At 36.9% G+C, this 49,415-nt stretch carries 55 protein-coding genes and 1 tRNA gene; 30 read left to right on the top strand and 26 right to left on the bottom strand.

Translation table 11 applies throughout. The features are described from left to right. The first annotated feature begins 1,406 nt into the window (after positions 1–1,406). Together DSM106972_RS19840 and DSM106972_RS19835 are read left to right on the top strand one after the other, a co-directional pair. Positions 1,407–1,610 carry a hypothetical protein gene (locus tag DSM106972_RS19840; protein ID WP_127082336.1) on the top strand — a complete coding sequence of 68 codons (204 nt, stop codon included), beginning with the start codon at positions 1,407–1,409 and terminating at the stop codon, positions 1,608–1,610. Between the two features lie 401 nt (positions 1,611–2,011). Continuing rightward, on the top strand, positions 2,012–2,509 hold the full coding sequence (locus tag DSM106972_RS19835) for a NucA/NucB deoxyribonuclease domain-containing protein (protein ID WP_158632850.1): 498 nt from the start codon (positions 2,012–2,014) through the stop codon (positions 2,507–2,509). Positions 2,510–2,807: 298 nt separating this feature from the next. Here DSM106972_RS19835 and DSM106972_RS19830 read toward each other — a convergent pair whose 3' ends face one another. Continuing rightward, positions 2,808–3,611, bottom strand: coding sequence for a 3'-5' exonuclease (locus DSM106972_RS19830; RefSeq protein ID WP_127082334.1), 804 nt, complete (start codon positions 3,609–3,611; stop codon positions 2,808–2,810). A gap of 574 nt (positions 3,612–4,185) precedes the next feature. On the opposite strand from DSM106972_RS19830, the gene DSM106972_RS19825 reads away from it, so the two are divergent. The 6 genes from DSM106972_RS19825 to DSM106972_RS19805 all read left to right on the top strand — a co-directional run bounded on the left by DSM106972_RS19825 (position 4,186) and on the right by DSM106972_RS19805 (position 7,678). Beyond that, positions 4,186–4,419: a hypothetical protein gene (locus tag DSM106972_RS19825; RefSeq protein ID WP_127082333.1), complete on the top strand. Its 234-nt coding sequence runs from the start codon at positions 4,186–4,188 to the stop codon at positions 4,417–4,419. Positions 4,420–4,445: 26 nt separating this feature from the next. Next, the gene (locus DSM106972_RS19820) at positions 4,446–4,712 is read left to right on the top strand and encodes a hypothetical protein (RefSeq protein WP_127082332.1); all 267 of its coding nucleotides are present in this window, start codon (positions 4,446–4,448) and stop codon (positions 4,710–4,712) included. Positions 4,713–5,011: 299 nt separating this feature from the next. Then, positions 5,012–5,659 carry a ribonuclease III domain-containing protein gene (locus tag DSM106972_RS19815; RefSeq protein ID WP_127082331.1) on the top strand — a complete coding sequence of 216 codons (648 nt, stop codon included), beginning with the start codon at positions 5,012–5,014 and terminating at the stop codon, positions 5,657–5,659. 840 nt (positions 5,660–6,499) lie between these two features. Then, the gene (locus DSM106972_RS51455; RefSeq protein WP_158632849.1) at positions 6,500–6,649 is read left to right on the top strand and encodes a hypothetical protein; all 150 of its coding nucleotides are present in this window, start codon (positions 6,500–6,502) and stop codon (positions 6,647–6,649) included. Between the two features lie 373 nt (positions 6,650–7,022). Then, positions 7,023–7,373 carry a KilA-N domain-containing protein gene (locus DSM106972_RS19810; protein WP_127082330.1) on the top strand — a complete coding sequence of 117 codons (351 nt, stop codon included), beginning with the start codon at positions 7,023–7,025 and terminating at the stop codon, positions 7,371–7,373. A 68-nt stretch (positions 7,374–7,441) separates the two neighbouring features. After that, complete coding sequence (locus tag DSM106972_RS19805; RefSeq protein ID WP_233786932.1) at positions 7,442–7,678, top strand: hypothetical protein; 237 nt, start codon at positions 7,442–7,444, stop codon at positions 7,676–7,678. Positions 7,679–7,941: 263 nt separating this feature from the next. On the opposite strand, the gene DSM106972_RS19800 is transcribed toward DSM106972_RS19805, so the two are convergent. From DSM106972_RS19800 to DSM106972_RS19775, 7 genes are all read right to left on the bottom strand, one after another. Then, positions 7,942–8,535 (bottom strand): hypothetical protein, encoded by a 594-nt coding sequence (locus tag DSM106972_RS19800; RefSeq protein ID WP_127082328.1) that lies wholly within the window; start codon positions 8,533–8,535, stop codon positions 7,942–7,944. A 326-nt stretch (positions 8,536–8,861) separates the two neighbouring features. Beyond that, the gene (locus DSM106972_RS19795) at positions 8,862–9,695 is read right to left on the bottom strand and encodes a PD-(D/E)XK nuclease family protein (RefSeq protein WP_127082327.1); all 834 of its coding nucleotides are present in this window, start codon (positions 9,693–9,695) and stop codon (positions 8,862–8,864) included. Further along, positions 9,696–12,278, bottom strand: coding sequence for a UvrD-helicase domain-containing protein (locus DSM106972_RS19790; RefSeq protein WP_127082326.1), 2,583 nt, complete (start codon positions 12,276–12,278; stop codon positions 9,696–9,698). 570 nt (positions 12,279–12,848) lie between these two features. Beyond that, positions 12,849–12,971 (bottom strand): hypothetical protein, encoded by a 123-nt coding sequence (locus DSM106972_RS54940; protein ID WP_267901135.1) that lies wholly within the window; start codon positions 12,969–12,971, stop codon positions 12,849–12,851. A 144-nt stretch (positions 12,972–13,115) separates the two neighbouring features. Beyond that, complete coding sequence (locus DSM106972_RS19785) at positions 13,116–15,326, bottom strand: IclR family transcriptional regulator (RefSeq protein WP_127082325.1); 2,211 nt, start codon at positions 15,324–15,326, stop codon at positions 13,116–13,118. Then, on the bottom strand, positions 15,319–16,989 hold the full coding sequence (locus DSM106972_RS19780; RefSeq protein ID WP_127082324.1) for an ATP-binding protein: 1,671 nt from the start codon (positions 16,987–16,989) through the stop codon (positions 15,319–15,321). The genes DSM106972_RS19785 and DSM106972_RS19780 overlap by 8 nt, the downstream gene beginning before the upstream one ends. A gap of 848 nt (positions 16,990–17,837) precedes the next feature. Continuing rightward, positions 17,838–18,227 carry a hypothetical protein gene (locus DSM106972_RS19775; RefSeq protein WP_127082323.1) on the bottom strand — a complete coding sequence of 130 codons (390 nt, stop codon included), beginning with the start codon at positions 18,225–18,227 and terminating at the stop codon, positions 17,838–17,840. Between the two features lie 430 nt (positions 18,228–18,657). On the opposite strand from DSM106972_RS19775, the gene DSM106972_RS19770 reads away from it, so the two are divergent. Beyond that, positions 18,658–19,305 carry a ribonuclease III domain-containing protein gene (locus tag DSM106972_RS19770; RefSeq protein ID WP_127082322.1) on the top strand — a complete coding sequence of 216 codons (648 nt, stop codon included), beginning with the start codon at positions 18,658–18,660 and terminating at the stop codon, positions 19,303–19,305. A 206-nt stretch (positions 19,306–19,511) separates the two neighbouring features. On the opposite strand, the gene DSM106972_RS19765 is transcribed toward DSM106972_RS19770, so the two are convergent. From DSM106972_RS19765 to DSM106972_RS19750, 4 genes are all read right to left on the bottom strand, one after another. Beyond that, entirely contained in the window at positions 19,512–19,772 is a 261-nt protein-coding gene (locus DSM106972_RS19765) for a Nif11-like leader peptide family natural product precursor (RefSeq protein ID WP_201800753.1), read from the bottom strand. An 82-nt stretch (positions 19,773–19,854) separates the two neighbouring features. Continuing rightward, positions 19,855–20,277, bottom strand: coding sequence for an ASCH domain-containing protein (locus DSM106972_RS19760; protein ID WP_127082321.1), 423 nt, complete (start codon positions 20,275–20,277; stop codon positions 19,855–19,857). A gap of 259 nt (positions 20,278–20,536) precedes the next feature. Next, complete coding sequence (locus DSM106972_RS19755; RefSeq protein WP_127082320.1) at positions 20,537–21,007, bottom strand: hypothetical protein; 471 nt, start codon at positions 21,005–21,007, stop codon at positions 20,537–20,539. A 177-nt stretch (positions 21,008–21,184) separates the two neighbouring features. Further along, positions 21,185–21,469, bottom strand: coding sequence for a hypothetical protein (locus DSM106972_RS19750; protein WP_127082319.1), 285 nt, complete (start codon positions 21,467–21,469; stop codon positions 21,185–21,187). A gap of 191 nt (positions 21,470–21,660) precedes the next feature. Here DSM106972_RS19750 and DSM106972_RS53605 point away from each other — a divergent pair, with 191 nt between their 5' ends. Next, a complete protein-coding gene (locus tag DSM106972_RS53605; RefSeq protein WP_186538298.1) occupies positions 21,661–21,798 on the top strand; it encodes a helix-turn-helix domain-containing protein in 138 nt (45 codons plus the stop codon). Positions 21,799–21,992: 194 nt separating this feature from the next. Here DSM106972_RS53605 and DSM106972_RS19745 read toward each other — a convergent pair whose 3' ends face one another. From DSM106972_RS19745 to DSM106972_RS19735, 3 genes are all read right to left on the bottom strand, one after another. Continuing rightward, entirely contained in the window at positions 21,993–22,541 is a 549-nt protein-coding gene (locus DSM106972_RS19745; RefSeq protein ID WP_127082318.1) for a hypothetical protein, read from the bottom strand. Positions 22,542–22,682: 141 nt separating this feature from the next. Next, positions 22,683–23,366, bottom strand: a complete 684-nt coding sequence (locus DSM106972_RS19740; RefSeq protein ID WP_127082317.1) for a hypothetical protein — start codon at positions 23,364–23,366, stop codon at positions 22,683–22,685. Between the two features lie 551 nt (positions 23,367–23,917). Then, entirely contained in the window at positions 23,918–24,304 is a 387-nt protein-coding gene (locus tag DSM106972_RS19735; RefSeq protein ID WP_127082316.1) for a helix-turn-helix domain-containing protein, read from the bottom strand. Positions 24,305–24,447: 143 nt separating this feature from the next. Here DSM106972_RS19735 and DSM106972_RS52570 point away from each other — a divergent pair, with 143 nt between their 5' ends. From DSM106972_RS52570 to DSM106972_RS19710, 4 genes are all read left to right on the top strand, one after another. Beyond that, positions 24,448–25,773, top strand: coding sequence for a DNA N-6-adenine-methyltransferase (locus tag DSM106972_RS52570; protein WP_201800752.1), 1,326 nt, complete (start codon positions 24,448–24,450; stop codon positions 25,771–25,773). Positions 25,774–25,944: 171 nt separating this feature from the next. Continuing rightward, the gene (locus DSM106972_RS19720) at positions 25,945–26,154 is read left to right on the top strand and encodes a hypothetical protein (protein WP_127082315.1); all 210 of its coding nucleotides are present in this window, start codon (positions 25,945–25,947) and stop codon (positions 26,152–26,154) included. A 42-nt stretch (positions 26,155–26,196) separates the two neighbouring features. Further along, positions 26,197–27,006 (top strand): hypothetical protein, encoded by an 810-nt coding sequence (locus tag DSM106972_RS19715; protein ID WP_127082314.1) that lies wholly within the window; start codon positions 26,197–26,199, stop codon positions 27,004–27,006. Between the two features lie 91 nt (positions 27,007–27,097). Next, positions 27,098–27,358: a hypothetical protein gene (locus DSM106972_RS19710; RefSeq protein ID WP_127082313.1), complete on the top strand. Its 261-nt coding sequence runs from the start codon at positions 27,098–27,100 to the stop codon at positions 27,356–27,358. Positions 27,359–27,406: 48 nt separating this feature from the next. On the opposite strand, the gene DSM106972_RS19705 is transcribed toward DSM106972_RS19710, so the two are convergent. Both DSM106972_RS19705 and DSM106972_RS55830 read right to left on the bottom strand, forming a co-directional pair. Next, positions 27,407–27,850 carry a cupin domain-containing protein gene (locus DSM106972_RS19705; protein WP_127082312.1) on the bottom strand — a complete coding sequence of 148 codons (444 nt, stop codon included), beginning with the start codon at positions 27,848–27,850 and terminating at the stop codon, positions 27,407–27,409. Positions 27,851–28,071: 221 nt separating this feature from the next. Then, positions 28,072–28,293, bottom strand: a complete 222-nt coding sequence (locus DSM106972_RS55830; RefSeq protein ID WP_127082311.1) for a CPCC family cysteine-rich protein — start codon at positions 28,291–28,293, stop codon at positions 28,072–28,074. Positions 28,294–28,614: 321 nt separating this feature from the next. Between DSM106972_RS55830 and DSM106972_RS19695 the strand changes: the two genes are divergently transcribed. The 4 genes from DSM106972_RS19695 (at position 28,615) to DSM106972_RS19680 (ending at position 30,247) form a co-directional block, all read left to right on the top strand. Beyond that, a complete protein-coding gene (locus DSM106972_RS19695) occupies positions 28,615–28,848 on the top strand; it encodes an EF-hand domain-containing protein (RefSeq protein ID WP_127082310.1) in 234 nt (77 codons plus the stop codon). Between the two features lie 135 nt (positions 28,849–28,983). Then, entirely contained in the window at positions 28,984–29,379 is a 396-nt protein-coding gene (locus DSM106972_RS19690) for a hypothetical protein (RefSeq protein WP_127082309.1), read from the top strand. A gap of 36 nt (positions 29,380–29,415) precedes the next feature. Further along, entirely contained in the window at positions 29,416–29,595 is a 180-nt protein-coding gene (locus tag DSM106972_RS19685; protein ID WP_127082308.1) for a hypothetical protein, read from the top strand. 226 nt (positions 29,596–29,821) lie between these two features. Next, complete coding sequence (locus tag DSM106972_RS19680; RefSeq protein WP_233786964.1) at positions 29,822–30,247, top strand: AbrB/MazE/SpoVT family DNA-binding domain-containing protein; 426 nt, start codon at positions 29,822–29,824, stop codon at positions 30,245–30,247. Between the two features lie 777 nt (positions 30,248–31,024). Here DSM106972_RS19680 and DSM106972_RS19675 read toward each other — a convergent pair. The 4 genes from DSM106972_RS19675 to DSM106972_RS19660 all read right to left on the bottom strand — a co-directional run bounded on the left by DSM106972_RS19675 (position 31,025) and on the right by DSM106972_RS19660 (position 33,146). Continuing rightward, positions 31,025–31,291, bottom strand: a complete 267-nt coding sequence (locus DSM106972_RS19675) for a CPCC family cysteine-rich protein (RefSeq protein ID WP_127082306.1) — start codon at positions 31,289–31,291, stop codon at positions 31,025–31,027. Positions 31,292–31,718: 427 nt separating this feature from the next. Continuing rightward, positions 31,719–32,243 (bottom strand): GNAT family N-acetyltransferase, encoded by a 525-nt coding sequence (locus DSM106972_RS19670; protein WP_127082305.1) that lies wholly within the window; start codon positions 32,241–32,243, stop codon positions 31,719–31,721. 48 nt (positions 32,244–32,291) lie between these two features. Beyond that, positions 32,292–32,768 (bottom strand): HXXEE domain-containing protein, encoded by a 477-nt coding sequence (locus DSM106972_RS19665; RefSeq protein ID WP_127082304.1) that lies wholly within the window; start codon positions 32,766–32,768, stop codon positions 32,292–32,294. Positions 32,769–32,954: 186 nt separating this feature from the next. Further along, positions 32,955–33,146, bottom strand: coding sequence for a hypothetical protein (locus tag DSM106972_RS19660; protein ID WP_127082303.1), 192 nt, complete (start codon positions 33,144–33,146; stop codon positions 32,955–32,957). Positions 33,147–33,731: 585 nt separating this feature from the next. Between DSM106972_RS19660 and DSM106972_RS19655 the strand changes: the two genes are divergently transcribed. From DSM106972_RS19655 to DSM106972_RS19645, 3 genes are all read left to right on the top strand, one after another. Then, positions 33,732–34,817: a zinc metalloprotease gene (locus tag DSM106972_RS19655; protein ID WP_127082302.1), complete on the top strand. Its 1,086-nt coding sequence runs from the start codon at positions 33,732–33,734 to the stop codon at positions 34,815–34,817. Between the two features lie 494 nt (positions 34,818–35,311). Next, positions 35,312–36,178: a HEAT repeat domain-containing protein gene (locus tag DSM106972_RS19650; RefSeq protein ID WP_127082301.1), complete on the top strand. Its 867-nt coding sequence runs from the start codon at positions 35,312–35,314 to the stop codon at positions 36,176–36,178. A gap of 230 nt (positions 36,179–36,408) precedes the next feature. After that, positions 36,409–36,768 carry a hypothetical protein gene (locus DSM106972_RS19645; RefSeq protein ID WP_127082300.1) on the top strand — a complete coding sequence of 120 codons (360 nt, stop codon included), beginning with the start codon at positions 36,409–36,411 and terminating at the stop codon, positions 36,766–36,768. Positions 36,769–37,164: 396 nt separating this feature from the next. Here the strand turns inward: DSM106972_RS19645 and DSM106972_RS19640 are convergent, their stop codons facing one another. Then, a complete protein-coding gene (locus tag DSM106972_RS19640) occupies positions 37,165–37,521 on the bottom strand; it encodes a VOC family protein (RefSeq protein WP_127082299.1) in 357 nt (118 codons plus the stop codon). 512 nt (positions 37,522–38,033) lie between these two features. Here DSM106972_RS19640 and DSM106972_RS19635 point away from each other — a divergent pair. Beyond that, a complete protein-coding gene (locus tag DSM106972_RS19635) occupies positions 38,034–38,414 on the top strand; it encodes an AbrB/MazE/SpoVT family DNA-binding domain-containing protein (RefSeq protein WP_233786963.1) in 381 nt (126 codons plus the stop codon). 255 nt (positions 38,415–38,669) lie between these two features. Here the strand turns inward: DSM106972_RS19635 and DSM106972_RS19630 are convergent, their stop codons facing one another. After that, positions 38,670–39,002 (bottom strand): hypothetical protein, encoded by a 333-nt coding sequence (locus DSM106972_RS19630; RefSeq protein WP_127082297.1) that lies wholly within the window; start codon positions 39,000–39,002, stop codon positions 38,670–38,672. 649 nt (positions 39,003–39,651) lie between these two features. Between DSM106972_RS19630 and DSM106972_RS19625 the strand changes: the two genes are divergently transcribed. From DSM106972_RS19625 to DSM106972_RS19610, 4 genes are all read left to right on the top strand, one after another. Continuing rightward, positions 39,652–40,422, top strand: coding sequence for an NAD(P)-dependent alcohol dehydrogenase (locus tag DSM106972_RS19625; RefSeq protein WP_127082296.1), 771 nt, complete (start codon positions 39,652–39,654; stop codon positions 40,420–40,422). After that, the gene (locus DSM106972_RS19620) at positions 40,400–40,606 is read left to right on the top strand and encodes a zinc-binding dehydrogenase (RefSeq protein ID WP_127082295.1); all 207 of its coding nucleotides are present in this window, start codon (positions 40,400–40,402) and stop codon (positions 40,604–40,606) included. Before DSM106972_RS19625 ends, DSM106972_RS19620 begins: the two co-directional genes overlap by 23 nt. A gap of 384 nt (positions 40,607–40,990) precedes the next feature. Then, positions 40,991–42,280: a DUF3574 domain-containing protein gene (locus DSM106972_RS19615; RefSeq protein WP_127082294.1), complete on the top strand. Its 1,290-nt coding sequence runs from the start codon at positions 40,991–40,993 to the stop codon at positions 42,278–42,280. Between the two features lie 1,849 nt (positions 42,281–44,129). Next, positions 44,130–44,342, top strand: a complete 213-nt coding sequence (locus DSM106972_RS19610; RefSeq protein ID WP_145837491.1) for a hypothetical protein — start codon at positions 44,130–44,132, stop codon at positions 44,340–44,342. A 237-nt stretch (positions 44,343–44,579) separates the two neighbouring features. On the opposite strand, the gene DSM106972_RS51450 is transcribed toward DSM106972_RS19610, so the two are convergent. After that, positions 44,580–44,708, bottom strand: a tRNA-OTHER gene (locus DSM106972_RS51450). A 233-nt stretch (positions 44,709–44,941) separates the two neighbouring features. Here DSM106972_RS51450 and DSM106972_RS19605 point away from each other — a divergent pair. Next, positions 44,942–45,586 (top strand): nuclease-related domain-containing protein, encoded by a 645-nt coding sequence (locus DSM106972_RS19605; protein ID WP_127082292.1) that lies wholly within the window; start codon positions 44,942–44,944, stop codon positions 45,584–45,586. Between the two features lie 149 nt (positions 45,587–45,735). Here DSM106972_RS19605 and DSM106972_RS19600 read toward each other — a convergent pair whose 3' ends face one another. Continuing rightward, entirely contained in the window at positions 45,736–46,248 is a 513-nt protein-coding gene (locus DSM106972_RS19600; RefSeq protein ID WP_127082291.1) for a TMEM70/TMEM186/TMEM223 family protein, read from the bottom strand. A 56-nt stretch (positions 46,249–46,304) separates the two neighbouring features. On the opposite strand from DSM106972_RS19600, the gene DSM106972_RS19595 reads away from it, so the two are divergent. The 3 genes from DSM106972_RS19595 (at position 46,305) to DSM106972_RS19585 (ending at position 48,739) form a co-directional block, all read left to right on the top strand. Continuing rightward, the gene (locus DSM106972_RS19595) at positions 46,305–46,556 is read left to right on the top strand and encodes a DUF2934 domain-containing protein (RefSeq protein ID WP_127082290.1); all 252 of its coding nucleotides are present in this window, start codon (positions 46,305–46,307) and stop codon (positions 46,554–46,556) included. A 146-nt stretch (positions 46,557–46,702) separates the two neighbouring features. Continuing rightward, complete coding sequence (locus tag DSM106972_RS19590; protein ID WP_127082289.1) at positions 46,703–48,181, top strand: ankyrin repeat domain-containing protein; 1,479 nt, start codon at positions 46,703–46,705, stop codon at positions 48,179–48,181. A 255-nt stretch (positions 48,182–48,436) separates the two neighbouring features. Next, entirely contained in the window at positions 48,437–48,739 is a 303-nt protein-coding gene (locus DSM106972_RS19585; RefSeq protein WP_127082288.1) for a hypothetical protein, read from the top strand. On the opposite strand, the gene DSM106972_RS53595 is transcribed toward DSM106972_RS19585, so the two are convergent. Further along, on the bottom strand, positions 48,695–49,415 hold a 721-nt coding region (locus DSM106972_RS53595; RefSeq protein ID WP_233787900.1), incomplete at its 5' end, for a transposase. The two genes, DSM106972_RS19585 and DSM106972_RS53595, sit on opposite strands and share 45 nt — an antisense overlap.

Genomic DNA, 49,415 nt, shown 5'->3' with positions numbered 1-49,415 from the left:
AGTCGTATTTGAAGAAACTCTGCGCTCCCACTTGACCGCTATTCCTTGCCCAAAGCCAATTTAAGATGCGTTTGCCCTGGCTATCTGCTTAATCTCACGTTCAAGATTTGACATTAATGCTGCAAGAATGTCAGCACGCATAATAATGTCTTCTTGGGAAGATAATTTTTTTGACATTTCATAAAAACCAAACTACTTTATTCGCGAACTTCATGCGCGAATATAATTAGATTATTATGAAAATACTTCTAGAGGTTGAGAATTAACTAAAAAATATAAATCTTCATGAAAATAAATACTTGTTTGAACAATAATTATAGTAATAATTATCAAGTTTCTAGGATACTCTTCAGGCGCCTAAAACTAAAATACACAACCTATTTTTATAAGCTTTAATTATGTACTAGGTGCTTTTAGTTACATTTGTATACGGGTATCCACAGCGTTCAGAAAAACTTTGGGATTTACTGAATGTTTGATATATTGAACATTATATTTTCAGCAAAAATTTTTAGCCATCAGGAAATATTCGTAGAAATTCCTTGGCACCGTCATAATGCTGATTTTTATAGTTCAAAACGTTGACACCCTGTAAGTTTGTAGCAAAAGTCTTGTATTAGAAATATCTTCTACTCTAAATACAATTTAATTTGTAGCTATTCTAAGTAATTCTATTAAAAGTAAAATTACTGAGTTAATTCGCGCTTATCACCAAATAATCAGTGCTTATTTATTTGATTATTTGGTAAAATCTAGTTCAAACATTGACCACTGATGATGAATACGCTTCTTACACACGACGTAAAGTATTGGTAAGCAAGCTAAATACTATCGATTCTTAATTAATACTCTATCAAACTAGTTAAAAGCCAGCACATTTGCTGAGTTTTCGCAAGCTTGTTAAGTATGTAGAATAATATGTTGTTTGATCTGTTCCCAGTTTAAATGAAAATTCTTATATTAGCTGTAATACATGTTACACGCAAATAAATAGACATTAATCTATACTACGTACTTATACAGGGAAATAATACAGGCACCTGATTCACAGCACAATAATAAGCCTACTGTGAACAATATGCGGATAACCTGGTCTCGTTCTAGGAAAAACCTATGACCAGAGAAAAGTCTTTAGAACAAATATACGCATTTTAAAGCGTTGAACATTTTATATTGCTTCCAAAGCGCCACCATATAAATATCTAGGCGTTTTTAAACAATGCTGTATGAAAGCTACTCACGCATAATATATAGATATACTCAGTTCTTCACTGAAATTCTTGAGTGCTTATCGAAAGATTAACGACTTGCACGCGTAACCTACTGTCTGACCTACAACGACGACTCTCCAAGCAGGCGCCTGCAAGCAACACTTCCGCTCATTATTGTTAAAAGTACAAACTGCTTTGACCCAAGCTAACCAATTTGAGGAAGAATCAGCAGAAGCAGAAGCCAAAGAGCGAGTGCTATTGACAATTAAGGAAGTTAACCTGCGTACCTACGAAAAAGACATCAAGGTAATTTGGGACAAGTTCACTGATAGTAAAGACATCGGCGCCTTGCTAACAGAACTTGATGAGTTATTCGTTGACCAGCAACTATTTAATTAAATACAGTGTATTTTACTTCACTCCAAGGCGCCATTTATCAGAGACATAAAGCTGTAACCACCTAAGCGTAACTTATACCAGTTACACAGGCGCCATCACTAATAAATACTTAGATACTTAAATCTTCAAGTACTTAGTAATAGGTACCTATAACAATCAATTGACACTATGTAGATGAACACTCTACCTTTATTGTCGAAAATTAGCTTTACTAAGACTTGATATAAAATTAGTCTTTTATTTAAAAATGTTTATTCTTTTCAAAGGAATTAATGGTTAAAATATAAGTAATATTACTGAAGTTTAAGCTCTTTATGAAATCCCATTTTCATAATTTATTTTCAAAGCGTAATTTTTACAAAAGGATAATTCTTACTATCTGTTTATGCTTAGGATTAATCTTGGCTTTGGCAGATGGAGAACTAGCTTTATCAAAAACAAACAAAGAATTCCCAGTGATGACCATTAACGCGCTCGATCTTCCTTGTATTGGAGCGCATATTAGGTACGCTCAAAGCAGGAATAGACCTTCACTGTTAACTTATAGCGGTCCAAACAAAAGCAAAAACAATAGACAAGAAGCTTGCAGCAGTTTCAGAAATAATCACTTATCAAAAATCAATCGGCGCCGAGGAGTAACAGATGCTCGGAAAAAAGAATTTCGAGATATAGCGTTAACTTGTGACGAATATCCATTTGCCAGCACAGTTCAGGGAGGCGTCGGAGCTTCTGTATGGGGAGTACCTAAACGTGAACAAGATAAACAAGACGATGTAATTCGTAACTTTTATAATGCCAATAAAATGACTGGTGGAGAAGAGTTTAGGGTTGAAGTCATCAATTACAAAGAATGTACTGATTCGTTTTACATTTCGGAGCCTTTCAAAATACGTTGGTAAAAGCTCAGTTCATGCTTCCACCCGCAGGTAATGTAGGCGTCATGCTTTGTGTCGCCCCACTTATATATTGAACTCGCGATAAGGCGCCCACACCTATAAACACCTAAATACTTAATCTAGATGTTCATACGGCGCCGTCACAGACAAATAGAACCCATGTATTATATATTCGTTATACAAGTGGACATAAAAATTATGAACGCGCAGGCGCCTACGTTTATCAATATCCTTCTAAATTGGAAATAAAAGAGCAAGCTTGTAATCGGCACCCACCCCAAACAACAGGTGCCCACAAAAACTATTGGTTCTTCATAGCTTCCACTACTCGCTTCACGGCTTTCTTCGTGAATAAAGAGAAATCACCTTTAATAATCCAATCCAAATAGCCAGGGTCGGTTGCATAAACCTCTGCTAAAGTTTTGCCATTGTACTTGCCGAAAGCAAGTGTCTCTACATGTGAATCGTTGTAAACTATTCTTCTCGTAGGGTCGAGTAAATCAAACGGTGTAAAACCAGCTAAAGCATCCATATCGTTTTGGATTGGATGATATGAATTACCGTTATTGTCTTCTAGCTCAACATTCTCATACCTTTGAAGCTGTGATTTGAACACCTCATAAGTCGCGCGTATATCGTTTGCAGCATTATGGGCGCCGTCTAACTCCTGACCACAGTAAAACTTGTATGCTGCTTTCAGGTTACGAGGTTCCATCTTATGGAAAATGGTTTGAACATCGATAAACTTCCTACCTTCAAGCTTAAAGTCTATTCCTACACGTAGAAACTCAGCTACCAGTAGGGGGATATCAAATTTATTTGAGTTGTATCCTGCGATGTCGCAATCTTCAATAAAATACATGATTCCATGAGCAACATCAAAAAATGTCTTTTTCTCAAGTACATCTTTATCATAAATCCCATGCACTTGCGAAGCTTCGAGAGGTATGGGAATAGTTGGGTTAAGTATTTGTTGTCTTAGTTTATCTGTACCACCTGGAAATACCTTTAAAACCGCTATTTGTACGATGCGGTCAGTAGATATATTTACTCCAGTTGTTTCTAAATCAATAAATGCGAGTGGGCGTGCTAAATTTAATTTCATCTAGGGTATAACCTTTAAATATAAATAGTCAATTGATTTGAATTATTTGAGTTATAAAAAACAAGCATTCTTCGGAATGCAGATAGCTTGTATTTCTAATTCTTCAATACTTGAATACAACTATTAAATTTAAGTTCAGTCAAATAATCCAAATTTTTTTCACATACATACCACGGTAACAAATCTATTGTTCTGTCTCATGTATATAACTTAAAGCCATATAATTTTATTCGTAAAGTTTATATAAAATGTACATCAAGGTTTTTTGAATAAAATCTGCTGAAATAAAAATTCATATATGGCTATTAAAGGCGCCTATTACTCAAATAATTAGTAATGATTTACTTGAATATTCAAGCTTTGATTGCTGCTGGTTTATAGCAGGCGCCTATACACAGATACTTTTTAAGCATATAAATACATATGAACTTAATCAGCAGCGCCGTTTAACAAACTTGAACTATCAAGGCGAGTTAATTTACAAACAATACTCTTAACTATTGACCATGTATTAAAGAGTTGAGTGTTGATTTTGTAATGCAGGCGCCACAATTAATTAGCAATCAGTGAATTGGTGCCGACGTTCATAAACCTGTGTCTTTACATGGCGCCTGGTATGAGCGCTCCGGTAGTGAAATATTTCAAAACACATCGTATTTCAACATTGGCATTAGCAAGTTACCTTTATCAGGCTGCTTTTAAGACTTTATATTTGTTGCTGATAGATTTTGATATTGTTTATCATGTATCTAATACTACTCGTTGGTGGGCATCTAACCGTTTGAAGAAGTCGAACAACAAAGCGTAAATAGTTCTATCATTGCTTTTTTATTAATGAACCACAAAACTTTAAACTACATTTTAGTAATTGTTGCAGTACTTGCCGCAGTGAATGGTTATTTTATTGGTTACGGGAAAGGTTACACGCAGTTAGCCATTGACGAAAAAGATTCTATTAATAAGTGTATGAAGAGAAATATAGAAACAGCAGCAATTAGCAACGCGAATGATTACCGAGCTTTTTTGAGCAGCGGTTCCCTTGGTGTGCTTTTTTGTTTTACGGAAAGCCAAGAGAAGTTAAAAAAAACATCCTCTCAGTAGTTTTCCAGCTTTCGTATTTTTCTGATTGTAATTATTTATACTTTATTAGGCAGAACTATAACCTTTTGTTTAAATCACATAAAAATTATGGGCGTGCAGGCGCCACTCCAGAACTGAAGGACTCCAGGCGCCTAAACTGTATCAATTGAAAATTGTTCTCATTCTTATGCATTTTCCCGGATTGAGGAGTAATCTTCCCGTAACTAATACGCAGCGCAAGTGATGTATCATTCGCCGCGCGCTTCGTGTTTCCTAATTAAAGGCGCCATTTGTAATTCATAGAACAATATCTTAAGACAATGGTACAATTTCATTACTCTACTACTAAACGTGAGCAAGATATTCAAGCATTTCTAAAAATCATTGGTATCTCAGATTTAAATAAAGAACTAATCGAAATAAGTTTAATGCATCCGTCATACTTACATGAGTTAACTATAGATAAAGAGAAAAAAAAATTACAAGAAAAAGAGTACAGGCGACTAGCTCACCTGGGAGATGCCATAATTGGCGCCGTTGTTACGGATTATTTATATGAACAATACTCAGATTTAGCAGAGGGCGAACTAACTCAACTTAAACAACAACTGGTAAATAAAGTAAAATTATCTAAGTTCGCTTATCAAATAAAGTTACATCAATATTGCTTATTAGGTAAAAGTTTAAAAAGAAGTATTTTAAATAGGCAAGGAAAGCTTTTTTCAGAAATGTTTGAAGCTGTATTCGGTGCCATTTATTTAGGGTTAAAGCGTGACTTTTCTCTTTCTAAGTCATGGTTGATTGAAAACTTGCTTGCAAGTACATTAGATAAGGTTATTGATTTAGACGAAACAGATGATGAATATGAAGATTACGATTATGTTTTAACTACTAGAGAATACCTAGACCCGATTAAATTAAAGGACTTTCCTGATTATAGATGGGCGCCTGATAATGACGATGACTAACGCGCTTTAGAGTTTATATGAGGTGAAACAGGCACCAATTTAACAAATACTTAGATACTTAAATACCTAAGTATTTAGTCGCGGGCGTCACTGTATATTCACATATTAGGGTGCGCTCGGCAATACAAAACGCCTATAAATGCACCCTAAGTAATTTATACTTATAAAACAAAAATATTATTCGCTTGGACTCTGCGGCGCCTGTAGTGTTTGAAAATACTAACTGTTGTCAGGGCGCCTTCATTTCAAGGCATATGTCCAAACAACTTTGTTTAGATACGGGAATTTCCGTAACTATCCAACGCAAACCATAAAGATAGATATTGATGAAAGGCACCTTCATCCCAAAATATATTAAAACAAATGTACGATTATGTTTTGGATACGGGATTTCCCGCATCTATAAGTCAAGTCAGATGTAACGTGAAATCAACTCTAATCCTTTCACAGAAGGGAATAATTATTTTTTATGTGCTACGTTGTTCATGTTTATTAGGGTGCGCTCCGCAATAAAAAATGCCTATAAACGCACCCTAAGTAATTTGTCTTTATAGAGCAAGTGTATTACTATAGGTGAAGCGATGCTTGTGGTGTCTCAAAATATTTACTGCTTGTAGGGCGCCTTCATTCTAAGGTACATACTAGAACGAACATACTACTTTGCTTGGATACGGGATTTCCCGCATCTAAGAGTGCTTGTCCGATGTAACGTGCAAATCAACTCTAATTCTTTCACAGAAAAGAATTGATTATTTTTTCATGCGTTAGATTGTTCATGTTTATTAGGGTGCGCTCCGCAATAGAAAATGCCTATAAACGCACCCTAAGTAATTTATACTTATGAAACAAATATATTATTTTCAAGACGAAGTGGGCAGGAACGTGCCTCAAAATACTAAGACATGGTGGGCACCTTCATTTCAAGGTGTATGTCCAAACAAATCACAAATTATCCTTATGGTAATGAGTGGCGCCACATCCAGTATTTAAAAATTTGATGAAAATAGTTCATAGCATATTTCTATATATGTGGTGATAGAGCATAAGCTTATATAAAAATTATCAATAGTCAGGTGTAAGTAACGGCGCTTTGCATTGATTCTTTGTATGTATGGCTTACAAATTTAATTCATAAACAGTGAGCGGTCTTTTTTGCAATCATTAATTTTAAACAAGTATAGGTCAGAGTTTGAAGTTAAATTAGTATTAGTTTAAAAATATCTTTTTTTAAAAGTAAAATATTATAAGCTCTGAAAAAACAATCAATAAAAGCTTTAAAATTAAATAATAAAAAACCTCTCGCGGGATGGCTGCTGCAAACAGCCTTAATCCCCAGAGGTAGTACGTTACATGACTAACGCACATGACTATCATACTTCACGATGTTAATGGGTTGCAGATTGGGCAACGCAGTGAGGATGGCTATATCAACCTCACAGGAATAGCGAAAGCAAGCAACAAAAAGTTGAACGATTATTTAAGACTCAATAGTACCAAAGCATTGGTAAATGAGCTTTCCATGAATACAGGAATTTCTATACCCGATTTAGTTTCAACGAAAAAAGGTAAGCCTGTTGACTTACAAGGGACTTGGGGGCATCCTCAAGTAGCCATAAGCTGTGGACATTGGTCAAGTCCCCAGCTTGCAATCTTGGTAACTAGATGGGTAATTGATTTGGATGTTTCTATAAAGCTAGCCATCAGAATTCCATAACTGAGCAAACAGAAGAAAAGCAGGATGATTGTAAGACTGTAGAGAAGCTCTTACAACAAGCAGCACAGATGTCTAAAACTCAACTAGAAGAGTTATTGAGTTGTTTGAAAGCTTTATTGGAAGCGCTTGATAATCCAAGTGATGAAGACAGCGATAAAGATAAACCTTCAGGTGGTTCCCGTGGAGGCGCCTCCATTGAGTGGAAACTGATAAATGGCTATGGACCATATCCTTACTTGCGCTTTCGTCACGATGGAAAATACCGCAGTTATTACTTGAAGAATTTAGCTTCCGACTCTAAGTAGACATTCAGGGGCGCCATCTCCAAAGGGTGCCATATTAGGGTGCGTTCAATGACATTTTTTGTGGCGGAGCGCACCCTAATAATGATTCATCAGTTGCTAGCTATGAAGGCTTAACGCGAGTTCTGTAGCGCAGGAGATTGAGGAAAGGCGCCTCCACTCCTAAAATATATTGAACCCATGTACAAAGATTTATGGATACGGGATTTTCCGCATCCAAGAAAAACAACTTATGAATTGAAAGTAGTCTTTCCTTTAGTTTCTACTCAAGCTCTAAAAATGAATGGCACTTGATAACACTCTGGGTCTGAATCATAATCATCGACAGTAAAATTTAGCGCAGGTTCAAGCAAGAATTGTTCTTGTTCGGCGATTACTTCCCAATCTTCTTGGTTCGCTAGGTAAGCATCGTGCCATTGCTCGAAGTCGTTTAAACGTTCAGATTGTTCACGTTCGGACAATCTAAATGCTCGACGACTTTGGTCGATTCGATACTGGCGCCAACCAGAAACCAGTAATGCAGCCGCTTTTTTATTGCCTCGTTCTGCTTCTACTGCAACAAGAATATCTAGGTCGTCACCTGAAATTGTTTCTGCTATGGTGGTGCCCCGTTTACCTTCACGCTTAACTGATACTCGTTGACTCCAACCCGTATAACCCTTATCTAGCAATAGTTTTAATAACTCTGGAGTCTTAGACTCCAATCCGTTAATCCATGTGCTTTCTTTTCTTAGCAACCTTGCGGCGCCTGTTTTGCTATAACGGATTTCACCTGAAGAGAGCAGAAAAGCATCAATAGTTATGTTATTCCCGAATTGGACAAAACCTTGTAATGCTGGTAGTGCCTTTACAGTGTTCATGATATTTTTCCTTATTCTTCAAATTAGTTGACTGAGTTTTGTGGGTACCATGTAGTATTGATACAGTTATAGTTGGACATTTGTCCGCATTTGTACTAATACCTAAATTACTTTAACTCTCGCAGGCGCCTACGAAGCTTGTTCAAAATATTAAAGTCTTTGCACTTGTGAAATTGAATTAAGGTTTTAATTGCTGCTTTTATTTAATAATAGGCACCTATATATAGATATGCCTTGCATTCTCCAGGTTGTTACCTGATACAGTCGCTGCTTTCTAAGTAAGGCATTTGTACTGGTAAACAGGCGCCAATTAAGATAACGTATAATTAATTTTCCTCTTCATCGACTGACAATGTAACTTCTAAATTAGAAACTCGCCAATCTTCATTTTCGAGGTCGCGCTCAAAATCATTTAAAAATCGCTTTAGCATAGAATCTGACTTAGAGCTAGATGACGTAATATAATCACGATAAGCAGAACAAGAAAATCTAGCATCGCAGTTGCGGCATACTTGAACTGCAAATGTATTTTTATTTCCAGGTAACAGTTGCTTTAGTTTATCTACGTCTGGCGCCTGGAATACCCTTGACTCAATTGCATCAACGACCTCTCCAAAATCTTGAATTGTTGCCTCAACATCTTGTTGATTAAAAGGAATATCAATTAATGGGTTCCAGTCTTCTAATTCTTTAATAATTAACTTTTCGTCATTTGTAATAATAGCATCTTTAAGAGACTCTGGATAGGAAGTAGCAATAATTGCAGTTTCATCTAATTGCTTTTTTCTTAAACCTTGCCAAATATAGGCATATACATTCAGTTGCTTTTCGTACTCAGATGTATTTGCTCTAACGTATTCTGCGTCGTGAGTTTTAATATCATACATCACCGTTGTATCGTGTTCACAAATAATGTCTACAACACCTTCAATACCGTACTTACGCCCTGATGGTGTTATCTGTTCAGGTAAATTTAACCTTACTTCAGTATCAGTTACTTTTTCGGCAATATGTTGCATTTTACGCCAATATAATAGTACTTGTTGTAAGGCAGCATTTTTTACATCAGCCGATAAAGCATGACCACCTTCGAGTCGCATTAACTCATAGTTTTCTTCAAACATACGAGTAATTTCTGCTTCCATATTAAAATCTATCATTTATTTTTGCCTCCTTGACATAAGTAAATAATGCAAATCTTCTATTGTTTTATGAACAACACTTCCAAAGAACATGGTTTGTGATCTAGATGGAATAAACCCATACTTACGAAAAACCATATATTGCCGAGGACAGCGTTGATAAAGTAGATAGTCACTTGTATAAGAGTAGTTCTTTGGTAATTCATCAACATCCTCTTTTACTTCCGGTAATGTGTTTATATCAAAACGAGGAATGCGCGCGACATTTCCATTCAATATGGTTTTGAAAGGTTCATTAAGTCTCTGCCCTGTCCCTTTATAATGAGCAATTATCATTAAATTTTTTGCTCTAGACAACGCGACGTAAAACATTCGCATAATGTCAAACTCTGACATTCTATCCAGTGGTTCACCCTTTTTATTTAATAAAGGTGAAACAATTGTTTCTACTCGCTGTGGTCCATTATCATCTTTTCTAGGGTTTCCTAACACTACGACAGGAAATTCTAAACCTTTAGATTGGTGAATAGTTAAAAATGGAATTCTGCCTTTGGGGAAAGGGTCGTTAGCATCTTCATGTTCGGATTCACCTAAACGAAATAAGCTATAGAGAAAACCTGTAAAAAAAGTATTCTGAAATTTATCATTAAGAAGAAATTGGGCAGTAATAACAGAAGCATATTCTTCTGTAAAGCGGGCAAGATATTGAGTTATTAGCCCCATACTATAAACTGGTCCCTCGTCTTCTCCTTGTTCTGCTAAGTCAAGCATTGTTTTAAAATGGTTGAAAATACAGAGACGATAGAATAAATCAAGTACACTCCAGTCTACAGATGATGCGGCATTAACAACATATTTTAACGAGAAAGGTTTATTTTCTGCTATTCTCTTCTCAATAATACGTTCAAAGTAAATATTTCCTAAAGCTTTCTTTGCTGTGCCTGATAAACCCCTAGCACCATACAGCGCGCGCTTCATTAAACCAATATCATATGGCTGACTCAAATCCCATTGGTTTTGTTCAACAACTTCTAGTAATATTCGATGGTCGCTGGTAACTTTTTCAATTTCTTCTTGTCGTTCTCTAACATACTCGTCAAGACTTGTATCTGCTTCTATAAGTTGATCAGCTACATTGACACATTTATCCATCCAGTCATGAAAATTTTTGTAGTCTGCTCCAGGAAAAGCGCCTCGTACTGGTTGACCAAAAATTTTTAAGTAGATACCAAATACAGCAACAGCTTCCGGAACCTCTAGAAACCGTCTTGCTCTTGGTGCGTAGACTTTTAAACCAACTTGCTCCAAGGCGCCAATCATCTTCTCTACGTGTGGGCTTTTGAGAGAAGGGTATAAAAATGCAATTTGATTGGGGTCTTGTACCTTGTTTGTATCAACTAATTTTTTTACTAAACTTGCAATTTCACTACACACATGCTCTGGTTTAGCAGGGGTACTCACAACTATCGATGTATTCGCATCTTGGCTATGAGCTTTAATATTTTTATTGTGAATTCGGTAAAAACCTGTTCCAGAAGCTTTTCTCCAATTAGTACTGTTAATAAAATTGCCGTAAAAATCAACTATCTGCTGTCTTGAACGATAGTTAATATCTAGAGGTATTTCTTCAGCATCACATCCGAAGTACTGCTGACAACGAGACGGAAAATCAACAAAATTTTCAACCGTGGCGCCTCGAAAACGGTACAGAGCTTGGTCATCATCACCAACAACACAAATATTGTTATGACCACTGGCAAGTTTAAAAACAAGTTTTTCTTGAATTGTGTTTGTATCTTGATATTCATCAATAATAACATGCTTAAAAATTTGCTCTGAATTATATGAATTAGCTAATACATCTAATGCTTGTTGCTGTATAAGAGACAAATCGGTTTGAGGTAATTTACCTGCTTCGTGAAGAGAGTCTTTATAATAAGTATACATATCAATTAAGCCATCTAAAACCTCATTATCGACTTTTCCTTTAGCCAATATTGGGTCTAAATATTCTTCTGAAAATCGGTTAAACAAAGACATACAGTTAATTACAGCTTTATGCTTTGAATTTGAACCTTTATCAAAATATTGATTGATAATAAAATTTGCATCACCTGTAAAGTCACCAACTTGTGTAATTTTTTTCCAGTAAGAACTTTTAGAAATGTAAAAGTATTGACCTAATTGGTCTTTTAGAACAGGTGTAATGATTTTCTTATCATTGTTTGATAATCTTCTTTCTTTAAGAAGCTTTTGACATAAAGAATGTATTGTACCAACATACATTCCTGATATATCATAAGGCTTACCCGTTATGTTGGTTACAATACCAAGAAGTGAGCGCAATCCCTCTTGCAACTGGAATGCAGCTTTTTCTGTAAATGTACCTAAGAAAATTTCTTCTGGCTTAACATCATGGAAAACAATTAAGTTCAAAGTTCGCCACAGCAATACTCGCGTTTTCCCTGAACCAGGGCCCGCTGTTAGAAATAATGGCCCCTGCGTATGGAGAATAGCTTTTTCTTGATTAGAATTGGGTTTAAAAGGATGTGGTTGTACTAGTTCCCACAGTTTGTACATTGTTAAGTTATTAGACAACATAATATTCCTCTCACTTTTAAATTCATAAAATTTTTACAACTGATTTACGATAATTTACCTAGCTTGTGCTAATTTAAATTCGTATTCTCAACTACGAATGCTTTATTTCGAGCTTGCATCTAATGATATTTATGCTTGAATAAAATATTAATTCAAACTCTTTAGATATTTAATTAAGCTTTAAATATATGAAAACAAGTAAACCGGATTTATTAATATTTAATTGTCTGAAAAATTAATTAGTAATATTACATTACTACAATTGATACGAAACCAAAAACTTAATAGGGCAATTTTATTATAATACTTGTTAAAATGTATCTTACTGTAATTAAAGTTTGATTACATGTGCTTTATACCTTTATCAGGACGAAACTTAAATAATCTTGTTCCATTATTATTGATAATTTTCAGGTTAAAGCTACGCGCAAATCGATAGTACTTAGATACATAAGATAATTTCTTTTTTGAACAAATGTATTACTTTTGTCGTTCGATGTACATGGTGCCACTGAATCTCAAATTTCAGTATTGTTGTACACAAACTTTATTTAATAGGCATATATTCATTTAGTTAGTAAAATAAGTTGGTTTACTTGTACAGGCGCCTGCTATATCATGTCCGGTAGCGTAACCGTAATAAAATCCTTGTCCTGATGTTACATGTAGCGTCTCTACATTGTGGGCAATCAACCAGACATGATATTAGAGTATGCAGTAGAGGTTTAGGCAATTCTTCAGTACTATACTGAAATATTTTAGAGTAATGCTTAGTACTGAAGAACTGAAACGGATTTATGCTGTAAAACGTTCTTTGGTTAGTTTTGAGTTACATGCCTAACGAGTTTTATTTTCGTCGGACGATGGAGGTAGAGCTTGACGCGCAACATTAAAACGCTGTAAATAGCGAGTGACGTTAATAGGGTTAATATCAACATCACGTTCATCAATCGTTTGATTACGACGTTGAGCCAACTTAGCCACTACGATTGATTTAAAGTCACTTTCGAGCTTTTTACCAAGTGTTTTAGCGAATTCATGAGCTTGATAAACAACCGAAGGAATTATTTTAACTATATTGAGGTTACTCATATAGTTATGGTCACGATCAAGTTGAAATTCACAAGTAAATAATCCAGTAACTAATTGCTGTACAGTGCTTTGAACAAAATTTAAAGCTGGTTGCGAGTCGCCATCTAGAGACGTATGCTGGCGTAGTGAGCATAAAAACTCATAGCGTGGAATTTTTGGTGCTGGGTTTCCGCTAGTATGACCTATGTAAAACGATACGTAATCAGCATTTTCTAGCAAGTATAGATAAGAATCATTTGCTAGCTCTTCTTCACTAATTATGGCATGATAAGGTAAATTACCACGATACTTTTCATATTCCTCTAACTCTTTTTTTCTATGGGCAAGTAATAATTCAAACCATCCATTACCTTGACTTAATTTTGTATCAAAAAAATTAGTCAGAGAGGGAAATTCGCGTAAAACAGCGCAAGAAGCCCATGAAGACTGCTTTGGGTTAGGGGGAAGCGGCATTGAAGCAAATAATGAAGTCATTGCGTCAGTGTCAGAAATGTAAACCCCTTGGGAAATATCCCAATTAGGTGCTATTGCTTGACCACGTGTCAATTTTGAGCCTAAGACTATGTACCAATTCAGTAAACGGCAAAATAAACGATTTTGGGTAGACTTCACAGAGCCAGCATATATTTGTGGCTTGGCACGAGAGTTTTCAATCGGAGTAGAGCGAATTCGCTCCAAAATACTTCGACTACGACCAATACCTTCGCGCACAATATCACCGTAGGGATCCATGCGGTAATAATGGCTAAAGTAACGTTCTTGAGGTGTTATAGTACCATCGCGTATATGTATACGGGGAGTTACGATTTGCTCGCCAGTAATTACATCTCGTGCTTTTCCATTGAAAACTTCGTCGTCCACTCTCCATTGCACCACATCTGTAGCAGCCTTAGCCATATGCTCATATTCTGAGTCAGTTAGCGTTGGAAACATAAACGGCGCCAGTACCATTCCTTTGTAGGCTGGGTCATCAAGCGTTTGTCGGGTAATGGGAGCAGAATGTATAAATTTTTTCTGTCCTCGTTGCTGATTTATTCTCTCAGAAGAGCGTATATAAGCAACCCCATTGTTGAAAGTTACAACAAAGGATTCGTCTTCTACGTAACCCTTAGCTGTACGTATCCCTAAAGTGCCTGCATGAAAGCTGCCATCACTACCCGAAATTACATGCTCCTGTTTTGCTGTTGCTAATGCTTCTGATGTAACTGTAATAAGACCGAGTACAGTGCGTTTTTCACCAACGCCAAACACACGCCTTTCAAGAATGCGTTTAAAATCATCCCAATTGTAATTAACCTTTGCTTCTTGCTTTAAACCATATAATCCACCATTCCATTCAGGTATATCTACAATATTTCTAGGAATACTAAGTTGCCGATAAAGCAAATCTCGTAAAGTGTCACATTGTGATTGCAGGCGCCGTTCTAAGGAATTGTCTACAAAAACAGCTTGACCAACACAAGTACCACTTTTCTCAAAATGTCGATAGCTTTTTAAATCAGCTTCCAACATTTGTATCAAATGTTGAATCCAAAGAAAGAACAAGTTGGCGGCTGGCTCCTCAAGTAGAGCTTGAGCAGCTTCTCTAATTACAGTTTCACGATGCTCAAAAAAGTATCGTTGTGCTTCAATCGCTCGTGCCATCGTTTCTGACGATTCCACAAATGGCAGCATCTCATATACATCGTCTAATGTTAGACGATTTGTGGCATGGAGTTGTGGCAGCAAGAAATAACGCCGAGTACCTCCCGCCTCTGATTGTTCAATTTTACCAGTTGCTACCAAACGGTCTAGTAACTTGTAATAAGCTGGACGACTAATGGTGTCACCAAGGCGTTTGCTAACCTCTTGATGAATATTACTTGCCGTAGAACCTTCTGGGTTTTCTCTAAGGAATTTAATAATAGCAACCTCACGTTTTGGTACGTCTGGTTTTCCAACTGCTTCACTATGCATCGAACGTTCCTCCAGAATTTAATTCAATTTGACGTTTAGTTGACCAACCTTTGCTTTCAAAATCGCTCCAGATATCCGGTGTTTTGCCACCATGAGTAGTGTGACGCTTGCGAATATCTATGACTACCGCATGACGTACAGTTTCATACACACCTGTAAGAATGCATACACCTTGAGGTAATTTAGGTAATGATTTAATCAAAGCTTCAGATGCATCAGAGAAAACGCTCCGCAATGCATCTAGTTGATCTGGCTCAATCGAATGTAGAAAACGTGTCAGCAAACGTTTCAAAATTGAACGGTCTACGTCTTGTGGAGATTGGGTAGTTAGAATCAGACCTATTTTGTAGTGTCTACCTATACGGGCTATTTCACGTAGCACTTGTGTTGTTACAGATCTATCATCATTTGGAGCAACTAAGTGAAATTCATCAATACTAAAAGCGACAAACAGATTATTTTCTTTACGAGATAGACGTTGTAGGTCACGAGCTACGGATGCCACAATTAAACGTAAATCAGAAACTAATAGTCCTCTACAGTCAATATTGATTATTATTCCTGGTTGAATGTAATCTCCCCAATTGTAAGGCTCACCTATATACGGAATCTTCTCTAAATTGCTTGCCCTTAACATTGCTGGCTTTAATGTTCTACCATCTTTCATATCCAGTTCAGGCGCCACTTCTTCAATTTTTTTTACCAGGTCGCTTACTGTAAAATGCTCGCCACGAGATAAAGTCTTTTCTTTAAGTAACGTTTCATGTGCATAGCGAATCAGCGTCTCATAGTTTGTCCCTGAGCGCATACCAGGTATAGCATCAATCACATCGTCAGGAGTAAGCGCGCTTAAAGGAAGAGTAAAACCATCTTTACCAGGAACCAAGTTAATGCCACCAAGTTGCTTTGTCGCTTCAACCATTTCACCGTTCGGGTCAATATTTATTTGCGGCACACCAAGCATATGAAGCTCTTCCGCAATTACACCGCGCGTGTAACTTTTTCCAGAACCGATACCTCCACCAATAAAAATATGTCGTTGAATAACAGAGCGATTGAGAGTAATTGATATTTGCTGCTCTCCTGTTGTATAAGCATCACCTAGTTCTAAACCCATTTGAGGGTTGCTTTCTAAACCCAAAGCAGAGGTTATCAAATTTGCATCTGCTATATAAACCGATGCCCCAGCGCGCGGTAAAGTGCTGACCTTCTGTACAGAATCGATCTTGCCGTATTCATTAATAACAGCTTCTTCAACTGGCTCGACTTCAGCAATACGATATATAACAGTTGATTCCCCTTCCGGTGCATATGTTGTGGGAAAAGGTATCACTTCTGCAACAGTAGAACCTTGAGCATCTTCATGAGGATTATGCTCCCAAGTATTTATCACTGTAGTCAAAATCAGTAGTTTTTGTCCTTGGCTATTAGTAGCTTCTACCGCTAGCCAAGAACCTGGTTGTGGACTTTCAGAAGATGGATGCAAACGTACATGCATACTTACAAAACTTGGCGAACTGCTACCAGGTAGGCTAATTAATTTACCAATAGAGGTTTGCCCTAGCTTTAAATTCTGTTGGTTCTCTTGACCTACATCATCTATTACTGGTTCTGCTAGATAAACATGTCCATTCGATTCCGATAGCTCTGAGTTACTTATCATTGTTGTTGACCCTGTGTATTTCTTTTGGGTGACAGCGTAGCAAGCGCTGAATCACGCAACAATTTTCGTGCTTCAGCTAAAATATTGACTTTTTGTAACCTGTTTTGATTATAGGTTACAAGCTCAGATAATACAATAGTGGTACGGGAATTACTACAAAAGTGGTGAAAATAGCAAAGAGGCAGTTTGTCGTAACTCGGAAAGGGTGTTCATCCTGGTGTGTTTAAATTCAAATAAACCCAATTTTGTGCTGTAGCCAAAAAATCTTGTAAAATTTTTCTTCTCAAAATATGCTAATGAACAGCGTATTAAGAAAAGTGCTTGTAAAGTGAAAACGAAGCTGTGTAAATAGTTTACAATCCTTAAATAATTAAGAATTGATACAGCAACTCAAAAGCGCTTAGTAAAACATATACATATATACCAGGATAATAAATGTATTTTCGCATCCCGTATATTTAACTTAAAGTTATGTAATTTTATTCGTAAAATTTTGATGAAATAACGAAAAATTTGTGAGCGTGTGTCTTTTAGACTTAACTGAACTATTAATCGGCGCCTATTGGTCAGGTTTAATATAAAACACTACGTGTTGATTTGTTGTTCTTTTGCGCGAGTATTCAAGCAACGACATGAAAAGTTGTGCTTTTTCAATAAATTTGCGTGTATCCAAGGTCTAATTTTGTATTCAGGCAATTGCTTACTCCAGCACTTGTATTTCTTGTTTCCTCAGACATATATCATATATATAGATACGCTTTCCATTCTCCAAGACAAGCGCATCTCCATATAAATCACTTGTACTAACATAGGCGCCGTTCCCATATTGAGAAACACATACGCTAAACTCATGGTTGTCTCAAAATATCCTTAGTCGCCAAGCAACCAACGAACAATAACATCAAAAACTGTGCTTTCTTGAAACCCACATTCAGGCGCCAGCCTTGAAATATCATTATAAAACCGTTTAGTAACAGTGCAGATGCACCAATTACCAATTGCGCTATATCCAAAGTAGAGGCTGTGCGTTGATTAAACTTGTTGAGGCAAAATATCAGATAAGTAAGACCAGCAATTACATAAATAATGCCTATACCACTGGTGCCTGTATTTCCTGAAAAAACATTGACTTGAGAGAAAATAATCATATAATGCCTCGAATGTACGCGCGTTATATATATAGTTCCCTGAATCGCTTCATCATATATAGGCGCCGTTTGACAAACTCGATCTATCAAAGCGAGTTAATTTACAAACAATACTCTTAACTATTAACCACGCATTAAAGGGTTGAGTGTTGATTTTGTAATACTGGCGCCACAATTAGTTAGCAATCAGTGAATTGGCGCCGACGTTCATAAACCCGCGTCGTTACATGGCGCCTGTTTACTCAGATTATTATTACAAAGACACTTTAATCTTAAAGCTTGATTGCTGTTCTGTGGCAGGCGCCCATATATAGATACTTCTTGAGAATGGTGCTTAATACAGGCGCCGTTCTAGAACTTCAATATAAATTTTGTGTGTTTTCCCGGATTAAAAAGTCATCCCTTTGTAGCTAATGTGAGTGTAGACTAATCAAGATACCTGTGTACTAATTGTGTTCCCGCTACTTAAAGTTTGCTTTCAGGCGCCGTTTATAATTCATAGCTAAATATCTTTAAAACAATGGTACTACCAAATAATTCTAGTATTAAGCGTGAGCAGGAGATTCAAGCATTTTTAAGAATCCTTAACATATCAGGTTTGGATAAAGAACTGATAGAAGTTAGTTTGATGCATCCGTCATATTTGTATGAATCAAATATAGATAGAGAGAAAAAAGATTTACAGGAAAAAGAGTACAGGCGCCTAGCTCACTTGGGAGATGCCATAATTGGCGCCGTTGTTACTGATTATTTATATGAACAATACTTAGATTTAACAGAAGGCGAACTAACTCAACTTAAACAACAACTGGTAAATAAAGTAAAATTATCTGAGTTTGCTCGTAAAATCAACTTACATCAATATTGCTTATTAGGTGAAAGTTTAAAAGGAAGTAATGTAAATAGGCAAGGAAAGCTTTTTGCAGAAATGTTTGAAGCTGTATGTGGTGCCATTTATTTAGGGTTAAAGCGTGACTTTTCTTCTTCTAAGTCATGGTTGATTGAACGCTTGCTTACAAGTACATTAGATAAGGTTATCGATTTAGATGAAACAGATAATAAGTATAAATATTACGATTATGTTTTAACTACCGGAGAATACCTGGACGCGATTAGATTAAAAGACTTTCCTAATTACGGATGGACGCTGGGAAATGGTGATGACTAATGTTGTTAAGCTTCTGCTTGCAGGCGCCCAATATTTATAGATACTCAGATACTTAAATATTTAAGTACGCATAAGTTTTAGCGCCAAAGCGTGCAGGTAGTCTACACGGCGCCGACAATTTCCCGTGCGTAGGGACATGAAGGTTAGGGTCTGAATCCGCATTCAATTGTTCATAAGTGCCCTCTTCAAAAATTCTCGCGTGACCCCTAGTTGTACTCTCCAGGAAGATCAGTTTTTATAACAGTAATACTGCCAACTTTCTTACCTGACATTCTCAATAATTCATCACCTGAAAATTCAAAACCAAGTTTTAGTGCTATTCGCGCAACATCATCTGCGGTTGGTGCTGCGAGTACCTCGTTTTTAAGTTCAGGTTCAGACTGCATTTTCTTTAAAAATGCTTCGATTTGCTCAAAAGCCATATTTAAAATTTTATCCTCGCTAGCTACTCGTAATATAGAACCCATTTGGAATCTAGTATACTTTAAAATAATAACCCAAGTTGTGAGTTATTTAATTCCGAGTGTTTTGCACCAAAATGGCGCCACTTTAAGATAGTTCTTTTGTATTCAAAAACTTTGCAATCTGCTGTGATGCCAAAGTAAAAGCGAACTGTAGTTCTTGACTATTGGCGCCCCAAAATATAGCCTGTTTTCCTTTCACTTCTTCAATTGGCTGCTCAAACAAAACTGGAGTATCTAATTGATATGCCCAATTACCAACACTACCTGTACATCCATTTATTTTAACGGCGCCGATGATTGCTCCTCGTTTTACCGTACTTGGATTAATGTTGTAAGTAGTAAAATACTCATCACTGGCTTTTGATAAAGACGCATGTACCAGCACCCAACCTCTACGTTTGGTCGGTTGTGTCCTATATTCTTCCCTTTTCAAGCCAAGGCAGATAGCATATGCGAATGGTGCATGTATACTAATAGCTTTTAGATTAGTTGGATAATTAATTTCCATTTTTTAAAAATATCTTAGGACAGGCGCCAGGTGCAGGTGTTGGTTGAGAGTACAGGCGCCGCTCTAGACCGACTGAAATACCTTAGACTTGCATAAATGGCGCCATTTAAGAGCAAGTTAGTTTTAAAACCATTATTTACCCCAATAATCAAAAAACTAAATTAAGTAGCGTCTGTAAATATAGCACAGTAAGGATTTGAGACTCTGAAAATCTTCCTTAACGTACAATTTTCTTGTTTTGGGGCACGATGACTCTAAATTAATCGAAGATACCCTGAGCAGGCATATGTTTCGCAGCACAAACAGCCTTCAACATGTTCATTGATGCGGGTGAGTCGGCAAAAATATAACCATTGTCAGTGAACCATCCGGGATTCTTCATGACATCAATGTTGTTATATATTTTCATAAAGAAAAAGCTTTGTTGGTCTACTGCCCTGCCGTCTACTTCTACTCTACCGTTTCGACACCAATGAGTGGAAGCTCCGAGATTAATAGACTGCGAACCATCTTTACGTAGAACAGCGTAATTAAAATATCTGTTGTAATCTCCTAACATTGGTTCTTTCGGATTCTGCGGAAACTTAATGTTTACGCTACTAGGAGCAAACATTAACCGACTACCGTTTTTTGTAGTTCCCGCTACGATAACGAAATTGTTTGCTTTTGCTTGAGGAATAGAAACTATTGATAAAGTGAGAGATAACACTAGTACTAATAAATGTTTCATTTTCAGTATAGATTATAACTAATTATTAAATGAATATACGATGAACTATAATTTTGGTTCCATAGCTTATAAACAAATGGTGTCATTCCAAAACAAAAGCGCAAATCACAGGCTTATGCTTTGTATAAGTAATAGTTGCAGCGAATATTAGAACAGGCACTTATTACAAATATTGTTTTACCTTTCATGTTTTTCAATCCACCGTTTACGAGCTTTTACATCCATTCTAAATTTCATAATAACGGCTGCTATTGTTCCTCGTAAAACTAATTCTATATCTGGATAATTACCTTTTTTAATATAAATACCTGTACTTGCTAAATAAAGGCTAAGGGCAATACCACATACAGCCTGCCATAAGTACCATGCACCAAATACTCTTAGTTTTCCAGATAAATCACGAACTTCTACAACTTGACTCTGATGCGGTATTTCTACCAAGTTTAAATTTTTTTCTTTCACAATCCATCTACATAGAAAAATAAAATATACTTTAATAAATGTAACGAAATACAGTGAGACTTTGTTTCGATAATAACCTATCTTTACAAGAATATTAACAATGTTAAACAATGATGAAAAGTCTCTACAAAAATAAAAAATATTCAGCTTATACAATCACGCTTATAAATATATTATTAGTTTATATATATATGACTTTAAAAGAATTAAGGCACCTTAATTCCTTGAGGGCAGAGGAAGTCGCTGCGTATGTAGGTGTTTCATATGGCACAGTCCGTAACTGTAACTGGGAACAGGGACGAGCAATCCCAACGTTAAATATTTTCTAAACCGAGAAACTGTTAAACCTTTATGGAATATCATTTGATAAACTTGCATCTGCTGTCAAAGCTACTTGTAAAAATTCTTACGTTACATAAAGAACGTAACAGGCGCCATATAGATACGTTTCCAATTCTCCACTGGGCAATACATCTGTACGGAATACTGGTGCCTTCCACAAGCTACTGATAATTTTTTATACCTAAAAGAAAGCATCAAAAGCAGCAATTTGTGCTTGAGCAAGAGTTTTGTGCCATTTAGTGCCATTATATTTTTTAGTCTTAAAACCACCAGCTAAGGGATTAACTGGTGCAAATGGGCTAGGGTCATCAAGTAGATATCCAGGCGCCTCAAGAGTTGCGCGAAAGTTCCACTGCCCATATTTTGATTGAAAAACAACAATATGATACCTAACGCCTCTATGTCTAAATTTTAAATATAAATTTCCTTTCCCTGACTTTTTCCATTTGCGTTGAAGCCAATTATTACGGCGACCAGTTCTGTTCCTTGTTTCTTTTTCAAGAAGTTTAGCTTCTTCAATATCCCCAGTCAGTCTACCTGCACAAATACATCCTACCTCTATAGCTTCATCCCATAAATCATGTTCTAATTCGTGAACGTAACGAACTTCCTCTCTACCACACGCTTCACATTTATGTAGAGGCGCCTCTGGATCACCCTCTGCAATATCATACACATCAACATGTTTCCAATCACGCTTTGGAAAACCTTGTATATTCCATAAATTCATTTGTTTATTTCCTTTACTGTAAATTAAATTTCAATATATGATACTTTTAATCGGAAAAATCTTATTACTCAAATCACGTAAAAAACAACGTGCTGCCGAAGCTTTAAGTCTCTACGTTGAACGCATAACATCTACTTATACTTATTTTTTTTTATACTTCAATTTATAGTTAAGCCTACGCTTGCACCAATCTTTAAATTGCTTCCACATATCATCACTATCTCCCATGTCATCAAATACTGGTAGTATATATTGACTAGTATTTGATTCTAAGCTATCTATCATCTGCTCGATAGTTAAAACATCATACTCATCCTGATTTGCGTAACAGAAACAATCACCAGGGTCTGGAATTTCAAATGCTTCTTCTACTAATGGTTTGCTACCTGAAATATTCTCATTTGATACTGCTCTTAAAGCAATTATTGTACGATCAGTATCTACAAATACTGGGAGATAAGCAAATTGTGTAGAGTTATCCTCATTCGGGGTAACAATCCATTGACCACTATTGCCAACGAAACTAAGAATAGCCCACTGCAATTTACCAGTATTAGGATTTAATAGTACTTTTGGAAACTCAAATGGAGCAGAGCAATCATCACAACGATAATCATAATCCTCTTCATACTGCTTTGTGTTTAAATAGTCCTTGTTTAAAAAGTCTGGCTCAAACTTAGCATTAAAGTTTCCTTTTCTTTCAGAAGAGTATTCTACAGAGCCATGCTTATGGCTATCCCAAAAATCATATTCATTTTCTGAGTCGTAATCCTGACCAGTACTGTAAGGAATTAATACAATCAATCCTTTTTGAGTTGCTTTCATATATTTGTAGCTAGACTTTTAAATTAATGAAGTAAGTCAGTCAGTCAGTGTAAAAATTCGATTGAAGCTAGTAAACTGACTAGAAAAAATTATTGTCTAGCCAAGCAGAGTTGCTTTGAATGAAAGAATTTCAGGAAACGAAATTCGTGGATAAAAATAGAAATTTTTAATTGTACTTCTGTAGGACAAAACATTGTATAGTTTACACTCACGTCTCTATACAAAATTATCTACCCCACACTTGTAGAATAAGATATTCCTTTGATGAATGTAACAAAGTTAGAAATATATGATGTGGTGTACAGTATAATTTTATGAAAACTTCACTATTATAAAAAAAACATGAAAAAACTTTGGTAAAATAAAAATATGAACACGTAATGGACGGTGCCAACCGTAAGCATATATTACTCCTACTGTTGATTTACATTCCTAAATGCTTCAATACAAGCTCTTGTAACAAGCGCCCATATATATAGATATGCCACCTCCAATCCAATCTGTTATCTAACACGGGCGCTTGAGTACCAGCCACAAATCACTACTATAAATTAACTAGCTAATTTAAGTTCCTGAGCGCTATGACGTGGTTCTTCTTTACTTGACGAAACCCAACTGGCAATCATAACCAGAATCTCAGCTTTCTGGGCAGGTGTTGCCAATGCTACCAGTGAGTGTAAATCAATATTTGAATGACCAGCCATAAATTCAGCCGGGTTTTTACCAGCAAGCAACAAGCAAAAATAGAATCTCGAACCAGGTGCCAGTTCTTCCATCGCTTGTAACATCTGCTCCAAGATTGTATGAGATACGGCACTGCCCTTACCATTCCTGAACTGGGACACATGTGAAGGGCTTATGCCGATATGACGTGACAATACGGCGCCTGTAATACCATATTTTTTTAGAGTTTCGTCAAAACATTGATTTATGAGCATTGTTGACTTGTTACCTAGATTCACTGATAATTAACTATATTCACGCTGAGTGAACAAAATATATATAAAGCTTACTTTCTAGTATCGCATTCAAAAACTTACTTCTGGGAATCATAGTGATTAAGTCAGGGTGAAACAATGCTATGAAACAGCCTCAAATTTACAATCAATATAAAACCGCGCAGGTGCCTTCTATTGTCATAGAGGGTAATTTTGCATCAACTTACAAAGTTAGAGAGTCGGGTGGGAAATACTCGACTTCAAGAAAACAAGTAGGTGAAGGTGTCTACAATACCCCGCCTCACCTTATAGAGTTGGTAATTCAAGTGTTAGGCACCATTGATCTAGACCCATGTGCAGACGATGGTAAACGAATACCTGCGCTTCAACACTACACTGCTGCCTCGGACGGGTTGCAGAAAAAGTGGAACGGGCGCCTGTTTATCAACCCACCACAAGAATGTCCTGAATTATGGATAAGAAAGTTACGAGAAGAAATTCAGTCAGGCAGAGTCACAGAAGCAATTGCAGTGGTCGCGGCTGCCACTGATACAGATTGGTTGTCAGAATTGTTAGCTATTCAACCTGTATGTTTTTGGAAGGGCAAAATCCAGTTTTTAGATGCTGACTATTTACCAACGGCGCCTGCAAATCAGTCTTATGTACTAGTTTATTGGGGCAATAACCAAGATAGGTTCAGGGAAGTATTTGAAGAATACGGAACTGTTCTCCTCCCTGTTCTTGAAAAAGTTCTAGCGGATGAAGCAAAAACTTCTAGAGAAAGTGTACTAGTGGATAAAGTGGGATTTTCTCTAGAAAAAAATCTAGAACCGTCCGAGGCGCAAGAAACAACACATATAGAGGTTGCATCGAGTCCGAGTGGTAGTTTATATCGGTATCTGAAGAACAACAAACTTAAATCGGGTATCGTCGCATCTTATCCGCGTGTGGAAGGCGCCCGTGACCCAGACAGTCTAAATCACTGGTATTGGGGTTACAACTATAAAATACTCGTTGGTGGAAGTTGGAAATCTAAGTCTTTGAGTGTTTCTAGACAAAAGGTTCACGCAGTGCGACAAATGATAGATACTAGTACACCTGTTGCAGTAATAAGAGATTTTATAAAAGTTCTAAAAGATGATCCAGAAATTTCTAGAGAAACGGTTCTAGTGGAAAAGACACCATTTTCTCTAGAAAAAAAATCAGCTAGTGGGCGCCTGTACAAATACATTAAAGATAAAACCCTGAAGTCTGGTGTTATTGCTTCGTACCCGCGCGTTGCAGGTGAGCGTGACCCTTTGAAATTAGAACACTGGTACTGGGGTTATTCGTATGAGGTTCTAGAAAATGGTGACTGGAAGGGACGCTCGCTTTCTGTACCCAGGAATAAAGTGGCGCCTGTGCAAGCAATGATTGACAGCCACAAAACTGTGAGTGAAATCAAATCTTTTATAGAAAGCAAATTTTAACCTATTTAAACAGGCGCCACTTCACATTCCTTCATGCGCCGCTCGCTTCTCCAAAACTACTGCTACCAATGTACTTTAAGTAAATAACTCGAATTTATGTATTAATTTTACTAAATATTTTGGGAATACTCAATATTGAGAAGATCAGGTTATGCAATAAAGGTTATAAAAATGCGTGCAAATAATAATGTGACTGAAATCACAGGTTCACCCGCGCGAGTCTGGGGTAATGTCCTTATACCAGCAAACGGTAAGATGGCTTTAAAAATTACAGGGGACATTCTCCAAACAACACATACAACAGCGTTAGAAAAAAAAGAATCTTGGACACCCATTCAAAATATTGATTCTAGACAACAGTCTAGACCAGAAACTGCTTAACACAACTATTTGTAAACAATATCAATAATCAAGGATTAAAAGATGAAATTACGCAAACATATTAACTCTTTCTTACTAACATCGTTACTTCTGAGCGCGCAGACTGTAATTATTAACCCATCTTTAGCAGAACCAAGTAAGCACAGCGTTATGCCATCACAACAAGAAGCGCTTGCACTTTTGGAGGGAATCTGTGGCGCCGATAATATTAATGCAGAAGGTACGTGTAATCAATGCCCATCTTGGACAAGTGGTAATAGTACACCAGTTATCGCTTCTGTTGTGTACGGTAGTTTTACAAAATCCGGTGCTAAAGAAGCATTTGTAGATTTAGAGGGCTGCGAGCCTCATGCGTACAACTGGGGAGGAAGCGTTTTACTGCGTAGTACTAACGAAGGTTGGTCATTTGTACACTATGAACCAGGATTACGTTCTGAGCGCTGTCTAAAAGCGTCTAACAACGGGCGCCCCAGACTTGTTTGTGAAGGTTCTTATACTCAAGGAGGCTATGTGATGTCTTGGTTAGACGCAATTGATTTTAGTGGCGCCAAAATTAATAAATCTCAATTAGTAAAAGTTGCTTCCAATACAGGAAGTTGTAGACCTCCTTACTACGCAGTAGAAATAAAAGATTTTACCTTACAAGATGTAAATAAAGACGGTCAGGACGACCTTGTTGTTAAAGTTAGCGAAGCAAGAGAACGCAAAGGTGCGAAAAGACCCAATGGTGAACAATGTGTAGGAAATCTTCCCAAACCTAAATTTCATCGTCTTACTTTTCTCTCCAATGGTCAGTCACTCCGCCCAACACCTGAAACTGCAAAATTTGTGAAACGCTTCGATATTATTTAATTATCATTACTCGCATGGCGCCAACACCTACAATACTTACAAATTATAGGTGCCGCCAAGAGAACAACGGATAAAAGGAGAAGGCAGGAACGTGGTAAATAGTCAGAGTATAGAGTTTAACCTCGAAAGTGGGGTTGAAGTTGGAATAATTGAAAAGATTCCTCAAGAAAATGGTAACTATCAATATGAACCTTATAGAGGAGTGGGACACTTAATGATGGTAGATCAAGTTAAAGCTGGCAACAAGGCGAAATGTTATGTTCTGCTTAAGGGTGGTGAGGTTGCCAAATTTCTTGTGACAAATTTACCTGAATACGGAGTACTTCAGGTATTTCTAGGTTGGGAAGAGTGAAATTTTTTCACTTAAAACTAAAAAATTGCGCTCTGGAGAGGAAAAATCTTATATTAACGTTGGGTCATAGGGTACAACTTTCTCCTTTTGGTCTGGGTCGTTACGTGCAGCTAATACATAAACAGGTTCTGTTGCACTCAAATTCCGAGGTTGATGGGGAACACCGGGGGGAGTAAAAATAAAATCTCCAGCTTCACACACTTGGCATTGCTTGAGTCCTTCCCCATAACGGATTTCGACTCGACCCTTTAACAGGTAAATAGCTGTTTCATGCTCCGGGTGGTAATGTGGTTCGGCAATTCCACCTGGAGGAATAATAGCTAAATACATTGCAATACTAAGAGCGCCTGTTGTACTTGAACAAATACCAACAAAACCAGGCAAACTTTGGCTGTTGAGCGTTTCTGCATCGGGACGGATAATAATTAGCTCTTTCGGCTTTTGATCGAGTTGACCATAGGAATCATGATTGGATACTGCTTTTTCTAGCATGACAAACTCTCATAAAGATGATTTGAGACACGGATTAAATAATTCACGCGCGTAAAAATCAATTTATGCAGGCGCCGCTCCGTTAGTTTCGTTCTAGACCTGGGTATCCTAACTGTATAGAATAATCATTCTCAGTTAAAAACTATACAGGGGATATTATGACAACATACTGCCGTGACCAAGCCAGAGAAGAATTGACATTGATGATGGGAGGAGGCGCCTTATGTGGAGTTGCTGGTGGCATTCCTGTTGTGGGCGCCAAATTTTTTGTAATTCTGACGTGCTTGATTCAAGCTAACTTTGTTTGCTCCTCCTTCATAATCTGGGTCGTCAAATTGAATGTTATCGTTTTCCCAAAAACAGACTGGGCAAATTTCAAATGAACCAATACGATCTTCTTCTAGAGTTAGATTTTCACAACACGGACAAAGAAATTTATCCATAAAAAAGCCCTTTATTATTTAGCTTTGGCCAACTACACCTGTCCATCACAGGCTTGGAGCTACTCACCACGCTTACTATGTAAGTATCCTAGCGCCCCAAATTTTCTTTGATGGTTGTGAGGCATTAAAAAACTTACTACGTAAAGGATTCAGCTTTTTTATCCAAACCGAGCGCGTAACCTAAATTCCCTAAAGGGCACGGTCTAGCCTAATAGCCCCAGCGATACCCGTTTCTACGTCTAAGGATATAAGTTTATTTAATTTTGAGATATTAATGAGATATTAATAAGATATTTAATTGAAAAATTCAGATAGAAAGTTATGGCAAACGAGCAAGAGCTTCAATCTCTTTTTAATAACTTAGATCGCGATCAAGACGGCAAAGTGTCCATTAATGAGCTTTTTTTAAGTCCTGGCTTAAGTGCAATCATCTCATCAGAAACAAATACCAGTAGCCCCCAGGAGTTACTAGCACGGTACGGTTTGGGCGAAGACGGTAGCATTACCTTTGAAGAGTTAAAGCAAGCAGTTGAGAAAGCAAATAATTTAACCTAGCAGTCAAAAGACCCAATACCAAAATTCCCTCTTTAGCTCGTGCTTTGAGGGATTTGCAATTTCTAGGTCATTAGTGACTAAGAAAAAGAAAAGATAGGTGCCACTCACGCGCGTTAAAGTATTGGGAATTCGTTAATGATTTACTTAAAAGCGCTTATTATCTGGTTTTTTATTATACTCGCAGAAACATTACACGGCGCCGCACGAACATTATTTTTGGCGCCACTAGTCGGTGACTTTACAGCACGGCAAGTTTCAGTATTTACAGGCGCCGTTATAATACTGTTTATCGCTGCACTGTTTGTACGCTGGCTTCATGCAGCTAATATTTATCAGTTACTTGGTGTTGGTCTACTGTGGCTGAGTCTTACTGTAACATTTGAGATTGTTTTAGGGCGCCTTGTTTTTAAATACTCTTGGCAAAGAATATTATCAGATTACGATGTACTACACGGTGGTTTCTTACCTATTGGGTTGTTGGTGTTGGTATTGGCGCCTTTAATCACAGTTAAAGTTAGCTCATTTGTTTGAGAGCAAAGTGTAAAAAAGTTAGTATTGTAAAGAAATATGAACCATGAGGCGCCTTCTTTCAACGGTACAAAAATTGGTGCCTATAAACTAATGTATGTACATGTATCTCTGTTTACCGTAGCGCTAAAATATTATGCGGTTAAGCTATCGAAGCTAAATGGCGCCGCGAATTCCTATAAAAATGCCAACTACGAAATTATTGGTGTTCCTGATTAGATTAGCAAAAAACAGGCGCCACTCAAAGTAAATAATTATTGCCATAGAGTAAATATTCTTTATACAATAAATTAATTCCATCAAAGTCTAAAAAATTACGCAACCGAACCGTGTCAATATGGCAAGAAAGAAAATAACGAAGTCCTCTGAACCCAAGGCATCAGCTAAAGAAACTAAACAAAGTAAACCCCCTGAAAGTGAGGCGCCTGCCCAAAAAGTAAAACCAATTAAGCCCGAAGTTAAGGAGGAGCCAGCTAAAGAAGCTAAAAAAATTGAGGCTCTAGAAGGTAAGGCATTAACTGATAAAGTCAAAGAAATGGCGAATAGTAGCAAAGAACAGAAAGCTAAAGCGTGCGGCTACTATAGCGTTGATAAAAACGGCGCCGAGCGAGTTAACATGATGAAATTCCTCAATGCTCTACTTGACTATGAAGAGATATCATTTGATAGTCGTTCAAACGAGAGTAGTCGCGGACGTAGTGCTAGCTACCGAATTGCGGTGCAGTCTAACGGCGCCTTGCGTCGAGGTTCTACTTACACAAAACAGTTAGGTTTGAAGCCAGGGGATGAATTTTCCCTCAAGATAGGTAGAACGAACATCAAGTTGACAGCTATTTCCGAAGAAGAAAATCTTCTGGAAATCGCTGCTTAATAGTATTAATGGCGCCAGTCTTATAAATACGTGCGATACTTAAACCATGACGGTACTTATGAACAGGCGCCGTTTATCAGCTTTAAAGTAGGCTGTTAACTTTGATGGTTTTTGGGCAATTTTCACTCATGCATAATACATGTTTTATGATACTAGCGCTAAAAGCTTATCAAATAAAAATTATAGAGCTTTTATTTTCGACACAAAAACTGTATGAAATGAGTGGGCGCCCATTTCCCGCAAAGTAAACACCCTAGTCTTAAAGTCCTGATGCTAAAACGTCGTTCTTGGTTGTCCTTGTCCATCAGGCGCCCATAACAACAATGCAGAAACTGGCGCCACTCACTAATACTAAACTACTAAGACTACACCAACCAGATGGCGCCTTGGCTCACATGCATTTCTAAAGTTATCTCAAAACCATGTACTTTGGCATAAACAGTGAACTCGCCAGCTACTTCCGAGTGGCATGTTAAATCGATTTGCTTCTACCTAAAGGTCAGGAACGGCGCCATCTGATAACTCAATTGCTATGGCTCTATTTCTTCATCTATCTTTTTTTTCAAATCAGATTCAATCATGGTAGCCCATTCTTTTCCGTTAATAACTGCTATAAATACTACTTTTTTACCACTACCAATTTTTTTAATTACATGTCCGCGATAAATATTCTTTTTGGGTTTAACTATTTATTTTCATTTTATTGACTATTTTACCATACTCCGTTGGTGCCAATACCAATATTTACAAGTATCCAAGTATTTAAGTATTTAGAGGTTAGAGGCGCCCTTCTTCAGTTGAGAGAATCTCGCTACTATAAGTCGGTCGAACATAAACAATATCCCTTGTGTCATTAGCGCCAAATTCTTTGTAGTTCTGGCGTGCTTGATTTAAGCTAACAATATTTGCTCCTCCTTCATAATCTGGGTTTTCAAATTGAATGTTGTCGTTTTCCCAAAAACAGACTGGGCAAATCTCAAATGAACCAGTACGATTTTCTTCTAGGGTTAGATTGCCACAACATGGGCAAGGAAATTTATCCATACAAACCTTCTTTTTATTTAACTAAATAACTAGCTAAAAATAAATATACAATTGCTGGCACTCTATGACAGGCGCCTTTTTTAGAGCATCGACTATTGTTTTAACTAATGGTAAATTACAATACCGTTATCTTAACTCTATTGATTAAGATTTTTAAATCGGCGCCACTTCGTGATAATAGTAATAATATATTTTCATCAAAGACGAAATCGCTGCTTAACAGTATTAAAGGCGCCAATCTTATAAATACGCGCGATACCTAAATATCTAAATACTTATTAATAGGCGCCGTATAATGAGCATCATTTATTTATAGCTAGTTGGTTACGTTTTTTAGCAATGCCTTCGTGCTGGAACTCGACGGGCTTGCGCGCGACGGTCAGACTCTCGGCTGCGACAAGTTCGACAAAGTTTTGCATTCGTTTAATCAATGCCCCGGATTAGGCTCCTTACTTCTTGAATACAATAAAAAAGCTCCCAAATCATGCTTCCATTCTTTTTCAAATGCCATACCGATATGTTTGGCAACAGTCGCGGAAGCCAGATTGTCTTGATCAATCAAGCAGATCAAGCGGGGTAAGTGCAACTTGTCGAAGCCATAATCAAGGATAGCTCTCGCCGCCTCGGTTCCCAACCCTTGACCCCAATAAGCTTTAGCAATCAAATACGCCACCTCAATTTCTGGTTGCCCATCAATCGTCCAAGGAAGCAAGCCACACCGACCAATGAGCTTACCACTTTCTTTGTAAATGGTTGCCCAGAGTCCTAACTGAGGGTGCTTGGGATGTCCATTCTGAAACCATTCGAGTTCTTCCTTGGCTTCTGAGTATGTCCGAGGAGCGTCCGGGATATATTGACTTACTTCGGGATCGCGATACAGTGCCCATAAGCTATTGATATCCGATGGCACCAGGTATCTAAGAAGGAGTCGCTTAGTCTCTAAGATTTTCATTGACTAGTTTAAAAAATGTCGTTGTAATTCGGGGTGTTAAAAATTTATTTAAGGATGTTTAACTAATTCTTGCTTAGTCATCCAAAGTAGCCAAATTGATATCGCTAATCCAATCGCACTACTAATAAGAAGTTCGTGGAATGTCAGAATGCGATCAGTATAGCTCAAAGCATAGAATCCAAGACTAAGGGGCAATAACAGTAATAGTCCCGTCCAACTGCCAGGTCGAAGTTTTTGGGTTTTCCAACTCAATCCTAAGTGATCTAGTAAGGTATGAGTCACTCCAATTGCTGGTAAAATTCCTCCTACAATCCCCCATTGCCAACCAGCCAAAGCGGCGCCAATTACAGATATAAAAATAGGCAAATTATCTAAGAAAAGCGCGCGATTAAAAATGAACGTTCGCCAGTCTGATAAGGCTTTTTGCTCTGCACCAAACCAGGCTTCATCTACTGTGTGGACAATTATTGCTATTGCTAACACTGAAATTGAGATATCAAATAGAAAGTGCTGACTATTAATCATTTGTTAACTTCTCCATAGCAAAGTGGAATTCTTTGTTCAAACTTTAACAGTACAATTAATCGTTTTTGGCGCCAATTTAAAACAACAACTCCTATTTTTTCTATTGTTACAGACTCTCATAACGATGATTTGAGACCTTCTCAAGTAATTCACGCGCGTAAAAATCAACTTATGCAGGCGCCGCTTCTAGCTAGCTGATACATTTTCATCTGGCAAACCCAACCATTTCCGTGATTCTGAGTCATACTTGGCTTTCTGCCAATTTTTAGCCGTTTTAAATTTTTCTAGAGTTGAGTTTGTAGCATTACTCAAATCAGCATCATAACAATATACTTTTTTTGTACTATTGTATATAAAAGTATATAGGTAAAATATCATAATACTTAATTGTTTTATTTATACAACCAGTCGGCGCCCTTCAGAAAATATGTTCAAGACACAATATGAAGCGGAATGCTTAATTGCAAGCGTTTTGTAAGTTTAAATATTCAAATATTTACGTACTTAGATACTTAAACATATACTCTGAAGGCAAGCGGTTCTGGAGTGGCGCCTTTGTAATAAGCGCTCCATAGCGTGATAGTAATACGAACCCATAGTAAAAGCATATAGTTTGTGGAATTTACAACCTCCTGTACTAAAGCTTTTAAAAATAGCTACAATTTTGGTGAGTGCAAATAATCATTACGAGGCGCCGAACTTAGACTTTATCTAAAATTTATATAAAATTTGTAAAAACTTTATTGTAAAATTTATTAATTTTAAACATAATACTTAATCAACTACGAAAAATAGTTCAAATAGTTACCTAGTTAAAGTAAGCTCAAAAGGTTAAACACAAAACTTTTTTATTCACGTATCGCTGATTAAATATACATAATTTAATCTTTTTGATTAGAAGATATTATCATAATCTCAACTAATTAATTAAAATCAAATTCACTAAGTTTTAAATTTATTAGCATGTTTAATATACAAAAACTAGCAGCAGCAATATTAGGTACGATTATAAGCTATACAACGATTGAAACTGCTAATCCGCTAAACTCCGAAGCCTTTGTAATTTTCAACCGAGTTGGTAATACACTTGAAGGCGGCTCTAGGTGGGATGCGGCGCCAAGAATTATCAATGGGAATGAGCGGTCTTTGGATGGTGGGCTTCGATATTCGCTACAAGGTGGTTCTTATGAAGCATTCCGAGACTTGTTTACTTGGGATGTAATTCCTAGTATTTCTAATTTTCAAAATTCGATTGAAACCGCTTTCAACGCCTGGACGGTGGTTGACCCTGTTTCTAAGCTGGGTACTGATTTAACATTTTTTCCTGATTTAGGAACACCTGTTTTAGGTACGGGTAATGGTGGCGTAAATTCAAACGGCGCCGAAATTGACTTGTTAGCGTCACAAGATGCATTTTTTTGGAATCCTGGAGATAGCGGAGCGCGAGGCGAAACTTTTTTCAATGACATTTTTGATACGGTAACTCTCACTTCCAAAACAGCTAACTATACAGGCTCGCGCGCTATATCGGGGGCGGATATCACATTGAATAACAATCCAGAAACAGTATACTCACTTGATATTTTCCGACGGTTGCTAACCCATGAGATAGGTCATGCGCTCGGCTTGGGAGATGTTGAAGGAGATATTAATCCTGGTGGATTCATTGATGACAACTATGATGGCACAAGTAGTGCAACCGCATTAGCTACATTGACCAATCCCATCGCTCAATTAATTGATCCGCTCAATCCAGCTAACTCACCTTTTTCGTTGTTCACTGTTCCTGACACAGACCCAGGAATTAGCACAATCGGTGTAAATATCCTTATGGAATCTCGTGGACTAGGTATAAGCGAAGGCAATCCTCTGAGTAATCTGACTCCTTTGATTAATGATGATTATGCTGGTCGCCAATTTTTGTATCCTGTAGTAGCCAGAGTCTCTGTTTCGGAACCAGCTACTATTTTGGGAACTAGCCTGACTTTTGGATTGGGAATTTTATTAACGAAGAGGAAGAAAATTAAATCTCAAAAAAGTACTTTATAAATGTTAATTTTTATGGCAATACCCAGTATTCTTCCAGACAAGAATGAAAATCAACCTTCTCCGCCTTAAATATCGTTAAATCCCACATTCCGCACTTCAAAATGTCGCATCAAATACTACCTAAGTACTTACTAGTCTAAGTCAATAAAGTTACCAACATCTATTAAGTAAGATGACATCCTCTATCTCAATACTGCTCGTGTGTGTCGGTTCGCGCATGAAAGCGCCGTCTACTTCGTTACTGTCCAAAGTCGTAACTATTTCGCCTTTTGTTTAAATTTGTAATATTTTATACCTTAGTAAGTTTTAAAAAATCTACCTTTGTGTGGATTTTAAACTTGTTTCCATACAGGAGAGCGAAAAATTTCAGGCTAAGAACGGAAGAGCCGCTTTAAATATTTGTGCATATAAATGTACCTAAAAATATATTAATATACAGTAAAATAGTACTATAAAAGTAATTCTAATGTCTCTTCATTTCAAGTTTTTTGGCAATGTTTGGTGAACCGTTATTTATTTGTAGTCGGCGCCACTCCGTGATAATAGTAATAATGCACCACCGTCAAAAACCTATGGTTTCCGAAACTTATAAACCTCCCGTAGATAAATTACTTACTTATGCTGACTGTAGTAAGCTCAAAGAATTACCTAACTACATCGAAGAATTTGGTTTTGGTAAAGAACATATCCCAGACCTAATACGTTTAGCAACGGATAAAAATTTATATGAAACTCACTTCGATAGCCTTGAGGTATGGGCGCCTGTTCATGCATGGCGTGCGCTTGGTCAACTGCGTGCAAAGGAAGCAATTGAACCCTTAATTACGTTATTTCATGATATTGAAGATGACTGGACTAATTTTGATTTGCCCAAAAGTTTCGGTTTAATTGGGGAGCCAGCTATTCCTGCACTTACAGAATATATTAATGATGATTCGCGTGAAGATTACCAGCGCTTTGCTGCAACTTCGTGCTTCTTTTATATTGCTGTAAATTATCCTAAATTACGAAAAATATGTGTTAGCATATTAACACGAAAGTTAGAATTATATAAAGTTAATGAAAAAGAGTTTAATGCTATTTTAGTTGAAGAACTTATTAAATTAAAAGCGGTTGAGTCAGCTTCAATAATTAAAAAAGCCTTCAGCGCGCGTAAAGTAGATACTTTGCTTATGGGTAACTGGGATGATGCCCAAGTCGGCTTAGGATTGAAAACGTGGGAAGAAATTTACTGTACCGATGGTTACGAATTAAGCCCCTTTGACGCAATGTTAAAGTACTCGGCGCCGGAACTCTACCCCTTTCCTAATGCTTCTAGCAAGAAAAAGAGAAAGAAAAAGAAAGGCGCCAGTTCGAGATAAAGCTATCTACATAGTTAATTTGTAACTATATAGGATTACGGTGCCCTGAATTACTACTAAAAATCAACTTATGCAGGCGCCCACATTTTAATATTTCCCATTCTCGGCTTGACAATACACCAGTACCTAATGCAGGTGCCGAAAACTTGAAGAACGAGTTTCATGCATATTTTACGAAATTCAACTAATCAACCTGTAGGTAATGATAGTCACCTGTACAAAAAAATTTTATGAAACTTGAAAGTATTGCATTAGTTACAATTATAGGATTTGCTACACCTGCAGTCGCTGCTATACAAAATTTTGATTATCCTAGTGGTTATTATAGAGATAATACATGGGCAGTTCAACTTAGATTTAATGAAGGGGAATATAATTTTCAGCGCATTCATCTTCAAACTAACCAGTCGATTTTTAGTACAGATGTAACAAAATCTGGCGATAAAAACCGTCAAGTCTACACCTGGAAAAAGGATGGATATAGTTATAAAGTTTCTTACCGACCAAAACAGCCAAATATTATTCGTTTAGAAATATATCATCCTAACGGACAGCCTATATTGAATCGTTTGCTATATAGTAATCGTTAATCAAGTCTCGAAACAAAGAGCAAGAAAAAGAAACTCGAAGTTAGGCGCCACTTTTAGCTATTTGATACATCATCTGGTCGGCGCCTCTAAAGCAAGCTCCAATTTGCCACGATTGTTTTGTTGACCACTACCAACCCAAGCACGCAATCACATTTAAAATCTCACAGTAGAGTGGAATGGTGTTGCAGATGCTACCAAGAGCGTGCGTAAAGTAGATATTAGTTTATCTTGCTTTGAAAAACGTCAATTACGAGACGTGATAAAAGCAAAGTTTTTGCCCCGGTTTTGTGTATCGTACTCAACACTATTGTAGTCATGGATAATTAATAGTACTCACGTTCTGAAACGCTAGTGTTCAAATTTGTTCGGGTATGTTGCACATAATTTTACAGATGTTTACTCTTCTCGATGGCTCACAATATTGATAATAGTGCCGTTTGGTTCACGGACGAAAAAGCGACGAACACCCCACGGTTCATCGGTAAGCGGATAAACAACCGCATAGCCTTGCCTTATAGCTTCCTCATAAACACTATCAACATCTGCTACTTCAACCGATAGATTCGGGTGCATACCCGATGGGTCGCTTGTAAGCACGCTGATTTGTGTTGTTGGTTCGGATGGTGCAACATATGTTTGAATCCAGCCTAAATCCATAGCCTTAACTAAGCCCAAGACTTGGGTATAAAACTGTTCGCTCTGCTCAGTGTCTGTAGTCTGGATGTTGGAGACAATTCGACGAATCAAGTTCATGTATCGAATCCTTTACTGCTAGAAGTTGCGTTAGTATATACCTACTAAAAAACCTGAAGGGCGTAGTTTGCCTGGAGGGCGATAAAAACATACAAAGAAGAAAGAATGTTTCATAACTGGCGCCAATTAACAACCAGAATCAAGCATTTCTATAGTTACTTTATACTATATAGCATTGTGGTGCCCGAATTACTATAAAAGTTTGCTAATTACGAAATTATTGGTATTTATGATTACACCAACAAAAGACAGGCGCCACGAGCGAGTGAATAATTATTGCCATAAAGTAAATATCCTCTATACAATAAAGTAATTCCACAAAATGTAAATTAATTTCGTAATTTTCCTTAGTCAACATGGCGAAAAAGAAAATAACTAAGTCCCCTGAACCCAAGGCATCATCGAAAAAAACACTCACAAGCGAACCATCTCAAGGTGAGGCGCCAGCCAAGGAAGTAAAAGCAGCTAAACCCAAAGTTGAAGAGGCGACTTTCTCTAAAAAAGCTAAAAAAATTGAGGCTTTAGAAGGTAAGGCATTAACTGATAAAGTTAAAGAAATGCCCAACAGCAGTAAAGAAGAAAAAGCTAAAGCGTGCGGTTACTATACCGTTACCAAAGATGGCGTAGAGCGAGTTAACATGATGAAATTTCTCAATGCTCTACTTGATGCAGAAGAGATATCATTCGATACCCCATCGGACAAGAGTAGTCGCGGACGTAGTGCTAGCTACCGAATTGCAGTCCAGTCTAACGGCGCCTTGCTAATAGGTTCTACTTATACAAAACAGTTAGGCTTAAAGCCAGGGGATGAATTTTCCCTCAATATAGGTAGAAAGCATATCAAGTTAATAGCAATTTCTGAACAGGAAAATCAAGACGAAATCGCTGCTTAGGAACGTCAATGGTGATGGGCGCCTGAGAGTTATGTATTTTGAGGGTGCCTAATTTACTATTCACTCTTTACGAAATAATTACTCTTAGGCACCGATTTATAAAAGCCTTTTATGGGTACTGGAATTCCCGTGTAATTATCCAACGTAAACGATAAAGATAGATATTGATGCAAGGCGCCTTAATTTAAGGTGTATATCAAAACAAATATACTATTTTGTTGTGGATACGGGATTTCCTACATCCACAAATAAATCTTAGGATATGACTCTTTGAAGCTCAAGATAAATAATTTTTTCCTCAAGACTATCGGTAGCCAAAGCTAGACACTTTTTACTTTCAATAACATCCTTGGCTCTTACGGGCACGAGCCAGATATCTAGCTCATTGCTTAATTTCTCAATTAATGCTTTGTAGCTTTGAAGTTCGTTTTCTACCGAGTCTGGGTAAAATATTGCCCCTACGAATACCCATTCTGGGCACTCTGGTTCCGCAATTACATGTACAAAACATTTTTCCAGTAGCTCTTTAAATCTACCAGTACAATGATTTTTGATTTTGATAGATTTTTTTAAATAGCGTAAAGTCATTTTACAGAAGTCCGGAATTTAAAAGTGGTTGGCACTTCCACAGTTAAAAAACCATAGAAGTGTCAAAGAGTTTTATATTCAAGGTCTTTATTGCTGCTAACCCCGTTTTAATCAAATAATCTTAACTTGTATTTAGACTTGTATCGAATTAGTAATAATTCTTAATATTTTAGAACTTGCATTTAGATTTTGAATCTTTGCTTCAGTACATTTGTTGGCGCCTAGCACTTATAAAGCGTATGCGAAAAACCTATACCTAGAACCAGCGGCGCTTGCAAAGAGCAAGAATTTTCCTCCTTGTCTGATTCGACAATTCTTGAGAATTTTTTTAATTGCTCGGTGCCTGTTCTATATTTATATTTTTTTAATTACGAAGCGCTGAATCGATAAAGTGCATAGTATTCGCATACTTACACTATTTATCTTGATTTTAATAGCACAAACGTTTACAAATTGAATGAAAGCAGGCGCCGCTTAAATCGTCTCCTTTTGAACGCGCATCCGTAACTAGCTAATCATAATTTGCTATAACTTGAAAAAGTAACTACTATTAAATTAAAGAGTATTGACTTCAGACACAAAAGACTTACTGCAATACTCAAACTAAACAAATTATTGTTAATAATGTTAATATAAATAAAAATCTGTTATGAAAGCAATAACCTACAACCAATATGGTGATTCTGAAGTTTTGAAACTTAGCGATATTCCTAAGCCAGAACCCAAAGGAAATCAGATTTTGATTAAAATGATGGCGACTACGGTTAATTCCGCTGATGTTCGTTTGCGTAAGGCAGACCCATTTTTAATTAGATTAGCTTTTGGACTTTTTCATCCAAAGAAAAAAGTTCTTGGAACAGTTATTTCGGGTATAGTCGAACAAATTGGTAATGAAGTCACAAAATTTAAAGTTGGTGATCAAGTTTTTGGATTAAACGATTTAACAATGGGAACTTATGCTGAATTTGTACTAGTTACAGAAACTATTCCACTCTTCTTCAAACCTAGTAATATAAATTTTGAAGAAGCTGCTGCCCTAGTTTTTGGTGGTCATACTGCCTTACATTTTCTCAAAAAAGCTAATATTACAAAAGGTCAAAAAGTGTTAATTTACGGAGCGTCGGGTTCTGTGGGAACGTCTGCGGTTCAATTGGCTAAATATTACGGCGCCGAAGTAACGGCAATATGCAGTCAAAGTAATATTCAAATGCTAAAAAATTTAGGCGCCGACCACGTTATTGATTATAATACAACTGACTTGTCAACACTGAATAAAGATTTTGATGTAGTTTATGAAACAGTAAACAAAACCAAAGTTGAAACCATAGCTCAATTAACACGCACCAATGGGGTATTAATTCTGGGAGCAGTAATTATCATTCGTATTAATTCAAGGAATGTGGATAGCCAAAAAACGTAAGCTTAAACTTATTGCTGGAGTTGCTGAAGTAAATTCCGATGACCTCAAATTTCTTGGCTGGTTAATTGAAAATAAACATTTAAAACCAGTAATCGACAAAACTTACCCGCTTGAACAAATCCGCACTTCTCATCAGTATGTTGATTTAGGACATAAAAAAGGAAATATTGTTATTACATTGTAATTATTAAATTCTGAGAACCATACAGGATTTGAGGCGCCTCGAATTACTATAAAAGTTTGCTAACTACGAAATTATTGGTATTTTTGATTACATTAACAAAAAAACAGGCGCCACCCACCACAACCACGAAGCGGAAGCCTTCCTCATAACAAATATCTTGACCAGGTGCCCTTCCTATAACCAAGCTGTTCTATCTGGATAGGCACCAGTATCTAGATAGTTATAAACGCTTCTGTGTCGTATTCTGGTGAGTTCATAAATACTATTAGCAATGGCAGCAAAGGGTGAACTTTCTCAAAATGGCACAACAACCACTTAGAATGCATAATTTGACTCTTCCTCCATCCATATATAAATGACACGGATTTCTTGGAGTTTGGACTCATGGTTAATACTGTGCTTCAGAACATTTTTACTAAAATACCTCATATTGTGACTACAGGCGCCATAGTTTCTGTCAGTACAATGTTTAACATTCCACGAACAGAAGCTGCAACATTTACTTCGCAATTAGTTCAAGAGGATTTATTCTTCGGACGCAATATACCTGGGGGTGGAGAGGTAAGTAGCGAGCAATTTCAAGCATTTGTAAACAATGTAATTACTCCGCGTTTTCCAGCAGGTTTAACAGTTTTTGATGCATCAGGACAATTTTTAAGCAGTACAGGAAATTTGGTTCGAGAAAGGTCTAAAAATGTCACCCTATTTGTTGAAGACAGTTTACAAAATCAAACTTCTATCAACGATATTGCGACAAACTATATTCAAGCATTTAACCAAGAATCAGTTTTGCGGGTTATTAATAAAGATGATTTAAAAGTCAGCTTTGGGTTAGATACTGATTTATTTAATAATTCTTCTCAATCCAAGTTTATTGAAGTAGATTTATTCTTCGGACGCAATATACCTGGAGGTGGAGAAGTTTCTACTGAACAGTTTCAACAGTTTGTAAACAATGCCATTACTCCACGTTTCCCAGCAGGATTAACTATTTTTGATGCATTTGGGCAGTTCCGCAACAGCGCGGGTATGATTGTGAGGGAAAATACTAAAACTGTTACACTTCTTTTAGAAGATACGGTAGCAAATGAATCTTCTATTAATCAAATCGTCAGAGATTATGTTAAAAGCTTTAATCAAGAAAGCGTGTTGCAAGCTGTCAATGAAGACATTAAAGTGAGTTTTGGTTTAGAGCCAGATTTATTTAATAATTCTACTCAACCGAAGTTTATTAGGGTAGATTTATTCTTTGGGCGTAACCTCAAAAATGGTGGAGAGGTATCTAATGAGCAATTCCAAGAATTTATTAACAATGTCATTACACCTCGCTTTCCAGATGGGTTAACAGTTTTCGATACATTTGGACAGTTTCAAAACAGTGCGGGTACGATTGTCAGGGAACCAAGTAAAGTAGTCGCTTTACTTTTAGAAGATACTCTAGATTCGGAATTGTCTATCAATGAAATTGTCAAAGCTTACGTTCAACAATTTAATCAAGAAAGCGTGCTACAAGTTGTAGATGAAGATGTACAAGTCGATTTTATTACCAGTAAACAGATTTCTGTACCTGAACCAACAACTATTTTAAGTTTAATCAGCATCAGTATAGTAATTACTTTAACAGGTAAAAAGAAACGGAATAGTTTGGTCAACTGCGCGCGACGAAAGCAATAGAATTACTAATTTCCGAAATTACATTCTATAAATGTGCCGACTGATTAAAAGCTTTTTTATAAATACGGGAATCTCCGTATCCATTGTTTGGGTATTCCCTTAACACTCTCTTGAAGGCGCCACTGTTACAGAAAGTTATCGCTTTTCACGATAACCTTGCTTACACCTACTTAAAAACCTGATAAAAACACCTATCTATATAAATACATAGGTACTTAAATACGTTTTTTTCTTATTACTGACTTGCTCTCGCACGCGAAAAGAGCGCTCAAACACAATGCTCTCCTTTGATAACTAGCTTTATTTTGGTACAGGCGCCATACCTGTTTGATTTCACACGAGAAATTAAAAGTATTTAAGGATAAACTGCTGTAGTGCGTGCGAGTATAGGCGCCTGCTCCCGATCACTTCAATCAGTAATAAAATTGTAAAATTTTAGACTGCTTTTTCAATAATACGGATAGTGAATTGATTCACAGAGTTTAATCTCGTTGCTGTGTTTACATAAAGACTTGAGTATTTAATGATAGACACCTTCCGTTGCGCGTTCCTTCAATCGTGCGCGCGGGTCTTCTCTGTAAATCTAAACCCCGTGAAATTTTTCACAGGGTAACTTTACTACCAAATTTCTGAACTCAGTTCAAATATTCGTACTTGTATATATTATTTATTTAAGTACTATAATTCAATTTCACACGTGAAATCAACTAAGTTTATTTTCGTATCACGATAGTATACCTGATTAGTTACTACAAGTTTCAGCACTAACTTTTATTCTCCGGGAATTTTTTTAGCTCCTCAAATATTGCTAATATGCGGTATGTTGACTATTTCCAGCAACCATCATACTATAACGGCGCTGTTTGTTGTTGGATGTAGCGCCAAAATTGCGTTTAGTGGCGCAACCTGACTTCTTACGGTTTGCAGGCTAATTTGGTTTGTAAAGGCGTTTACACTTAACAGTAGTTTTCTGTCTAAACCTAAATCTAAACAGTTTGCTTTCCTTGTAGTGGGGTGTATCCCTAGAATACAGCGATTAGCCGAAGTTTGAAGTCAGTCTAATCGGTTTGTAAGTTGTTGGGTGTAGAATGTGTCTAGTTACTGCAAAGTTTCAGTAACGAGTCAAAGTAAAATAATTTTTGTAGGTAACTTTCGGATTTTAAACTTATTCATGGTTGTTTTGAACTGAGTTCAAAAATTCAAAAATAAACTTAGTTTATTTTGTATCACGATTATATGACTAATCTGACACACATAACTTGTCTATAAAATTGATATAATCTTTATCCTGAAAGAGTTATACAGATAAATATGTATACAAACATGATATAAAAGTGAGAATATTAAAACTCTTTGTATACAAACGTACTATAAGCAATAAGTTTTACTTATAGTACCACTTTTTAATATTTCCGGTACATAGAAACACCCATTAATATCTAACAAATTAATAATGACACTATTTTTAGCAGTTATGAGGCTTTATTAGTATTAGCCTAGATAACTTTTTATTGATATACCGTACTTTTTAAATGATTGAAATAGCTAATGTATTGCTAAATTCACCACACATTTACTTTGCAAATACTATACTAAACATATGAGCAATGTAGTTGCTTGACTATCTTCTGAAATATCGCAATCATAAAAGCTTTTAAAAAGCTGTATCAGGTTGCAGAGAATCATAACGTAAACAGGCGCCAACTACACTATGAAACCAGCTAGCAAACGGGCATAAACAAAATAGCTCAACGCCCCAAATTAGCTAGGCATCGAGCTTGTGCATCTACCAACACTGACGCCAATCAGTGATGAAGACTTTTATTTGAACTTAATTCTATTATATCTAATGATTTCGCAAAATATAACGGTTGGAACCTCTATTAGCGCTCCAGCCACATCTGATGTTGTAATTCCTCAAGTCCCACAGGCGCCGATACCCGCCGGGTATATAACAGAAATTTCACTATTAGTTACGGCGGTTACTCCACTGATACTGGGGTTGAGGAAGAAGGATAAAGACAAGAATGATGACAAGGAGGATGATGACAAAAGTAATTAACTAACAGCTTATAGAGACGGCACCCATATACCAAACGCGCTTAAATAAGTAGTAACGCAAAATTAATTATGTATCTGCTCCCGCAAACGGAATGGAGTAAAAGCTATTAACGGCAAGGGTTTGAGCTAAATCATAATTCCCTAGCTCTTTGCATAAATATTTTTGCTTAAGTACTTATCGGCGCCTGTCTCTCACACTGGTGCCATTCGCTCTTACAAAAAATCCAAAATTATTAAAGGCAGTGGAACGGGACTCGAACCCGCAACCTCGCGATTAATAGTCGATAACCCTCATTCTGTCGTCCCTGACGGGCAAAAAGTCGAATAAGGATGTTTTACGCGCTCTACCATTTGAGCTACCCACTGCATGAATATAGAATAAGCTTCCTACCTTCCCTCAAGCTATTTGTGATTTGAGGAAAGTGTATTGCTTGCTCTCACTGCATTTAAGGATTAAGGGAAATATTTTTACTACAGGAATTCCCCTAGGAATGTTTGAAACCCACATCCCATACTCTTAGGCGCCAACCATGTATATCAACTGACTAGCTATTTGCTGGATACCTATGTATAAAGGAAAAAATCGTATGAGGCGCCCATATGTCAAAGGCCGGGGAAAACATCAGAGAACTAGCAACACAGAGACGAACGGATGCATATAAAAAGATTGGTATCGCAGTAATTACAGGACTGGCGCCTGTTATTCTCCTACTGCTAAGATTACCAGCGGGTATTGCAGTATTAGCCTGGGTTGGTTGCTGGGGTGTAGCATACGTATATTTCAATAAAGGGCAACATTTATTACTACGTGCTAGACAAGCAGATCAAGGCGCCGTTGCGGAGGAGAACGTAGCTGAATTATTAAAACCCTTGGAACTTCAAGGATGGAAAATTGAGTACAATGTAGTACTTGAGTACGGTGATGCAGATGCATTTTTACAGGCGCCGAACGGTGAGTGTTTCGTAATTGATACTAAGAGTAATAAGGGTAGCGTGTTTTATGATGGCGCCGTGTTGAAGCTTCGTTATGGCAAGCAAGTTTATGAATTTGGTAATGGTAAAAATATATTAAAGGCAGTTAAGGGACAAGCGCGCGCGTTAAGAGAGATGAAGCGTGTCAATTTCGTTCAACCGATTCTTTGTTTTACCCAAGCCAGAATGGAAGAAATCGACCAAAATAACAAGATTGATAATGTTTATGTTTTAGATACTGCTAACTTGCTAAGAGTTATTACTAGTTTGTAATAAGTAGAAAATATGTACTTAAGCATGTAAAATAAAATGCAGCAAAAAAACTGGCGCCTCTGCGCTCGTTTTTTGGTAGATGATCCACTTGCGACTCTGGTATTCTCCATTACCAGAGTTTTTTATTATATACAGGAAGTAGGCGCCGCTCAAAGCTTTTCAAATAGTTCTTTATTTAGAATTTCACCTTGAATGTCAATAATCAATGGAAACTTCCATCCTTTCAAATGAACTGACTTCCAAGGTGCATTGACAGATATAGAAGAAGGATTAAAATCAGTCAAATCAAACTTACCTTCATGCTCGTTACCACCAAGAATATCCGAGAATTTAATCACACGTTGTTTAGTTCCAAAAAATTCAACGGTATTTAAATAAACTTTCTCTGCGCGCTCATCAAAGTCAATGCTTGCTACATACAGCTTGCCGTATAACCACATCCCACCAGCAAAAGCTATACCAAGACTGGAAATTGCTGTCCCTAAAGCAATACGTTGTGGTAAAGGTCTCAAAACTCCACCATCGCTTTTTGTCAGCCCAAAATTTTTAAATAAATATACTCCGGCTGTAGTAGTTCCAACTAGAGCGACTAGAGACAGCAGCATCAAAAAACGAACTTTTATTAATTGCCCACCCGCGCGGAACACAGGGATTGTACTCATGTTAATCACGAATTAGACAGTCTAAACTTATACAAGTAGCTATTGGTAAAATACATATGCCTTATGATATCAGTATGTGCCCTGGACAAGATTGCCCATTAAAACAAGATTGTGTTAGTTTTACAGCAGAAGTCCTTGGGCGCCAAGATTTTTTTGCACAAGCTCCATATAACTTTAATAATAATTGCTGCGAATTTTTCATAAGTAACCGCCCAACGGACACTCAAATTCGTTTAAGAGCTTACAAAATTTGGGAAAAAGCAGGTTGTCTAGATGGTGAATCAGCAGAACATTGGCGCTCCCGCTGAAATAGAGTTAACAAGTAACAACTAGCTTATAGGCGCCTCACATTATGTTTTTTCAGTGAATTTTTGATACAACTCGCTTTCGTTGTAATAAATTTAACTGTAAACGTTTGAAGTTGTAATTAGAGGTTCATATTACAACCAAAACGATGGAAAGACTACGTTCTTGCTTAATAAAGCTGTTTTTTGCTAGTTTCGTGATTTTCATTGCACCTATTATAATTTTTGCTTTTCTATCGAAACCTAGTTTATATCGCACAATTCCAAGTCCTGATGGTCGATTTAAGCTGGAAATTTGGATAGAACCAAGGTTTATAGCGATGCCAGGGGATGGAGGCGCCAGTAATAAGTCCGGAACAGTGTACTTGTATGATAAAGCGGGTAATGAGTTGGCATCTACTCGGTTTGAAATGTTGATGAATCTAGATTTGAATTGGGGTTTGGATAAAATTAAGGTTGATAATGCCAATACTTGGACTTTACCCAAGACTAATAACCCTAATATACTTCTGTTCCATGCTGCTCAGAAAGGAAACTTTTCCGACTTTGAGAGATTGTTACCTTCGTCTAATTTACAATTCCGCACATCTACGGGGCGAACACTTATTCACGGCGCCGTTTTGGGTAGTAATTTAAAGATTATTGAACATTTACTGCTTCATAATATTGATGTTAATGTGAAGGATAGTGAAGGGGAAGCAGCTTTGCAGTTAGCTACGGATATTGCTGTAAAAAAGAGAAATACTTCTGTAGTTGAGCTTTTATTGAAATACGGCGCCAATGTTAACACTTATGTGAAGTTTAAAAACGAAGGTTCTGAGCAAGTTACCCACAAAACTCCTTTACTCACAGCTTTAGAGTCTCAATATGTTCAATTAGCCGAGTTACTACTTGAATCGGGCGCCAATATTAATGTTGTTAACCGTAATAATGATACTCCTCTAGGGCTTGCTGCCAGTATTGCTGATACTAGTTTAATGGAGAAAATAATCGCTCGTGGCGCCTCTATCAATCCAAAGCATCCCAATCATAATTTATTAAGTAAAGTAGTGTATAATTTTCAAACTACATTACAACAGAAACAGAAAGCAATTGATTTTCTTATTGGCAAAGGAGCTAGTTTAAATTCCCCTGTTTTACACACAGCGAGACTTCAGGGTGACTTGGCAATGGTAAAATTTTTAATTAGCAAAGGCGCCAACGTTAACTATACTGATAATTTTAATGATTTTCCTCCAATCGTTAAAGCTAGTGCTGATTTTGGACTATTAGCAAATAATAAACCTTCCGTTGAAGAACATAAACAAGTTATCGAACTACTTCTTAAAAAAGGTGCTGATATTAACGCGCACGATAGTTCGGGACGTACAGCTTTATTTGAAGTTGTTACTCGATATGATTCTAAAAATTTAGCCGTTATCGAATATCTGCTTGAACAAAAAGCGAATCCTAACATCGCCGATAATTTCCAAAAAACTCCATTAATGATTGCCGCTTCATACGCTCATCATGATGTTTCTCCAGATGAACGAATTAAATTAATCAAGCTACTGATACGATACGGCGCCAAGGTTAATATTAAAGATAATAATGGCAAAACAGCACTTGACTTAACTAACCAACCTTAAATTAGAGAATTTTTACAGAAAACAAGCACTCCTAGCTTGTAAATGCACTCTATAAACATGGCTTATAGATATCTAGATACTTAAATACTTATGTACTTAATAATAGGCGCCGACAAAGTACTAATAAAGTATCGGCACCTGTTTTACTTTTTAAATAATTTTGGTATATTTTGATAATTATTCATCCCAAAATACTCTTAACTGATTAAATTCATTTGTTGTAATCAAAATCTTTATATAACTATGTATCAAAGTATGACATCAAATTTTCTTATACCTAAGATTAGCTTTTCGGTAGAGCCAACAACTTTGCAAGAGGGCGCCCAACTCTTCTGGAACTTTAATTTAAGTCAACCAGTACCAGATAATGGTCTGACGGTTTTTGTATCTTTACTGGAAGACACCGACCCAACTGGTAGTGACATTAACTTCTTTGTAGATGGCAGCACGAACATTACAGGGTTTAAACCGTTAGTAGAAAACGGGTTGGTTAATACAATACCTTCGCCAAATTTAAGAACTGGTGGAGCATGTACTAGCAGGGTGTATGCGCCCTAAATTGGTAACTCTGTGGAAAATATTTGCCATTAAAACTGGGTCTGGTTTTTCGGGAAGGAGTTTTATAGTTTCCTCAACATATTTATATCCTCGGAACATTGCCTTCAAGTCCGTAACACTAAAATCCGGGTTAAATTTCCGAAAATGAACAAGCAAAACTTGTGAAACACTAACCATGAAAAACGCAAGATTAGCAGCGTTTGTAACTGCAGTTTTTCCAACATTCATAAAATCTTCTAGCCCCCAAAATTGTTTAGCATCTCGGTAATTGAACTCAATTTGAAATCTGAGACTATAATAATCAATTAACTTCTCATGACTTAATTCTAAATCCGTTGAAAACAACACCGCATGAGTTCGTGTTAAAGTTTTAATATTTGTTCGTACTAGGATGACAACATTTAATGCCTGACAATACTCCTTGTGTAGAAGCGTTGCTTGGTAAATATCTGTACGAATGTCATCTTCAATATTAGTTTTTTTGAGAAAACGCTCTGGTATAAATGAGTAGTTAATTTTCTCACCATACTTACGACGAGACTTGCGTGTCGGGTTTGGATTCTCGTAAGGTATATATAAAGCAGAGTCATGACGCATTTTACAAATTAGGTGTAAACCTAGCTGCCGAGCCATGACTACGGCTTTATTATTTCCAAAATAACCATCTAGTACTAAG

Source organism: Dulcicalothrix desertica PCC 7102, assembly GCF_003991905.1.
GTDB lineage: Bacteria > Cyanobacteriota > Cyanobacteriia > Cyanobacteriales > Nostocaceae > Dulcicalothrix > Dulcicalothrix desertica.
Note: the sequence above shows the minus strand (reverse complement) of the source record. Positions and strands in the feature narration are given on the sequence as shown.

Bases quoted from the DNA above. Each gene is read 5' to 3' on its own strand.
- DSM106972_RS19830 (WP_127082334.1), bottom strand. From the start codon at position 3,611: ATGAAATTAAATTTAGCACGCCCACTCGCATTTATTGATTTAGAAACA.
- DSM106972_RS19820 (WP_127082332.1), top strand. From the start codon at position 4,446: ATGAACCACAAAACTTTAAACTACATTTTAGTAATTGTTGCAGTACTT.
- DSM106972_RS19815 (WP_127082331.1), top strand. From the start codon at position 5,012: ATGGTACAATTTCATTACTCTACTACTAAACGTGAGCAAGATATTCAA.
- DSM106972_RS51455 (WP_158632849.1), top strand. From the start codon at position 6,500: ATGAAACAAATATATTATTTTCAAGACGAAGTGGGCAGGAACGTGCCT.
- DSM106972_RS19810 (WP_127082330.1), top strand. From the start codon at position 7,023: ATGACTATCATACTTCACGATGTTAATGGGTTGCAGATTGGGCAACGC.
- DSM106972_RS19805 (WP_233786932.1), top strand. From the start codon at position 7,442: ATGTCTAAAACTCAACTAGAAGAGTTATTGAGTTGTTTGAAAGCTTTA.
- DSM106972_RS19800 (WP_127082328.1), bottom strand. From the start codon at position 8,535: ATGAACACTGTAAAGGCACTACCAGCATTACAAGGTTTTGTCCAATTC.
- DSM106972_RS19795 (WP_127082327.1), bottom strand. From the start codon at position 9,695: ATGATAGATTTTAATATGGAAGCAGAAATTACTCGTATGTTTGAAGAA.
- DSM106972_RS19790 (WP_127082326.1), bottom strand. From the start codon at position 12,278: ATGTTGTCTAATAACTTAACAATGTACAAACTGTGGGAACTAGTACAA.
- DSM106972_RS19785 (WP_127082325.1), bottom strand. From the start codon at position 15,326: ATGCATAGTGAAGCAGTTGGAAAACCAGACGTACCAAAACGTGAGGTT.
- DSM106972_RS19780 (WP_127082324.1), bottom strand. From the start codon at position 16,989: ATGATAAGTAACTCAGAGCTATCGGAATCGAATGGACATGTTTATCTA.
- DSM106972_RS19770 (WP_127082322.1), top strand. From the start codon at position 18,658: ATGGTACTACCAAATAATTCTAGTATTAAGCGTGAGCAGGAGATTCAA.
- DSM106972_RS19765 (WP_201800753.1), bottom strand. From the start codon at position 19,772: ATGGGTTCTATATTACGAGTAGCTAGCGAGGATAAAATTTTAAATATG.
- DSM106972_RS19760 (WP_127082321.1), bottom strand. From the start codon at position 20,277: ATGGAAATTAATTATCCAACTAATCTAAAAGCTATTAGTATACATGCA.
- DSM106972_RS19755 (WP_127082320.1), bottom strand. From the start codon at position 21,007: ATGAAACATTTATTAGTACTAGTGTTATCTCTCACTTTATCAATAGTT.
- DSM106972_RS53605 (WP_186538298.1), top strand. From the start codon at position 21,661: ATGACTTTAAAAGAATTAAGGCACCTTAATTCCTTGAGGGCAGAGGAA.
- DSM106972_RS19745 (WP_127082318.1), bottom strand. From the start codon at position 22,541: ATGAATTTATGGAATATACAAGGTTTTCCAAAGCGTGATTGGAAACAT.
- DSM106972_RS19740 (WP_127082317.1), bottom strand. From the start codon at position 23,366: ATGAAAGCAACTCAAAAAGGATTGATTGTATTAATTCCTTACAGTACT.
- DSM106972_RS19735 (WP_127082316.1), bottom strand. From the start codon at position 24,304: ATGCTCATAAATCAATGTTTTGACGAAACTCTAAAAAAATATGGTATT.
- DSM106972_RS52570 (WP_201800752.1), top strand. From the start codon at position 24,448: ATGAAACAGCCTCAAATTTACAATCAATATAAAACCGCGCAGGTGCCT.
- DSM106972_RS19720 (WP_127082315.1), top strand. From the start codon at position 25,945: ATGCGTGCAAATAATAATGTGACTGAAATCACAGGTTCACCCGCGCGA.
- DSM106972_RS19715 (WP_127082314.1), top strand. From the start codon at position 26,197: ATGAAATTACGCAAACATATTAACTCTTTCTTACTAACATCGTTACTT.
- DSM106972_RS19705 (WP_127082312.1), bottom strand. From the start codon at position 27,850: ATGCTAGAAAAAGCAGTATCCAATCATGATTCCTATGGTCAACTCGAT.
- DSM106972_RS55830 (WP_127082311.1), bottom strand. From the start codon at position 28,293: ATGGATAAATTTCTTTGTCCGTGTTGTGAAAATCTAACTCTAGAAGAA.
- DSM106972_RS19695 (WP_127082310.1), top strand. From the start codon at position 28,615: ATGGCAAACGAGCAAGAGCTTCAATCTCTTTTTAATAACTTAGATCGC.
- DSM106972_RS19690 (WP_127082309.1), top strand. From the start codon at position 28,984: ATGATTTACTTAAAAGCGCTTATTATCTGGTTTTTTATTATACTCGCA.
- DSM106972_RS19685 (WP_127082308.1), top strand. From the start codon at position 29,416: ATGAACCATGAGGCGCCTTCTTTCAACGGTACAAAAATTGGTGCCTAT.
- DSM106972_RS19675 (WP_127082306.1), bottom strand. From the start codon at position 31,291: ATGGATAAATTTCCTTGCCCATGTTGTGGCAATCTAACCCTAGAAGAA.
- DSM106972_RS19670 (WP_127082305.1), bottom strand. From the start codon at position 32,243: ATGAAAATCTTAGAGACTAAGCGACTCCTTCTTAGATACCTGGTGCCA.
- DSM106972_RS19665 (WP_127082304.1), bottom strand. From the start codon at position 32,768: ATGATTAATAGTCAGCACTTTCTATTTGATATCTCAATTTCAGTGTTA.
- DSM106972_RS19660 (WP_127082303.1), bottom strand. From the start codon at position 33,146: ATGATATTTTACCTATATACTTTTATATACAATAGTACAAAAAAAGTA.
- DSM106972_RS19655 (WP_127082302.1), top strand. From the start codon at position 33,732: ATGTTTAATATACAAAAACTAGCAGCAGCAATATTAGGTACGATTATA.
- DSM106972_RS19650 (WP_127082301.1), top strand. From the start codon at position 35,312: ATGTTTGGTGAACCGTTATTTATTTGTAGTCGGCGCCACTCCGTGATA.
- DSM106972_RS19645 (WP_127082300.1), top strand. From the start codon at position 36,409: ATGAAACTTGAAAGTATTGCATTAGTTACAATTATAGGATTTGCTACA.
- DSM106972_RS19640 (WP_127082299.1), bottom strand. From the start codon at position 37,521: ATGAACTTGATTCGTCGAATTGTCTCCAACATCCAGACTACAGACACT.
- DSM106972_RS19630 (WP_127082297.1), bottom strand. From the start codon at position 39,002: ATGACTTTACGCTATTTAAAAAAATCTATCAAAATCAAAAATCATTGT.
- DSM106972_RS19625 (WP_127082296.1), top strand. From the start codon at position 39,652: ATGAAAGCAATAACCTACAACCAATATGGTGATTCTGAAGTTTTGAAA.
- DSM106972_RS19620 (WP_127082295.1), top strand. From the start codon at position 40,400: ATGTGGATAGCCAAAAAACGTAAGCTTAAACTTATTGCTGGAGTTGCT.
- DSM106972_RS19615 (WP_127082294.1), top strand. From the start codon at position 40,991: ATGGTTAATACTGTGCTTCAGAACATTTTTACTAAAATACCTCATATT.
- DSM106972_RS19610 (WP_145837491.1), top strand. From the start codon at position 44,130: ATGATTTCGCAAAATATAACGGTTGGAACCTCTATTAGCGCTCCAGCC.
- DSM106972_RS19605 (WP_127082292.1), top strand. From the start codon at position 44,942: ATGTCAAAGGCCGGGGAAAACATCAGAGAACTAGCAACACAGAGACGA.
- DSM106972_RS19600 (WP_127082291.1), bottom strand. From the start codon at position 46,248: ATGAGTACAATCCCTGTGTTCCGCGCGGGTGGGCAATTAATAAAAGTT.
- DSM106972_RS19595 (WP_127082290.1), top strand. From the start codon at position 46,305: ATGCCTTATGATATCAGTATGTGCCCTGGACAAGATTGCCCATTAAAA.
- DSM106972_RS19590 (WP_127082289.1), top strand. From the start codon at position 46,703: ATGGAAAGACTACGTTCTTGCTTAATAAAGCTGTTTTTTGCTAGTTTC.
- DSM106972_RS19585 (WP_127082288.1), top strand. From the start codon at position 48,437: ATGACATCAAATTTTCTTATACCTAAGATTAGCTTTTCGGTAGAGCCA.